Genomic DNA, 57,671 nt, shown 5'->3' on the forward strand with positions numbered 1-57,671 from the left:
TCGGTACGGGCACAGCAGCAACCGATGCAGTAAACAAAGGCCAGCTTGATGCGTTAAGTACGTCAAGCAACAACAAAACCGATGCCTTGGGCAACAGCACAGCCAACAATCTGGGTGGTGGTGCAAGCTATGACAGCACTACAGGTGCAGTAAGCTCACCGACCTATACTGTGAATGGCAATAACGTCAATAACGTGGGCGATGCGATCACTGCATTAGACAAAGGCTGGACATTACAAAGTAATGGTACCAATGCGGCTGCAGTAAAAGCTGGTGATACGGTAGACATTGGTACGGTTGCAGGTGAAACGAACCTGAAAGTGACCAAGACCGGCAATACGATTCAGTATGGCTTAAATCGTGATCTGAATATTGACAGTGTAACGGCAGGTGACAGCAAGCTGGATACGAATGGTTTAACCATCACTGGTGGACCAAGTGTGACCAAGACTGGTATTGATGCTGCAGGCAACACCATCAGTAACGTAGCAGCGGGCACCAATGCTACTGATGCAGTAAACAAAGGCCAGCTTGATGCGTTAAGCACATCAAGCAACAACAAGACTGATGCCTTGGGTAACAGCACAGCCAATAATCTGGGCGGTGGCGCAAGCTATGACAGCACTACAGGTGCAGTAAGCTCACCAACTTATGTCACCACTAAAACTGACGGTACAACAGTTAATGCCAACAATGTCGGTGATGCCTTAACTAACCTGAACAATGAAGTGGTTAAACCGATTACCTTTGCGGGTAACAGCGGCAGTGTCGACCGTAAATTGGGTGAAACCCTGAATATCACAGGTGGGCTGACAGCATCTGGCTCGAACTCGAATGTTAAAACGGTTATCAGTGGTAATACCGTTGATATTCAACTTGCCGATGCGCCTGTGTTTGCAGGGAAGCTGACAGCGAACGGACTGGATGCAAATGGTGAGAAAGTTACCAATGTCGGTGCGGGCACAGCAGCAACCGATGCAGTAAACAAAGGCCAGCTTGATGCGTTAAGCACGTCAAGCAACAATAAGACCGATGCCTTGGGCAACAGTACAGCTAATAATCTGGGTGGTGGCGCAAGCTATGACAGCACTACAGGTGCAGTAAGTTCACCGACCTATACTGTGAATGGCAACAACGTCAATAACGTGGGCGATGCGATCACTGCATTAGACAAAGGCTGGACTTTACAAAGCAATGGGACCAATGCCGCTGCAGTAAAAGCTGGTGATACGGTAGACATTGGTACGGTTGCAGGTGAAACGAACCTGAAAGTGACCAAGACCGGCAATACGATTCAGTATGGGTTAAATCGTGACCTGAATATTGACAGTGTAACGGCAGGGGACAGCAAGCTGGATACGAATGGTTTAACCATCACTGGTGGACCAAGTGTGACCAAGACTGGTATTGATGCTGCGGGTAACACCATCAGTAACGTAGCAGCAGGCACCAATGCTACTGATGCAGTAAACAAAGGCCAGCTTGATCATGTAGATAATCGTGTAACACAGGTTACAAATACAACTGCAAGTATCTTTGGTGGTGGTGCTAAAGCTAATACAGATGGTTCAATTTCTAACCCGACTTATAATGTTGCAGGTACAAGTGCAAATAATGTTGGTGATGCTTTAACAGCACTTGATAAAGCAGTTACTGATGCAGGTACGGCAGCGAATGCAGGCTGGACAGTTTCAGCCAATGGTGATGCAGCGACTGCTAAAAAGATCAAACCAAATGGTAAAGTGAATTTTACGGGTGATGATAACTTAACTGTTGCTCAGACTAGTCAAACGGACAATGAAGGCGATATTAAAGTTGCGCTAAACAAAAACTTGAAAGTTGATAGTGTTACGACTGGTAATACCGTTATCGATACGACTGGCGTAAAAGTTGGTGATAACGTCCAGTTAGGATCAACAGGCTTAATCATTGCTGGTGGTCCGAGTATCACTACTTCTGGAATTAGTGCTGGTAATAAAACGATAAGTAATGTAGCCGCAGGTGTTTCTTCTACAGATGCGGTAAACAAAGGACAACTGGACAGCGCAATAAGTAGCATAAACAATAATGTTGGTGCTCTTGCTAATAGTGCTGTGCAGTACGATAAAAATAGTGATGGATCAGTTAACAAAGACTCTATTACTTTAGCTGGCGGTGCTAATGGTACAACCATTAAAAATGTAGCAAATGGTACTGTAGCAGAAGGTTCTAAAGATGCTGTTAATGGAGGCCAGTTATGGACTGTTCAACAACAGGTCGACAAAAATACGGGCGATATTTCAAATCTTCAGACTGACATCAGCAATATTAACAATGGTAAATCAGGTTTAGTTCAGCAAGCTGATAAAGATGCTGCGATTACTGTTGGTAAAGATACTGGTGGCACTCAGGTTAACGTTTCTGGAACAGCAGGTGACCGTACGGTGACTGGTGTTAAAGCGGGAGCAGTTACAGCGACTTCAAAAGATGCAGTAAATGGTTCTCAACTTAATACAACAAATCAGGCGCTTGTAAACTACTTAGGTGGTGGAGCAGGTTATGACAATATTACCCAAAGCTTCTCAAATCCAACATATAACGTAGGTGATCAGTCTTACCACAATGTGGGTGATGCGATAGGTGCATTGAATCAAGCTGACCAAACATTAAATACCAAAATTGATAATGTAAGTAATAAGCTTGAGCAAGCATTCTATGCGACAAATCAACGTATTGATGATGTCGAGAAAAGAGCAAATGCTGGTATTGCTGCTGCGATGGCATTAGAAAATGCACCATTTGTTGCTGGTAAATATACCTATGCTGTTGGTGCTGCATATCATGGCGGTGAAAATGCTGTCGGTGTGACCTTACGTAAAACTGCCGATAATGGTCGTTGGTCACTGACTGGTGGTGTAGCTGCAGCTTCTCAAGGTGATCCAAGTGTTCGTATCGGTATTAGTGGTGTAATTGACTAATTTCGCTAGGCGAGGAAGGTAAGGCCTTCCTCATTCTCCATTTCGAGAGTAAAAATATGAAAAATACAGTTAAAGCGTTATTTATTGCTGTTCTTTCTGGCCTGGCAATGGTTAGTTATGCACAAGAAGAAGCAGTATCTCAAAAAAATGTCACGTTTCCTAAAGTATCTGATAGCTATCTTAAGCAAGTTAAGCGTTATGAGTATGATGACGTTGCGCGCTTGGATTTAGGGCTAAATAAAGACCAAATTCGAGCTTTACTAGGTAATCCACAATTTAGTGAAGGATTATTTGCAGTAAAAGTCTGGAACTATGTATTAGATATACGTGTCCCAAATAGTAATCAATATCAACGTTGTCAGTTACGCATTGATTTTAATAAACAATATTTGGCTGAACGTTTATCTTGGAAAGGTGAGGCATGTGAAGGGTTGATGGCCTGGGGTGAAAACAACCAGCCTCCTACAAATAGCACTGCGGTTAATGGACGTACAGCGAGTGTTTTATTTGCTTTTGATCGATCTGATGCTAGTTCAATACAGCAAGGTTTAAACAATATAGACAATGTTGTCGATCAAATTAAGCAAATCCCATCAACAACACCTATTATTGTTTCTGGATTCGCAGATCCATTAGGTAAGTTTAGTTATAACCAAGAGTTATCATCTAAACGAGCGAATACGGTTGCTAAACTACTTGTAAACCAAGGTGTAGATCCGAATCGTATTCAAATACATGCGAATAGCCAGACTGATTTATATCAGCAATGTTCAGGTGGTCACAATTCTCAACTTATTCAATGTTTAGCACCTAATAGACGTGTTAATATAAGTTGGTAACAGCCTGTCACGTAAGAGTAACCATCCATAAGGTGGTTACTTTTTCGTTTTAAGGGACTAAAAAGTAAAAAGATATATTTAAGGTTCTATAAATTTTCTATAAAAATCATCTTTTAAAATAATAAAAGTGCTGTGGCGTGACCAAACCATCTAAGGGTTGATCCCAGCTTTGACGCACTAATGTGTGTTCAATAAATTGAAATTGATGAGCCAGCCCTAAACGGTAAGGTTTATGCTTAGCACTTGCCAATGTACGATCATAATAACCACCACCCATGCCAATACGTGTCCCGTAGTGATCACAGGCTAAAAGAGGCATAAGCAGTAAATCAAGCTGTGATACATGTTTTCCTCGCGTTGCCATAGGCTCTTTCATACCTAAGGGATGATGAGAAAAACGACGACTTAAATATTGGTTTTTATTGATCTTTACCCATACTAAACGTTGATTCATTGAACAAATCATAGGTAAATAGACTTGTTTATTCTTTTTAAAACAAAGCTTGATCAAAAGATCGGTATGAATTTCACCGAAAGCATGTAGATATAAGCCAATTTTTTTTGAAGAGTGAAAAATAGGAAGAGTATTCAGGAAATGTAATACGCTAAGCTGAGCCTGTTTTTGCTCAAATGGGGTTAAAGAACGTCTTTTAGATCTTAAATTTTTTCTAATAAAACTTAGTTCATTCATGGATAAATCTAACAAAGATTTGAGATCAGTCGTGCAAAATTATACCTATTTTTCTATATTTTCACCGAAATTTAAGCAATATAAAACAATCTAGTTTAATCGATAAAATAAAAATTACTTTCCTTTAGAAAAAGACATCCTTATAAGATTTTTTAGCTTTTTTACGTATTTACAGTATTTATTTACATTTAATCAGGATAAGTATATTTAAAGATGAATATGAAAATGTGAAGTCTATGAAGCTAAAAATTTTAACAGTGATCGTATGCACGGCTTTGCTGAGTGCATGCACGAAACAGGCAGAATCTGAAGCTCCTCAAGTTGACTATAATGCTCAATTTGAAGAGTCTGACCGAAAAATTGGTGAGTTTTTAGATCAATTGGATAACCCCAAAACACCTCAAGAAGTTAAGGTTAAAATTTTATGCCATGACTATCCTGATGTGTATAAAAAACAATATATGCCAGCATTAATAAAAATTTCACCAAAGCCGTATACTGAAGAAAAATTGCTGTCAGATTTGAAAAGTGCAACGGATTACTATAAAGGAACTTTAGGAATAAAATGTGATAATTAAAAATCTGTTGTTTATCACATAAAAAATAATAATTGTGAATTGATTGGCATTATTTAGTTGTGCTAAATTTATTCCTGCTAATTATTTAAATTTTCATTGGATTTGAAATGCAAATTTTAAAATTTTTGCAGAGTTTTAATACGGTTGGCACCTACTTAACGCTTGCTTCTATCTTGTTAGTGGTCATGATGGTTTACTTTTATGTCATCAATCCCACCTGAACATTTTGAAAGAAAAATCTTTTTCATTTATTCGTTTTATTAAATGGACATTTAATAATAAATATAGGCTAGGGGTATGAAATTTAAAATATTATTGCTAAGTTTGATTGCCTCGGGTTGCTACGCTACTGAAAACACAAATGATCCGGATATTTGTAATGTCGTAAAAAAAGTTGCTTATAACGTGATGGAAGCACGACAACAAAAAGTGCCTTCACAAGATTTACAACAAATTGCTGATGGGCTTACAGATGAAAAGGCAAAGCAGCTTTATCAAGACTTAATTAACTCAGCTTATGCTGCCAAAGTATTTAAAACAAGTTTCTTTAAGCGTAAAGCCATCGAAGATTTTCAGACAGGGTGGTATCAAGAATGCTTAAATAGAAACGAAAAATAATATGCGTTTAATTTTTTAAGTTTAGCTAATTAATTATAAGAAATAAAAGGAATAGACTGACGGTTCTGTCTAGAGTGCTTAATTTAAATAAAAATTATATTTCTAATCATTTAATAAAAATCAATGCTCCGAAGATGCCGCTGCATGTGTCGTTACCCTGAACCCGACGAGTTCAAGGTGGACGCGACGTATACTTGCTGGGTTTCCTACTCGAAGGTAGGCATACACTCTAAATATACAGAACGCAATCCATAAGTTTAAGTATCGGCAGGGGAATAGACCCGCTGGCGAACATCCCAGAGATAGCTTAAGTATAACCGATCTTATTCAGTTGGCAATCGTCTGAGTTTATTGAACTGTAAAGTTAGTCTTCATTTGATGAAGCTTTGTACACTAAAAGTATATATAACAATCATGAGGTACATAAGAGACCCTCAATACAAAAATGCCTTGCACTATCAATGAATAGAGCAAGGCATTTTTATTATCAGAAGTTAATTAAACTGTTTGTTCAACATCTTCCAAAATAGCCTGTAATAGGCGTTCACAATGCGTATATTCTTGCAAAGATTTATTAAGGCTTAACACTTCTTGGGTAAGCTGTAGAGCAACCATAATGACAAGTTTATTATGCTCAACGCGAGGGGCACTACGGCGCATATCGTTGAATTTCTCATTAAGAAGTTCAGCTGCACGTTCAAGCTCATCTTTTTTATCTGATGTCGTTGCAAGCCTAAATGTTTGCTCAATCAGACGAAGCTCTACCATGACTTGTTCACTCATGATTGTGTCTCCTCACCAGCTTCAGCATTTGGATGAGCAAGTTGCTGAATTTCTTGCGCATTTTGATCTTGAGCTGTACCTAAAATTGCTAAACGTTGAATAATTGCTTCAACTTTTGCTTTGGCAAGTTCATTTTTTTGTAACAAACGGTCACGGTCTTGCTGCAAATCATGTAACTCTTGTTGAGTTTGACGTTGGTGTGACTGAAGTTTTTCTTTAGTGACGCGTAACTCATTACGCTCAGCCAAAATTTCTTGAAAACGATTTTTTAAATCGGTCGTACTTTTTTCTAGGCGGCTGTAACGCTCTGCAAGTGTGTTAGCATCTTGATTCAATTGTTGAAATTGACCTTGTAACTGAGTGAGTTGCTCAGTTAATGTCTCAATTTCCTCTTGTTTTTTAGTGATGATGCTATTTTTTTGCACAACTTGTGCGTGATGCTCTGTTTCAGCTAGTTGTTTAGCTTCCGAGAGAGCAGAATTTTCACTCTCTAGATGATGTAAGCGTGTTTTTAAAACGCCAATATGCGCTTGTAGCCGCTGTAATTGTTCTAACATAACGAGGTCGCACAGAATTGCAATCAAAGGTAATATATACGAAGTATAGAGATTGGATAAACGAATGCAAGACGATATTTCAGGCTGGACAGAATGGAACGCTCATTTTGAAGGAATTGAAGAAATTTCAAGCCCTAGTGAGTTACATGGTTTACTAACAGGTATTGTTTGTGTGACAGAAGCACCAACGCGTGAAGAATGGACACAAATTTTAACAACACTTAATGTTCCTGATTTAAATGAAGAAGCTTTAGCGCTTTTAACTGATGAAACCGAAGATGTAGCGCATGCATTGTCGGAAGATGAATTGGACTATTTACCAATGCTTCCAGATGATGAGCATACGCTTCAAGACCGTGTACAAGCATTATCAGACTGGTGTGCTGGCGTTGTACTTGGTTTTGGTTTGGCATCGGGTCATGTACGTGCTGATGAGCGCGAATTAATTGAACATCTACAAGATGTAGCAGCAGTAGAGTTTGAAGATTCTGATAATGACGAAGAAGGCGAAAGCAGTTACGAAGAATTGTATGAATTTGTACGTCTTATTCCAGTGAGCTTATCTATTGGTAGAAAGAAAGTAACAGTTGCTGAAAGTTCATTATTGAAAAACTTTTATGCAAAAAGTAAAACTTCTGCTGTAGGCACTGCAGATCAAAATATTGTAGAAATGTTTACACCACATCGCCCAAGTTAATTGAGGCGATGTGTTATTGGCTGTGTTTAATTTTTTGACTTTAAAATTCTAAATCAAGTAGATCATTATGAAATTACCTCAAGCTGATTTTCAACATCGCAGAAATCGTCTAGCAGAAAAAATGGGTCCAAACAGCATTGCGATTATTGCAACGCGTGAGGAAATGTACCGTAATCGTGATGCGGATTATAAATTCCGTGCCGATAGTAGTTTTTTCTATTTGACTGGTTTTGCAGAGCCTGAGGCAGTTGCTGTCATAGAAACCTTTGATGATGTTACAGACTATAGCTATAGTCTATTTTGTCGTGAACGTAATCGTGAGATGGAAATCTGGAATGGTTACCGTGCTGGAATTGATGGCGCAATTGAAGAATATGAGGCAGATGAAGCCTATGCGATTGATCTGCTTGATGAAGAAATTATTGAAAAATTATTAAATAAAGAACGTCTTTATTATCGAATCGGACACAATGCTGCATTTGACGCCAGAGTAAGCCAATGGATTAAAAAAGCAAATGCAGAGCACCGTCATGAAGCTGCTCCAGCTCAGTTAGTTCAACTTGATCGCATTGTTGATGAAATGCGTTTAATCAAGTCACCGCAAGAAATTGAGCTAATGCAAATTGCTTCAACAATTAGTGCTAAGGCACATACTCGTGCAATGCAAACTGTTCGCCCCGGCATGATGGAATATGCACTTGAAGCCGAGCTTAATTATGTATTTGGGCAAAACGGCTGTGTGCCTTCTTACAACAGTATTGTTGGTGGCGGTGCCAATGCTTGTATTTTGCACTATGTTGAAAATAACCAGCCTCTTAAAGACGGTGATTTGGTTTTAATTGATGCTGCATGTGAATATGAGTTTTATGCATCGGACATTACCCGTACTTTTCCGGTAAACGGAAAATTTAGTCCAGAACAAAAAGCATTATATGAAGTGGTATTGGCATCTCAATATGCGGCGATTGATGCAGTACGTATTGGTAATGCCTACCGTGAACCTCATGAGGTTGCGGTCAAAATTTTAACTGAAGGCTTAGTTGATTTAGGTTTGCTCAAAGGTAATGTGAGTGAGCTTATTGAAAATGAAGCATATCGTCAGTTTTATATGCATGGTACAGGCCACTGGTTAGGTATGGATGTACATGATGTCGGTTCTTATAAAAAAGATGACGAGTGGCGACAATATGAAGAGGGCATGGTCGTTACTGTTGAACCAGGTTTATATATTGCGCCAGATGATGAAACAGTAGATGAAAAATGGCGTGGTATTGGTATTCGTATTGAAGATGATGTGGTCGCAACGTCAAAAGGCCCACGAGTTTTAACTGCCGATGTAGTTAAAGATATTGCAGACATTGAACATTTAATGGCGCAAGCTAAAGCATAATTAAACGTATTCGCCAAAGGAGCAAACTCGATGCAACAACAAGTGATTATTGTAGGTGGGGGTATGGTGGGTTTGAGCCTTTCCCTCATGCTGGCGAAGGCTAATATCGCAGTCAAGCTATTAGAAGCTGTGAAATACCCAAACTATGATGATCAGAATGTTGCCCCTTACCATTCTAGTTTCGATGCACGTAATACGGCTTTATCACGTCGTAGCGTACAGATTTATCAGAAGCTAGGGTTATGGGATGCATTACAACAACATGCTACCCCAATTTTGCAGGTTCACATTACTGAGCAAGGCAGTTTTGGTAAAGCACGTTTAGTTGCAGAACAAGAAAAAGTCGAAAGCTTTGGACAAGTCATTGAGAATGCGTGGCTCGGTCGTGTTTTATTAACTCAAGTACGCCAACAACCTTTGATTGAGCTAATTGATGGCGTACAAGTCACTGCTTTAACTCAAGATGCTGAACAAGTATATATCGAAGCTCAGCGCGGTGATGAACTTTTAAAGCTTGAGTCAAAATTATTAATTGCAGCAGATGGGCGTGATTCTTTCTGTCGTCAAGCAATTGGTGTGGGTGTTGATGTCCATGACTATGATCAGGTTGCGATCGTTACGACTGTTCAAACTTCAAAGCCACATGAGCATGTAGGGTTTGAGCGTTTTAGTGCATTAGGGCCTTTAGCTTTATTGCCATTACCGGGTGAATACCGTCGCTCAGTGGTATGGCCTGTTAAAAAGGGCACTGAAGATGAGTGGTTGGGCGAAGAAAACGACCAACACTTTTTAGATGCTTTGCAAAAAACTTATGGTGACCGAGCGGGTAAATTTGAAAAAACGGGTAAGCGCTTTAGTTATCCGCTTTCACAAGTGCTTGCGCATAAACAAGCGGTTGGACGCGTTATTTTAATGGGTAATGCAGCACACACTATTCATCCTGTTGCAGGGCAAGGTTTTAATTTATGCCTACGTGATGCAGATGTGTTGCTACGTTATTTGGTAAACCAGTTAAGCACATCTGATGACATTGGTAACCCAGATAATTTACTTGCCTATGAACAAGCCCGTTTATCTGATCAACAACGAGTGATTAAGTTCTGCGATACTGTCGTTCGTGGTTTTAGTAATCAAAATCCATTATTAAAATTAATTCGTAATACGGGATTAATTGCATTTGATGTAATTCCGGGTGTTAAGCCACTGGTAGCGAACTATGCAATGGGGCTAAAAGCATGAGTGAAGTGTTAGATGTCGTTATTGTTGGTGGTGGACTAGTTGGGGGCTTAACTGCTTTATTACTTGCACAAGGTGGTGTACAGCCTACGGTGCTTGATGCTGCCCCTGTACTTGATATTGAAAAAACATTAAGTGTGATGAACCCACGTGTTTTAGCACTTAGCCAAGCGACTATTCATTTACTTAAAACAGTGAATGTTTGGGATGATTTGGCACGTCAAATGCCTTATACCGGCATGCAAGTGTGGAATTTAAATGGCTATGGTGAAATTAATTTTGGCCATGAGTCTGTACAAAGGCCAATGCCAGAACAAGCCTTGGGTTCTATGGTTGAGCCAAGCGTATTGAATGTTGCCATTCAACAAAAAATGCTTGAGCAGTTAACAGATTATCGTACTCAAGTTCGCGTTACCCGTATTGAGCAAGGTGTTGGGTGCTGGCATATTCAACTGGCTGATGGTTCTACGCTTAAAACTAAACTACTTATTGGTGCAGATGGTGCAAATTCATTTGTACGTGAGCAAGCTTTTATTGACCTCGACGTACTAGATTACAAGCAAGCAGCCATTAGCTGTGCAATAAAGACTTCTAAACCTCATCACTATGTTGCTCGTCAACTCTTCTTACCTACAGGGCCTTTAGCATATTTGCCAATGGCGAGTCTTGAAGAAAGTGAAAACGGCTACTGGCAGTCCATTGTCTGGACACTACCAGATGATTATGCCGATGAATATTCAGCTTTAAGTGATGCTGAGTTTATGCAACTTCTAACCCGTGAAAGCCAACATATGTTGGGTGAAGTGCTAGATGTTCGTTCAAGAGCACAATTTCCATTGAAAGCGCGTGCTGCAAAACAATACATTAAAGCTGGCCTAGCCCTAATTGGTGATGCAGCTCATGTTATCCATCCGCTTGCTGGGCAAGGGGTGAATATTGGTTGTTTAGATGCTGCAGTACTTTGTGATGCACTACTGCATGATTTAGGTCGTGGCGTATGGGCGCATGAACAAACCTTAATGCGTTATGAGCACCGCCGTAAAGGACAAAACGATGCGATGATGCATAGTATGTCGGCAATTGGTTGGTTAGAAAGTTCTGAGCTATTCCCATTTATTTGGGTCAGAAATGCAGGGCTTAAGCAGGTTGAACAAATTTCGTTCTTAAAAGAGCGTTTTATGCAACAAGCAAACGGTTTAGGGGCTTTACAAAACACCCTGTATAGTCGTTAAAATAATTACGAAGTTTATGCTCTACTGGTCTAAATAAATATCAGTAGATATTTTTTAAACAATCATTTATATATCATTACCAAATCGGTCAGAAAAGATACGGATTTGACCAATTTGGCTCTTTGCTAAATGCAAAGAGATTGCTAAATTTCTGAGGTCTCAAAGACCATAGCGATGATGCAATACAAATCATTGTGGGGAGTGTAAATATGACAGATATCAATGATTATGAAGATGCAGAAGATTCTGCTGTAGATGAAGATGAAGCCAAAGCGGCTGAGAGTGGCGCGGCTGATGAAGAAGCAGGCAACTTAACTGATGCTGATCTTGCTGAAGCAGAAACGCTTACCGTAACTGCGAAACAAAAACAGCGCCAAGCATTGGAAGATGAAATTGCTGCGTTTTTAGCTCGCGGCGGGAGAATTACTGAAGTTCCGCCAGACGAACATAGCGACCTTTAATAATAAAAAAGCATCACATGAGTGATGCTTTTTTATTGGCTTTTAGGTTGAGTTAAAGGTTATTTTGCAGTTCTTTTAAAATGCCGCATTCATCTACTGTACGGTCGGTCGAGCAATGTCGTTTTAAATCGATGAGTGTTTCTTTTAAAAGCAAAAGTCGTTCAATTTTTTCCGATACTTCAATCAAATATTTATTCACCAAATTATCAACTTCCGTACAAGCCTGTTTAGGCTGAGCTTTCATTTCTTTTAGCGTTTTAATGTCGTTGAGAGAAATATCTAATTCGCGGCAATGCTTAATAAACAATAGGTCCGCGAGTGTTTGATCTGTGTAAACACGATAATTATTTTCTGAACGCTGAATACGGTCCAGCACACCTACTTTTTCGTAATAACGAATAGTATCGATTGGGACATCCGCTTTTTTTGATAATTGGCCAATAGAAAGACTCATAAGACTTGACTCTGGAGCTACTCAAGGGTTTTTAATCACTATAAAAGAGTTTTTGAGGAAATAAAATGGCTGGATGTGGATGTGCTTCAACATGTTCTCCTACAAAGAAAGTAAGCCCGCGCTTTAGAAAAGCGTTATGGATTGCTCTTGTAATTAATGCACTCATGTTTGTAGTTGAAATAGTAGGTGGTTATAAAGCCCAATCTGTTTCACTATGGGCGGATGCACTAGATTTTGCCGGAGATGCTGCAAATTATGCTTTGTCTTTAGTTGTACTTTCGATGAGTCTTTATTGGCGCGCAACCGCAGCTCTTGTTAAGGGTATTACGATGGCCGCTTTTGGTTTCTTCGTCATTGCAAAAGTGGTATGGTCATTTTTTCATGGTGTTTCACCTGAACCGATGGTCATGGGGGCAATTGGGGTAATGGCTTTAATTGCTAACGTTTCGGTTGCTTTAATGCTTTATGCATTTAGAGATGGTGATGCCAATATGCGTTCTGTTTGGCTGTGTAGCCGAAATGATTCTATTGCCAACATTGCTGTTATTTTTGCTGCTGTAGGCGTGTTTGGAACAGGCACTGTATTTCCGGATTTATTGGTAGCCTTTGTGATTGCATACTTAGGTGTATCTTCGGGCTATGCTGTGATTAAGCAATCATTACAGGAACGAAAACAGTCAAAGGTGATGTTGGGTTCACAGGTTTAATTTTGATTGCATAAATAAAAAGTACCATTTAAGTATGGTACTTTTTAGTGTTTGAATGCATTAGATGAGAAGTGAAATTGCAATACTCCACATAACACAACCAATAAGAAAATCTAAAATTTTCCAAGCTTTTGGATTGATAAATAGTGGTTTTAATAATCTTGCACCATAACCCAAACTGAAAAAGAAAATCCAAGAAGCAAGAATGCTGCCCAAGGCAAAACTGATTTTATCTTCTAGCTGAGTTGCAACCGACCCCATCAGTACAATGGTGTCTAAATAGACGTGTGGATTTAGCCAAGTAAAGGCAAGACAGGTTATAAGTGCTTGGGTTAGAGTCTGTTTTTGACTGCCATCAAGCTCCATGCCTTGATTCGTTTTAAACGCAGCATAAAATGCTTTTGCACCGTAGACGAATAAGAATGTTGCCCCTAAATATTTAGCGACTGTGATTAAGATGGGAGATGCTGTCATAATTTCGGCAAAACCTAATACACCACAGGCGATTAAAATCGAGTCAGACAAGGCACAGATTAAACATAACCAAAATACATATTGCTGTTTAAGCCCTTGCTTTAGAACAAAAGCGTTTTGAGCACCAATTGCTACAATTAGACCGCTACCAATACCTAAACCTTTAAAAAATACACTCAGAGAAAGCATAACCATTAAGCAGAAAAAATCAGATGGGGGAATTATCTGACTTTTTATTAAGAAATAAGTAAAATTAAGAATATTTAGGTTTGGCTAAAAATAATTTAGGTTTTGTATATGTTAGATAGTAAGCAATGTGAAGCTTTTCTGGCTGTTGCAGAAGTCGGGAGTTTTGATGCAGCAGGAGAGCATTTATGTATAACGCCTTCTGCCGTATCACTACGTGTACAAGCACTAGAAAAATATTTGGGTCAGATTTTAATTATACGTGGCCGCCCTTGTGTACTCACACAAGCAGGACAAACCTTACTTCAGCATTTACGTCATACAAGGTTAATGGAGCAAAATCTATTACAAGGTTTAATGGGCAAATCTTCTGAATCGGAATTTTATAAAATTGCTTTAGCTTCAAATGCAGACTCATTAGCAACTTGGCTTTTACCCACTATTCAACAAACGTTATTTAAAGAAAAAATAGTGCTAGAGCTAAAAATTGATGATCAATCACACACGCATACTTTGCTAGAAACAGGGCAGGTCAATGCATGTATTACAGCAGAAGAGCAGGTGATGGCGGGTTGCTTAGCTCAGCCTCTTGGTAAAATGCGCTATAAAATGCTGGCATCGGCCGAATTTGTAAACCAGTGGTTTAGTGGTGGAATTAACCGAGAAACTTTAAGAAAAACTCCCGCCGTTATTTTTAATCATAAAGATTTAATGCATTCGGAAGTTTTATTAAAAGGATATGGTTTACCGATGCAGAGTTATCCTTATAGTTTTATTCCTGCCACAGATGCTTTCGTTAAAGCAATTCAGCTGGGTTTAGGTTACGGAATGGTACCCGAACTTCAAGTTCAACCATTACTTGAAAATGGAACACTTATTGACATTATGCCTGAGGCTCAACTGGATGTTCCTTTGTATTGGCACCACTGGAAAAGACAGTCGAAGCAACTCGATGTACTGACCGAAACAATTGTTCAATCAGCAAAACAAATACTGCGATGATAAAGTTAAGAGAGCTTGCGATGATAAAAGTTTGAAACGTGTTGAATTTTATCTTTAATATTATTATGCAAAATTCATGCGCGGGATGGCATAAAGTATTTGCCATCACCACACTTAGTTAAAAAATTAAGATTGTGTCAGCTCAAGTGCACGTTGATAAGCGACTTTTTTCTTAATACCTGTTAAATCGGCAGCAAGTTGAGATGCCGCTTTAACAGATAAATCTTGAAGTAAGCGTTTTAAAAGTTCGTCTAGTTTTTCTTGTTCCAGATCGGTTTTTTCCGGTGCACCACCAACCACAAGAACAATTTCACCTTTTTCTTGGTTATGGTCATTTTCAATAAAACTAACCAAATCTTTTAAAGTCATTTTTTTGATGGTTTCAAAAGTTTTGGTAATTTCACGTGCAAAACCGACAGGGCGGTTTTCACCAAATACTTCAGCCATATTTTTTACGCATTCTAAAATACGGTGTGGTGCTTCATAAAAAATTAAGGTCTGAGTTTCATTTTTAAGTTTTTCGAGTTGCGTAATACGTTGAGAAGCTTTTGATGGTAAAAAGCCTTCAAAACTAAAGCGGTCACTTGGTAAGCCTACCGCACTTAACGCCGCAATTGCAGCACATGCACCCGGTACAGGTATAACTCTAATACCATGTTCTTGAGCAGCTCGAACCAGTTTAAAACCAGGGTCACTAATAAGTGGTGTGCCTGCATCACTAATCAAAGCAATATTTTCACCAGCGAGTAACTTTTGAACTAGCTGATCAATTTTATTGCTTTCATTATGGTCATGACATGCTGTAAGTGGGGTAGATATATTATAGTGCTTAAATAATTGAGCCGACTGGCGTGTATCTTCGGCAGCCACAATAGAAACTGATTTTAAGATATCAATTGCACGGAAAGTCATATCATCTAAGTGCCCGATAGGTGTGGCTACAACAAATAACTGAGCACTCATTTGGTTTTTACTCCGTACAGATAAACAATTTTAATCGGTTAGTGTACCCGAAATTATCTTTTTGGCGTGAACAAAGTCAGTGGGCTTTTTATTTTTCGAAGTATCTGCTTTTGATTTGCTCAATTGAAAAAAATTAAAAACGTATAGAGCAAGCATTGAGAATATTTACATTTCTAATGGGGAAAATTATGTTAGTCGCGCAGCAGCTCGGGCAATGGGCTGAACAAACAGCATTAAAAATTTTAAAAGAACAAAATTATGAATGGGTCGCCAGTAATTATCATTCACGCCGTGGAGAGGTTGATCTGATTGTAAAACGCGGTAACGAATTGATTTTTGTTGAGGTAAAAGCGCGTGGACAGGGAAATTATGGACAAGCTTGTGAAATGGTCAATGTGAGCAAACAGAAAAAAATAATTAAAACGGCGATGAGGTTTTTACAGCGCTACCCATCTTATCAGGATTTTTATTGTCGTTTTGATGTGATTTGTTTTGATTTTCCACAGAAAATTGCAAAAACAGTACAGCAAGACTTTTCGAAATTCCATTATGATCTGCAATGGATCGAAAATGCATTTACTTTGGATTAAGAGTTCATTACTCTTTTGAGCAAATTAAAACCGATGTTTATGATCAAGCCAAGAAGAGATTGATAGGAGTCTGGTGGAGTGTTGAAACGTATTGCTGTAACAGCGCTTTGTGTCGCAAGTTTGTCAGGTTGCGCAAGTTTTATTTCTGGTGGAACAGGTACAGCTCCAGTTGGAACAGATAGTGGTGTACGTAGCTTAGGTCAGGTATTCATTGATTCTTCAATTAAACGTACAGCGAATATTAACCTCTATAAGCTTGATCAGCGTTTTAAACAATCTCGTATTAACATCGAAAGCTTCCATAGCACGGTATTGTTAACTGGTCAGGTGCCAGACCCATACTTGAAACAGCTAGCAGAAGACAATGTTAAAGCGATGAGCGATGTGAAAGCCGTACATAACTATATTACGGTAGGTAACAAAGTAAGCTATAACACGATCATGCAAGATGCTGGTGTAACTGCAAATACACGTGCTCTATTAATGAAAGCGCCAGTTGTATCGGACAGTAAAGTACTCGTCCATACCGAAGATGGTGTTTTATATGTGATGGGTCGTTTAAATACAGCTGAAATTAATGACTTAAATAATGTGCTTCAAAATGTGGGTAACGTGACCAAAATTGTAACGCTTATTGATAACATTGATTTAGCACCGGCTCCATCAGCATCGACTGGTAATACAACGACTACGCCAGTAATTAATAATGTTCTTGCTCAACCAACAGTTCAAACTCCTGTTGCAATTGATCCGGACCAAGCAGATCCAGCATCATCTACTGCACAATAAAATATGAACTTGATTGAACAATTACAAAGCAAAATTGAGCAGGCGAGAACTCTTTATAAAGAGTTCCGCCTCTATGATTTGGGGAGCTTTGCTTTAAACCGTTTTACACCAAAAGATGGTTTTGAGCAGGTTTTAAATGTGCGTTATGGTTTAAAGCCTCGCCATCGTTTAGATATTTATCGTTCTACTAAGCGTTTAGCACATCGACCACTCATTGTTTTTGTACATGGTGGTGCTTGGCAACATGGTAATAAACGAGACTATTTATTTGTGGGTGAAGCCTTTACAAAAGAAGGTTATGACGTTGCTGTCATTAACTATCAGCTCGCCCCAAAAAATATTTTTCCAAGTTATGTAGATGACTTAACACAAGCGTTAAATTATTTGCATCAAAATCAGGAAAAACACGAAATCTCGACAGAGAATATTGTGCTTATGGGGCATTCGGCAGGTGCATTTAATGTAATGTCTGCTGTTTATCACCCTGACTCAACTAAAATTGAATGTTTAGGGAAAATTAAGGCAATAGTCGGTTTAGCTGGTCCGTATCATTTTGATTATAAGGGTGACCCGCTTGCTGAAGATGCTTTTGATCAAGGTATCTCTTATAAAGAGGTAATGCCTTATTATTTTGTAAATCAAAATAATATTAAGCATTATCTACTCATGGCTGAAAATGATCAGCTCGTAAAGCAACATAATACTTTGGATATGGATCAAGCTCTTAGGGAGAAGGGGAATCATAGCCATATTGCTATTATCCCTAAAACTGGCCATATCACGATTTTGGCCAGTCTATCGAGTTTTGTAAGTCACTACTTCAGAACAAAACGAACCATTTTGCATTTTCTTGATGAAGTATTCTAAAACTATTGAGTTTTAGAAAGTGCAGATTACTTTGCTTGAGTAATCTGCGTAATCATTGCGTGTGCAATACTGCCTTTAAATGGAATTTCAGGAAGCTGATCAAATTTAAAGAATTGTGCATCAGCAATTTCATCTTCCTGCAAAGAAATCTCGCCTGACTCATATTCAGCTTTAAATGCAATCATAAGATTACTTGGAAACGGCCAAGGCTGGCTGGACATATATTGAATATTTTTGAGTTTAAGGCCCACTTCTTCTAAAGCTTCGCGTTGAACAGCCTCTTCAAGAGTTTCCCCAACTTCTACAAAACCTGCAATCAAACCATACATGTTGGTTTTATTGTGAATAGATTTTGCCAGCAAGATTTCATCATCACCTTTAGTAATGATGGTAATAATGCACGGGTTGACGCGAGGGTACTGGTGATAACCACAAGCAGGACATACCATCGCATATTCACTTGAGTGTACTTCGGTGGCATGTCCACAGTGGCTGCAAAACTTGTGATTACGTCTCCATTCGAGCAACTGTACAGCACGACTCGCCTGTAAAAATTGCTCTTTTGACCAGTTAGAAATAAGTTGACGAATTGGAACGAGTTGCAGACCTTCTGGTATAGCTTCTTCACTCAGCAGGTCACGTGCAATGACCTGTTCATCATGAGTGAAAAGCAGATCACTTGCTAACTTTTCGACTTTGGGTAATTGAAAGTTTTGGTCAACCAATAATTGTTGGTGATGAAAAATATAAGCAAGTGATAATTCAGACATTAAGCTGCCTTTTTTTGAAGTTGTTGACTACTTAGCAATGCTACATCAAACATGGATTGTAGAACAGGCTGTTTATTTTTTAAATTGTCAACTAACATATCTAGTCCAGCTAATACGTTAAAAATACAGTAAATCTGATCATGACTAAAAGGTTGGTTCTGGTCGATTTGCTGCTGTACAAATTTAGCAGTTTCAAGCAGAGCATTTTGTTGAACCGTACTTCCTAAAAATTCAGCCGCACCAGCCAATTCTTTTAATGAGCCTGCAATTGCTTCAATATTTTGGGTTTGATCGTTGGCATATAAAGTCAAACTTTGACATACAAAATCGATTAAATTTTTTGTTTCATTTAATAATGTTTCATGTGCTTCATCTAAACGATCTAAAGAAATATTAGTGTTGTTCACACGAATTTGTAGACGGTTAGATGAGTAATGACGTACCAAAATACCAATTGCGTTCATGGCAGATAAAATGCTCTTCATGAGCTGCTGAGCGTAGTTTTCATTACTCAATATATTGATTTGACTTAAACTGCTTGCTTGATGAGAAAGCTCGGCTGCTGCTTCATTTAAGTTGAGTAAGTTAAAGGTATGAGCAAGCTGCATAAGGCTGCTTTGAAGTTGCTGAGCCTTTTCTGGCGACATGTTTTGGTAGTTGTATTCAATATCATTACGAACTTTGTTCATTTCGTCTAAGATCAATTGACTTACCGTTTGCATGGTATCAAAGTCTGGACCATACAAATGTTGGCTCAGTGCTTTAAGTTGAGTATCGGTAAGGAACTCACGACCAATGTTTAGCTGCCCACGAATTTGCTGCGCAAGTTGGTCTTCTTGTCCAATCACAATACTAATAATATCTGCTAGAGCAGTTAAGTTTGCCTCAAAGCTTTCTGGCGATGCTAAAAATAGACCTATAGCGCTCTCAAGATTAATGAATACACGTAAGCGAGCGTCATTTAAAACAAGTTCATCAATGTGATTAAAGGCAGAGTTAACCAATTGCCAATATTGTTGGCTTGGTTGACCATGAGCCATGCTGACTAAATAGCTACCAATAAGTTTGAATGCCTGAAAGTCTCGAGTGGTTTCAGTTTTATTTAAAAATTGATGCAAAGATAATTTATAAAGCTGATGGATAAACTGAGTTTTCTCATTAATGAGCACTTCGGGTAACGGTAACTCAAGTGAAGTTGTTGTAAGGTTTGAAGCAATCTGCTGACCAGATGATGTTAATGGTTTATTTAAGGCTTTTTCCAAATTGTTTAGAGTGTCCAAAAGAAACTGGGGTACTTCAACTTCACGTAAACAAATAAATTCAATATAGCGTTTCACCATGGTCGTGCCTTCACTAAGAGCAACAACCTCATCGGTGTTGATGTGTTCTGGCTTAGCCATAATTTTTTGCATCAACTCAGTTGAATATTGAGTAATTTTTGCCAAATAGGGGATATCAATAAGGCGTAATACTTGAGTGCATTGTTTAAATTGTTCTAACGCATCATCAATACCAAAAGGGAGAGCTTGTTCTTCAATTAATGTACTTACAGCACCTTCTACCAGTTTTATTGAGTTATCAATTTCATTCTTGATAATAAGCAACGCTGTTGGATCAAATTGAATCGAATTATGCTCAGACATAAAAATTCCCCTTTGCAAAAAAAATCAATTGTTATATTCGTCATGGCTCAATAGTTTGAGCTAAAAATCTATACGACTAATATAACTTAACTTGCAAAAGGGGAAACTAAAAAAACACTAGAGAATCAAAAATTTATTTTGCAAAAAGGCAAGGTTCTCCATGTTTTTTCTCAAATTCTTTGACCCAAGTCTCATGTATGTTCAACTCTTCATCTGAAGGGTAAATAACGGGTAAATCAATTTGGACTCTAGCTTTTGTCGTTTTTTGCTGGTCAATTTCACTTTGTGATAGAGCATCCATATCAAAGGAAACTTGACCACCGGTCATTGCCAAGTAAACATCAGAAAGAATTTCAGCATCGAGTAACGCACCGTGGAAAGTACGGTCACGCGCTGGAATTTCATAACGGCGGACTAAGGCATCAAGTGAGTTTTTCTGTCCAGGATGCTTATTTTTGGCTAAAGCTAAGGTATCGGTAACTTCACAAACTTCTGAAAGAGCAGGTAACCCAACACGTCTAAACTCCATATCGAGGAAGTTCATATCGAAGGTTGCATTATGAGCGATAATTTCTGCGCCCTTTAGATACTCAAACAAAGTATCTGCAATGTCTGCATAGAGCGGTTTATCTTTTAAGAAATCATCACTGATACCGTGAATGTTTTCTGAATCGCCCACTGGTTTTTCAGGGTTAATATAGATGTGAATCGAACTACCCGTAAGCTTACGGTTAATCATTTCGATTGCGCCGACTTCAATAATGCGGTCGCCATCTTGGAAATAGAAACCAGTCGTTTCAGTATCGAGAATGAGCTGACGAGGGCCTTGTAATTTAAGCTTTGCTTCGGTAACAACAATTTGAGGATGAATATTGCTAATTTGTTGCTTTGCTTCTTGCTCTACAGCTTCAACCTCATTTACTTCTTCGTCGACAGTAATCATCTCAACTTCTTGTGATGGTTCAAGAGCGACACCTTCATCTTCGGTTGTTTCAACCAGATCAAACCCGAAAGGATCATCTAGCAACCAGTCCTGTTCAGGCTTTTTTATATCTTGCGGTGCAGCGACAGGCTGTGGTTGCTTGAGTTCTTGAGCAGTCTTATCTGCACCTAAATTTGCAAGTTGGTCTGCCATTTCATTACCAGGATGTCCTGCATGGCCTTTAATCCAATTCCACTCAATATTTCTACCTGCGCAAACAGCATCAAGTTTTTGCCATAGGTCAGGATTTTTAACATCTTTCCAATTTTTCTTTTTCCAGCCATGAATCCACTCTGTAATGCCTTGCTTTACATAATTTGAGTCGGTCCAGATAATTAATTGTGCATCAGGAGGGCAAAAAGAAACGCCCTCAATAGCAGCCATAAGCTCCATACGGTTATTGGTTGTGTTGGGTTCACCGCCAAATAATTTATGTTCACCCTGTTCGGTAATGACATATGCACCCCAACCGCCTAAACCGGGATTGCCACGACATGCACCATCAACATACAGTGTGATTGTTTGAGACATAAATCGAAACCTAAACTGAAAGAAAAAGAACTGAATATGGTGTATTGTATACGCAAAAAGTTCGGTTCCATCGTTACAAAGCAAGCTTTTTTTAATTTCTTGTAACATTTCCATGCAAATGACATTAAATTATTGCCTTGTCTATCTTGCATGCTTTACTACAATGGCATCGAAGACCTAGGGTTTGTGGGCAGACCCCAAGAAATATTACGCGAGTTGTTTGGAAGTTTTTATGTATAAACCAACCACATTTGTGTGGCAGCCATCTGCAGCATCATTATTCAAAATTACAGTACTTAGCTCTGCTTTAGCTGCGTTGGGTATTACAACAGGCTGCTCTTCGACTCCGCAATCTGCAAAAACCTCGAAAACAAAACAGGTCAGTGGAGCAGGCTATCTTGATGCAAGCAGTCTAGACTCGTTAGAAGATTTACTTTCAGCAACAGATATGCGTGCTGTAGAGGGTGATCGTTTACTTATTTTAAAACACGGTGACGTTTGGAAGCGTATGGCTGTGGGCTTCAAAATGGACCTCGATCACTGGGATCCGCGTATTGAAGCGCAGCGTAGTTGGTTTATTTCACGTCAGCCCTACCTTGACCGTTTAAGTGCTCGCGCAAGTCGTTATTTATATCATACTGTTAAAGAAGCAGAACGCCGTGGTCTTCCAACTGAACTTGCGTTATTACCAGTAATTGAAAGTTCATATGACCCTGCTGCAACAAGTAGTGCGGCAGCAGCAGGTTTATGGCAGTTTATTCCAAGTACTGGTCGTATTTATGGTTTACAACAAACAGGTATGTATGATGGCCGTCGTGATGTTGTTGAGTCTACACGTGCTGCATATGAGTTCTTAGGAAGCTTATATAACCAGTTTGGTTCATGGGAATTGGCTTTGGCAGCTTATAACGCTGGTCCGGGCCGTATCCAACAGGCGATTAACCGTAACCAAGCTGCGGGTTTACCAACTGACTACTGGTCACTAAAACTTCCACAAGAAACTATGAACTATGTTCCACGTTTCTTGGCAGTTGCACAAATTATTAAAAATCCACGTGCTTACGGGGTTTCATTACCACCAATTGCGAATAGACCCCATTTCCGTGAAGTTACGTTATCTGCGCCGTTGTCTTTAAATGAAATTGCTTCGGTCAGTGGTCTTAGCCGTGCCGAGTTATATGCATTAAATCCAGGCTATCGTGGTGAAACAGTAGACCCAGCAAGTCCAATGCGTATTTTAATTCCGGCTGATGTAAGTCCATCAGTTGATAATAAATTGAAAGGAATGAAAGCGGGTGGTGGTTCAGGTTGGTGGGCAAATGTCACTTCGCCGTCTAAACCGACAACCAGTCCTTCAAGTTCAGTCACAATTAAAACGACACCCGCGACTCAGGTTCAGCCTGTAAGACCAACGACACCTGCTAAAACAACCAGCAGCTCTGTGACTGTAAAAGGTTCAACACCGCGTGGTTCTGATGCTTTAGCTGCTTTTGCAGCCTCAGCTGATGTGCCAAGTGCACCTCGTATTCCAGTTGCAGTAACGCCTGCAACCAATGTTAAGCCAGTAAGAACAGAACCACCTATTTCAGCTGTTGAGCGTGAGAAAATTTTAGCGGCGGTTCGTGCTGAAGGTGAGAAGGAAACTGTTGAGCAAGCTTTACAGCCACAGGCCACTCAAGCTGAAAAAGACCAAGTGGTTGCTGAGTTAAAGGCAATTGCACCGCAAGGTACCGAAATTGTTGATCCTTACGATGGCAAAATTAAGTTAACTGCGATTCAGACGAGCCTGTCGGTTGCTGAACAACAAGGTAAAGAGTTAAGTAAAGGTTTTGCTTATCCGAAAACTTTAGCTGAAGATGCAACTCTTGCAAACTCTGAAGAAGCACAGCGCAATAAAGATAAGCCTTATATTAAAACCGATACCGATGTTGTTGTTGTACAGCCTAAAGGTAAGCGTAGTACTTATACCGTACAACCGGGCGATACATTAGCGATTATCGCAATGAAAAATGGGGTCAACTGGCGTGATGTTGCCAAGTGGAACCAGATTGATCCTGAAAAGACTCTATTTGTAGGAACTAGCCTGTATTTGTATGATGCTAAACCGCAAGAGGTTGAGTCTACGACAAAATCAGCAGCTAAACCTGATGTATATGTTGTTCAAGCAAATGACAGTTTAACTGGCGTGGCAAATCAATTTAATTTGTCAGTAAAACAGCTTGCTGAATATAACGATTTATCTGTCAGTGATGGTCTATATGTTGGTCAAAAGCTGCATTTGAAAGAGCCTAAAGGCAACCGTAATTCTGCTAAGGCAGAGCCTAAAGCTGTTCAGGCAAGTACACGTCGTATTGCAACAAAGAGCTATACAGTTAAACGCGGCGAGTATTTGAAGTTAATTGCAGATCGTTATGCATTATCTAATCAGGAATTGGCGGAGCTAACACCAGGGTTGTCAGCTGGTAGTAATTTAATGGCTGGCCAGAAAATTAATGTACCTGCAAAAGAAGTTGCTGCTGTTGATGAATCTGATGACAACAAAGCTTCTGGCAAATATGAAAAACTTGCAGCAGGTCCGTCGTATAAGACTGAAAGTTATAAAGTACAGCGTGGCGATACATTATCAAGCATTGCGACCAAGTCTAAAATTAGTTTAGCCGAACTTGCAGAACTGAATAACTTAAAAGCGAGTAGCCATGTACAGCTTGGTCAAAACTTGAAAGTACCTGCGGGCGTAAGTGTTCCAGACCACTATGTTGTTCAGTCGGGCGATAGCTTACATGCGATTGCGGCTAAATATAACTTACAAACCAGTTATTTGGCTGATTTAAACGGTTTATCTCGCACAGCAGGTGTTCGTGCTGGTCAGCGTTTAAAATTGACAGGTGAGGTTGAAACACCGAGCAAGGCTACGACTAAAAATGCCAAAGAAGAAACACCAGAAACTTATACTGTTAAATCTGGTGATAACTTACGAAGCATCGCCAACCGTTATCATTTACAGTTAGATTATCTGACTGCATTAAATGGCTTGTCTCGTAACAGCAGTGTGCGTGTCGGTCAGCATTTAAAGTTAACAGGTGATGTACCTATTGTAGAAACAGCGAAAGCTGATACAGCAAAATCATCAGCTAAACCTGTTGCAGCAGGCAAAAATACTGAAAAGTATACGGTTAAAGCTGGTGAGTCGTTAAATGCGATTGCGAGTCGTGCAGGTATTTCAGTTCGTGAACTTGCTGAAATGAATGCATTAAAAGCAAATGCTAACCTACAGCGCGGCCAAAATATTGTGATTCCAAAAACTGTAGTGGAATACAAAGTCAAACGTGGCGACACCTTAATTGGTCTTGCGAGTAAATATGGTCTAGAAACCACTTTACTGGCGGAACTCAACAACTTAACACCGTCGACTCAATTACGTATTGGCGATATTATTAAAGTGCCTAATTTATAGAATAATTAGAACTTTATGCAAAAGTTATATTCTCAACTGAGCCTGCTAGTCGGGCTCAGTGTTTTTTCACAAGTTATATTCTCTGCACAGCAAATCACGCCGTATATTGCAATTCATTCTAAGCCTAAATACCTTGCAATGGCTGCTATGCCTTATGCCAACCCAAATGCACCGAAAGGTGGAGTATTGAGTCGGGCTGCGCAAGGGACTTTTGATAACTTAAACAGCATGAATGGGAAGGGAAACGCGACAGAAGGGGTAAATTATCTTTTTGATACTTTAATGACTCAGTCACTTGATGAAGTTGGGGTTTTATATCCACTTTTAGCCGAGAAAGTTTCGTATGACCCAGAAAGAACCCAATCCATTACTTTCTATTTAAATCCCAAAGCCCGCTTTAGTAATGGGCAGCCTTTAACAGCAGCAGATGTAAAATTTAGTTTTGATGCGTATCAGACCAAATCTAATTTTGGCCTACAAATGTATCTTGCAGACTTGGCAAAAACAGAAGTCATTAACCCACATCAAGTTAAATTCACTTTTAAGTCTAGCCATAATCCTAAAATGCCATTTGTTGTGGCGAGCTTGCCGATTTACTCAAAAGCAGATTGGACGAACCGTGACTTTACTCGTATTACCTTGCAACCGATTGTAGGTTCAGGGCCGTATGTGGTTGAGAAGATTGATGCTGGACGTAGTATTAGCTATAAACGAAACCCGAATTATTGGGCAAAAGATTTGCCTATTAATAGAGGGCGCTATAACTTCGACCATTTAAAATATGTTTATTACCGAAATTGGGATATTGCATTCGAAGGTTTTAAATCTGGGCAATATACCTTGCATGAAGAAACTAATCCTAAAAAATGGGTCACTGACTACAAGTTTCCAGCGGTAAAAGCAGGTTTAGTCATTCTATATAAATTTAGACACCATAACCCGATTGCAACCGAAAGTTATGTATTTAACACACGACGAAAACCTTTAAACGATATTCGCTTTAGACAAGCTGTAACCTATGCCTATGATTTTGAATGGCAGAATAAAGCTTTGTTTTATGGACAATATCAAAGACTGCAAAGTTATTTTGAAAATAGTGAGTTGGCAGCAGAAGGTCGTCCTTCAAAGAGTGAGCTCACTATATTAAAGCCTCTTTTGCCAAAGCTTTCACCAGTCATGCAAAAAGCTGTTTTGACAGACTGGAAATATCCTGTCTCGGATGCCAGTGGTTTTAACCGCCAAAACTTATTAACTGCCAGACAATTACTTATTCAAGCTGGCTATAAAATTAAAGAAGGGCGGTTATATACGCCCGAAGGTAAGCCTGTACAAATTGAGTTTCTTATTCAGCAAGATGGCAAACAAAGAACACTTATGCCATTTGTAAGAAATTTAAAAAAATTAGGAATTAATATTAATTTACGGCAGGTTGATGCGCCGCAATATTTAGAGCGTACACGCCGTTATGATTTTGACATGACCACCATGAACTTGCCGCAATCTTTAAATCCGGGCAATGAACAGGCTCAGTTCTGGGGAAGTGCCGCAGCAGTTCAAGATGGTAACTATAACTACGCTGGTATTCGTAATCCGGTTATTGATGCAGTTATTTCAAAACTGGTCACTGCCAAAGACCGTGAGCAGCAAATTATTTATACTCATGTTCTTGATCGATTACTTCGTGCAGGATATTACCAAATTCCGACTTATGGAAAAGGTGATTATTGGTATGCATACTGGAATATGTATCAGCAACCTAAAGTGAAACCCGTGCTCTCTGCTGGTATAGAGTATTGGTGGAGTAATCCAAACCAAGCCAAAAAAGTTGCCCAATATTTACATCAACAATAAAAGCACGTACCTAAAGGAAATCCTGTTATATGGGTTCATATATTCTGAAGCGACTTCTTTTAATGATTCCAACGTTGTTCATTATTTTATTGATCAACTTTGTGGTCGTGCAAATTGCACCAGGTGGGCCAGTTGAACAGGCAATTCATGAAGTAGAAAGTGGCTTAGGAGCAGGGCGTGTATTAGGTACTGAAATGTACTATCAGGGCGCTAAAGGTTTAAGCCCTGAAATGGTTGAGCAAATTAAAGCACAGTACGGTTTTGACCATCCTCCAGTAGAACGTTTTTTACTGATGTTAAAAGGCTATTTGACCTTGGATTTTGGACAAAGCTTTTTTAAAGATAAATCAGTAGTTGAGCTGCTTTGGGAAAAAATGCCTGTGTCAATTTCACTTGGGCTATGGAGCACTTTGCTGATTTATCTTATTTCAATTCCGCTTGGTATTAAAAAAGCCAAACAACAAGGTTCTTGGTTTGACCGTTCTACCTCTCTATTACTTGTAGTAGGTTACGCAGTACCAAGTTTTGTCTTTGCTATATTACTTATCGTTTTCTTTGCAGGTGGATCATATTTTCACTGGTTTCCATTGCAAAACCTCGTGTCGGATAATTTTCATCAATTGAGTCTTTTCGGAAAAATTAAGGACTACTTATGGCACATGACGTTGCCGCTTATTACCCTGGTGTTGGGTGGTTTTGCCAGCCTAACTTACCTAACCAAATATTCATTTTTAGAAGAACTCAATAAACCTTATGTCTTGGCGGCTTATGCAAAAGGTTTAGATAGTCAGCAAGTCTTATATAAACATGTATTTCGTAATGCCATTTTAGTGTTGCTCGCCGGATTGCCTGAGGCTTTAGCAGGCATTTTCTTTGTGGGAAATCTTTTTATTGAGATTATTTTTCATCTAGATGGTGTCGGTTTATTAGGCTTTGAAGCAATTGTCCAGCGAGACTATCCGGTTATTTTTGGCGTATTGTTTTTCTTCACGCTTTTTAGCCTGCTTTTGCGACTTATTTGCGACGTGCTGTATCAATGGATTGATCCGCGTATTCACTTTGACGCACAAGGAGGCAAATAATGTCTTTTATTGTGCGATCAAGACTGCAAAAGTTTAGGCAACATAAATTAGGTTGGGCAAGCTTTATCTTGTTTAGCCTTATTTTGATGATGTCATTGGCTGCTGAACTCATTGCTAACGACAAACCATTGTTGGTGAAATATGAGGACACTTATTATTTGCCTGTCGTTAAAACATATCCCGAAACCACTTTTGGTGGTGTGTTTGAAACAGAAGCAGATTATAAAGACCCTGCTGTACAAGAACTTATTAATCATAAAGGTTGGGCGATTTGGCCGCTCATTCAGTTTTCTTACCAGACTCCTAATTTAGACTTGGCTGTACCTGTGCCATCACCACCTTCTAAGCAGAACTGGTTAGGCACAGATGACCAAGGGCGAGACGTACTGGCACGTATTCTCTATGGGCTTAGAGTCTCATTACTTTTCGGCTTGGCTTTAACAGCTTGTGCAGCACTACTAGGCATTTTTGTGGGTGCTATACAAGGCTACTATGGTGGCTGGGTCGATTTGTTGGGGCAACGACTGGTAGAAGTCTGGAATGGTTTACCCATGCTGTTTATGGTCATGATTTTGGTCAGCATGTTTACCCCAAATGTATATTGGCTATTTTTTATTATGCTGTTCTTTAGCTGGACCGTACTTGTGGGAATTGTCCGCGCCGAATTTTTAAAAGCGCGTCAACTTGACTATGTCCGTGCTGCTCAGGCTTTAGGTGTAACTGATAGAGCAATTATCTTTAAACACATTTTGCCAAATGCCATAAGTTCTAGTCTATCGCAGTTACCTTTTATTTTGACCACTAATATTATTGCTTTAACCGCACTTGATTTCTTGGGCTATGGCTTACCGCCAGATGCAGCTTCTTTAGGTGAATTATTGCTACAAGGTAAAAATAACTTAGACGCACCGTGGTTGGCTTTATCTGGGTTTTTTAGCTTAGCTTTTGTATTGTCATTATTAATTTATATTGGGGAGGCGGCACGTGATGCATTTGACCCAAGAAAATAACTTAAATGTAGATGCTAGATTGCTAAATATAGAAAACCTTTCAATCTCTACGCAAGATCAGCCTTTATTAGAAGGTCTCAATTTACACTTACAAGCTGGTGATACGCTTGCAATTGTAGGTGAGAGTGGTTCAGGTAAAACAATAAGCTGTTTGGCGATGATGGGATTATTACCAGAAAAATTAAAAACATCTGGTCGTATTGTTATTGATTCAAAAAATATTTTAGAAATAGACGAAAAGACTAGAACTTATTTACGTGGCCATCACATTGCCATGATTTTTCAGGAGCCTTCTACAACTTTAAACCCATTACATCGGGTTGAAAAAATTGTAGGTGAACATTTTATTTTACAAGATTGGTCAAAATCGAAAGCTCAGCAGCAGGTAATTCAATTATTAAAAGATGTAGGAATTGCTAATCCCGAGCACATTTTAAAACGTTATCTGCATGAGCTTTCAGGTGGACAAAAACAACGGGTGATGATTGCGGCTGTGCTAGCTCTTCAACCTAAAATTTTAATTGCAGATGAACCAACTACCGCGCTTGATGTGATTTTACAGACGCAAATTTTAGAGTTACTGAGGTCTTTGCAAACCAAATATAGCATGGCGCTGATTTTAATTAGCCATGATTTAAATTTGGTACGCCGTTATGCCGATGAGCTGATTGTATTACACAAAGGGCAAGTTGTAGAGCAAGGTCAGCTTCAACAGATTTTTGAAAAGCCTGCGTCAATTTATACCCAGCAATTGTTAGATCATGATCTTGGTTTTGCTGAACCACTTTCCTCCAGTCATAAAATTTTATCTGTTCAACAACTCAATGTTAAATATCCAATACGACGTGGTTTCTTTAACCGAATTCAAAGCTATACCACTGCTGTTGAAAATATATCCTTTGAGCTAGCTCAAGGCGAAGCATTAGGTGTGGTTGGTGAAAGTGGTTCTGGAAAATCTTCTTTGGCTTTAGCTCTGGTCCGATTAATTAAAAGTGAGGGGCAAATTATCTTTTTAGGGCAAGATATAAACGGCCTAGAACTAAAAGCTTTACATAAGATCAGGTCAGACTTACAGATTGTTTTCCAAGACCCATTTGGTAGCTTAAACCCGCGTATGACAGTAGGGCAGATTATTGCTGAAGGTTTAAAAGTGAAAGCAGTGGCTGATCACGAGATCAAACAGCAAGTTGAATCTGCTTTGGTAAAAGTTGAGTTGGCTGAAGACTTTCAACATCGCTATCCGCACGAGCTTTCGGGGGGACAACGTCAACGCGTTGCTCTAGCACGAGCTTTAGTGGTTCAACCTAAACTTTTAATTTTAGATGAACCAACATCTGCCTTAGATCGAACCACGCAAAAAGCCATGATTCAATTATTGCGACGTTTACAACAAACAGAGCACCTCAGCTATATTTTTATCAGTCATGATTTAAATGTGGTCAAAGCATTGTGCCATAAAGTGATGGTATTACAGCATGCAAAAGTTGTTGAATATCAGCTGACTGAACAGTTATTTAATGCTCCTAAAACTGAATATACCAAGCAATTAATTACGGCGAGTCTCTAATTTATTTAAATAAGTCTATGTTTTATAATCATAAATATTATTTAAATTTTTAATGCAAAAAGTTGCATTTCTCTATACTTTTTAAATTTGACATGTGCTATTGTCAGTTATCGATTTTCCCTTGACATGACCTATAACTCATCTAAATTAGAGTAATTACTCTAAAGTATTAAAAGAGGTTAACCATGAGCCAGATTGCACAACCAATCACAATTCGAAATACCACATTTAAAAACCGGATTATTAAAGGTGCAATGAGTGAGGCACTTGCAAACTATGAGGGGCAGCCAAATGACTTACATTTGGGCTTGTATGGTGCATGGGCTAAAGGTGGTTTAGGCTGTGCAATTACTGGTAACGTCATGGTCAATTTCGAAGCCAAAAACGAACCAGGCGTGGTTGTGATTGAAACTGAGCGTGACCTAGAGCGTTTAAAAGAATGGGCAGCGGTCGGTAAACAATATGGAATGGTACAGCTCATTCAATTGTCTCACCCAGGTCGTCAGTGCCCTAAAGGCTTAAATAAAGAAACAGTCGCACCTTCGGCAGTTCCTTTTAGTCCAGCTTTAGCGACTATGTTTGGCACTCCACGTGCGCTTACACATGAAGAAATTTTGGATATTATTAAACGCTTTGCAACAGCTGCTAGCATTTGTGAGAAAGCTGGTTTTGAAGGGGTACAGTTACATGGTGCACACGGCTATTTAATTAGCCAGTTTTTATCGCCATTAACCAATAAGCGTACAGACCAGTGGGGTGGGTCAGTTGAAAACCGTACTCGCTTTTTACTAGAAGTTTATAAAGCGGTACGTGAAGCAACTTCAGAGAATTTTATTATTTCAGTGAAGCTCAACTCTGCCGACTTCCAGCGCGGTGGTATTAGCGAAGAAGATGTAATTTCGGTATTTAAAGCAGTTGATGAAGCAGGAATTGATTTAATTGAAATTTCAGGTGGTACTTATGAAGCACCTGCAATGGCTGGCGCAAAAGCCGATAAACGTAAAGCAAGTACCATTGCACGTGAAGCATACTTCTTAGATTTCGCTGAAAAAATCCGTCAGCATGTAAAATGTAAACTTATGGTGACAGGCGGCTTCCGTACGGTAGAAGGCATGAATGCTGCTTTAGCAAGTGGGGCATGCGACTTTATTGGTATTGCTCGTCCACTTGCTGTTGAAACAGATTTAACTGACCGTTTAATCGCAGGCCAAGACGTTCGCTACGCCGTAAAACCAATTAAAACAGGTTTACCTTTTGTCGACAAAATGGCGATTATGGAAATTATTTGGTACGCAGCACAATTTAAAGCAATTGGGCAGGGTAAAAAACCAAATCCAAAGTTATCGCCTTTAATTGTGTTTTTAAATTACGCGAAGGGCAATATTAAGGCCGTTGTTCAGGGGCGCGTGAACTCACGTAAATCTGCATAAATAAATTACCAAGCAATAGCCCAGTAAGTCTGAAACGTAGAAGCAGACCATTGACCTTTAATTAGAGCATTTTTAAAGGCAGGTCTGTTTTCTATTTGGACAAGATAACGCTGTATATGTTTAAACTGGCTGTAATTTTGTGAGCAAGCCAGTAACGGAAACCACATCAAAATATCAGCAGTAGTAAACTGATCTCCAGCAAACCATAAGTGACGTTCTAAATGTTTATCAATCATGCTCATGTGTCGTTGTAATGATTGATTGAGATAGCCTTGATCAAATCCATATTTTAAAAGCTTAGGAACGAAACGGACCAGAAAAGGTGTGCGCTCTGCAATTTGGTGAAAGATTTGTTTGAGTACCAGATCGGGAATGAATGTCGCCTCACAGTAATTTTTCCAATAATAAAAATTTTGAAGTTGTTGGTTTAATAAATTGTTCTGTCCCAGTTGTGGGTGTAAATGAGAGAAATAATCTAGGATTGCTGAGGTTTCAGCCAAAATTGAAGTTTGCTCTTGTTCAATAATTTCGAGCGTTGGAAATTTTGATAATTGATGCGGTGAGTTATTATTTTTGTCTTCATCCGAATGATATTTAGTTATGAGCTCATAGTTCAGTCCTAATTCTTCTAAAAACCAAATAATGCGTTGAGAGCGTGAATTTTGTAAATGAAATAATCGAATTTGCATGTCATGTTCAAATTATAGTTCTGATCTGTTTTTAGTATAGGGTAGAACATAGTTTAAGTATAATAAAATATTTATAAATCATGAATTTATAATATTTTATATGAGAAAATAAAAGCCACTGTATTTTTAGACAGTGGCTTTTTTAATGACTGATCTCCCTAGTGAGATCTTACATGGTAAAAGGCTGATGTTTTGGTTCTTTATATTCTTAGTTTAGAACGTATAGCTTATACCTAATTGAACAGTACGTGATTCACCAGGATAGGCATATAAATTAAAAGCACTTTCATCATAAATTCTGTTAAAAATGTTCTTCACATCTAAGTTAAGGCGTAATTTTGGCGTTGCCTGATAATAAGACACGAGGTCGGTAACTCCATAGCCTTTCATGGTGTAGGTACTATTGGCTGTTTGGCCTACACGTTTATCAATATATTTTTGATTGATACCTAAGCCCAACCCTTGTAAAGACCCATTCTGAAATTCATAGATATTTAAAAGATTAAAACTATTTTTTGGAATGTTGGCTAGAGCCGTCCCTTTTTGCAAGCTATTGTCTTTAGTTACTTCTGCATCTGTATAGGCATAGCCGCCAATAATTTTCCAAGCAGGTGTAATTTGCCCTGCAATATTTAACTCTATACCACGGCTACGAACTTTACCTGCTGCTACTTTATAGGCTGAATCAACAGGATCTAGGGTTAAGACATTTTCTTTGTTGGCATAAAAAATAGCAGAATCAATCGATAACATATTATCAAGTGCTTGCCACTTAAAACCTAACTCGTAAGCTAAACCTTCTTCAGGATCAAACCCGTCTCCATTACGGCTAGCACCAGTGTTTGGCTTAAAAGATTTTGCAGCATTACTGTAGATGGAAAGATCATCACTGGCTTTATAGACTAAACCTAAACGTAGAATAAACGCGTTATGACTGGTATTCCAATTTGCGGTATTCGGTAATAGGTTCTTATAGTCATGCTCGTAATGTTCAAAACGTAAGCCTAATAGCGCGCTTAAACGCTCATTTAAATCGACTTGGTCTTGTACAAAAAGGGCAGTGGTTTTTAAGTTTTCACGGTCATGTGTGGTGACACGATTGAGCTCAGGTAAAGGTTGCCCTAAAACAGGGTTATAGATATTAATAGGGTAGCTACCGATATCTCCGCTTGAGCGAATAATATATGACTTATAATCATAGTTTTCATATTCAAGCCCAGTCACTAAGGTGTTTGCTAAACCCAAAAACTGGAATTTACCTGTTAGGTTAATTTGAGCATCGGTATCTTGCCACTTTAGTTCACGGTAGTTGTAATTTCGACCTAGCGTTTCCCCGTCTTTTTGAATTCCATTTGCTTCTACTGCATAGCCATGTAACTTGCCATTTAAATATTGCACACCAGCATTAAGCTCCCAGTCATTTCCAAGCTCGTGTTCAACTCTTAATTGAGCCATATTGTTGTCATTGTAAAGTCGGTTGTTGTTTTTACCCGTTTCCCACAAATAAGTGTCTGGTGAACTAATGAAAGACTTCTGACCTGCATAGCGTGTTTGTCCACGGTCAAGCGGATGTTGGTTCCTTAAAATATCGGCTTCGAAGGTAACTTTAGTCGCGTCTGAAGCCTGCCATTGAATGACTGGAGCAATGCCATAACGTTTAGATTCAACATGATCACGATAACTATCACCGCCTTCTGCAATCACATTGAGGCGATAGCCAACGTTTTCTGCATTTGGAATAGTGCCTGTCGTGTCTACAGTGGTGCGATATAAACCTTCACTGTTGAGCTGGGCACCTAAAGTTGTTTGTTGCTCAGACTTTGGTGTTTTAGAAATTAAGTTAAAAGTACCGCCTGGGTCACCACGGCCATACAAGCTAGAAGAAGGACCACGTAAAACATCTACACGTTCAATGGTGTTGCTATCTGGCGCATTTGGATAACCACGGTTAATTGGAAACCCGTTTCGATAAAACTCACCACTGGTAAACCCACGCACGTTAAAACCAGTTAGACCTTGACCACCAAAGTTATTAGCACGAGTCACGCCTCCAGCTAAATCAAGCGCCTCAATTAAACGAGTAGTGCCAATATCTTCAATTACTTTTTGGGTGACCACACTGACCGACTGAGGGGTATCTTTTAAAGCAATTTCACTGCGTGTTGCACTACTCGAGCTATCAACTTTATACGTTTGATCTGATGCCTGTTGGGCTTTAATTTTAATAGTGGCAAGAGTAGTTGAAGAAGTGTCTGTATCTGCAAAAGCAGAGGAGATACAGCATAGTTGAGTAATGCTCAGGGAGAGGAGGCGAAGCTTAAGATCCATTTAAAACCTTGTTGATAATAAATATCAGTATAAAAATAAGAATTATTATAATGTAACTGTATGTAAAAGAAATATAGAATCAGTGATAAATTTGCACAAGTGTATTTTATTAAAAAATAAGAAACTTATCTCATGGATAAAATTTGAAGTGAGATAAAATAATTTGAAGCGATGATTCTTTGTAGAAAGAATATGGCGTCCCTACGGGGATTCGAACCCCGGTTACCGCCGTGAAAGGGCGATGTCCTAGGCCTCTAGACGATAGGGACGTTGAGGATGGCGGTATCTTAAGAAGCCGCCACCAAACTGTCAAGGAGGTAAGGTGACAGTTTGTTCAAAATATAGCAAAACAGTTCAGCAGTCTTCTGAGTATCGTATAAAGCAGAGTGTGCTTCTTTACCATCGAACTCAATTCCAGCTTGAATACATGCTTTAGCAAGCACAGTTTGTCCAAACATAACGGCACTTAGCGTAACCGTATCCATGACTGAAAAACTATGGAATGGATTTTGGTTTTTCGTGCTTGTACGTGCAATTGCTGCTTGTAAAAAACCAAGATCAAAATGCGCGTTATGGCCTACTAGTACTGCATGAGTACAATGTTGTTGTTTACGAACTTCATTGACCGATTTAAAAATGCGACGTAACGCAGTTCGTTCATCTTCAGCCATTGCTATACGCATTGGATTGAATGGATCAATACCAATGAAATCTAGCGAACGGCGGTCGAGGTTAGCCCCTTCAAAAGGGTTAATATGTGCATGAAATGCAGGACCAGGGACAAATTGTCCCTGAGCATCATACACAATTGGAATGCACGCGATTTCTAGCAATGCATCTGTCTGGGCATTAAAACCTGCCGTTTCAACATCGACAACAACAGGTAAGAAGCCACGAAAACGTTGGCCAATGACCGGGACAGAGGTTTCTTGTGTCACACTTTTCTCCATTGCAGCGTTTTCCCGGCATGCAGCGGGATAATTTTTTGATCATCTAAATAATCAAAAGATTCTGGAACGAGGTTATCTTCTTTAACCAAAGTAATGGTAGAAGTATTACGCGGTAGACCGTAGAAGTCTGCACCAAAGTGGCTAGCAAAACCTTCTAGGCGCTCTAATTTACCGACTTGGTCAAATGCTTGTGCATAAAGCTCAATTGCATTTGGTGCACTATAGCAGCCTGCACAGCCACAAGCATTCTCTTTTGCATTTTGTGCATGAGGGGCGCTGTCTGTACCTAAGAAAAACTTAGGATTACCGCTTGTCGCCACTTCAAGTAAAGTCGTTTGGTGTGTTTGACGTTTTAAAATTGGTAAACAGTAGAAATGCGGTTTAATACCACCAACCAACATATCATTACGGTTAAATAATAAATGCTGAGGAGTGATTGTTGCTGCAACATTGCGGTCTTGTTCTAAAACAAAGTGCGCAGCATCACTTGTTGTGATGTGTTCAAGCACAACTTTAAGTTTCGGGAACTGTTTCAATAATGGTGATAATACCTCATCTAGGAAACGTTTTTCACGATCAAAAATATCTACATGATTGTGAGTCACTTCACCATGAAGCAATAACGGCACTTGATGCTCTTCTAATTGCTCAATGACTGCATAAACTTTGCGAATATCACTCACACCATTGTCTGAGTTTGTAGTCGCACCCGCAGGGTAAAGTTTAATTGCATTTACATGTTCTGATTCTTTAATTTTACGAACTTCATCTGGTGAAGTGTGATCAGTAAAATAAAGCACCATACGGGGGTCAAAATTATTACCTTCTGGAACATGAGCAAGAATGCGTTCGCGATAAGCTAAAGCTTCTTCTACTGTTTTTACAGGCGGCACAAGGTTAGGCATACAGATCGCGCGAGCGAATTGTTTAGCTAAATCTGGAACAGTACGTTTTAATGCTAAACCATCACGTAAATGTGCATGCCAATCATCTGGCTGGAGCAGGGTAATAGAGTTCAAGGCAGTTCAAACTTCGAAATAAAACAAATGATAATCGATAAAGTGTGAAAATGGTAACGAGAATTACGGACAAATGGCAAAATAAAGCGCAGGGAGCTTTAAAAATTAATGTTATATTTTGTTAACGCGAAATATGTAGGAATCGACTAGTGGCGAATAGGGGAAATGTCCATCAATTACTCAAATCTAAAGAAGAAATCGAGTACTTGGTCACTCTACATACCCATCGTTACGCCAATATGCCTTTGCCAACACAACTAGAAAAAAAATTCTGGTGTTTAAATCTTGACCGCACTCGGCAAAATATTTCAAAGTTTCTAGCAAGCGGCGTACTCACTTATTTAATTTTCATTTTGTTAGCCCTTCCAACTGACTACTTAGTGATAGGCAAGCCTTATATTACTTTGGACTTTGTTCATTGTGTATTAAGTGCCATGAATATTGCATTCGCACTTTTACTATTTTGGATTTTTGCCAGATTCAAAAAACTTTCTGAGCACTTTTATTTTGCGGCCTGCGGCATCGTTTTCTTTAGCATTATTACGAGTGCTATGTTGTTGCTGAGTGTTGGAAATATGGCACTTAAAAATCAGTCGATGTTGCTTCTTTCTTTTTTATATATGCTTGGGTTTATCTTAAGCGGGATCAAACCACTCCATATGCTGTATGTAGGTTTATCCGCAGCAATACTGGTTTTTGTTTTTCTTAATTTATTAAACGTAAATTGTGATTATATCGCGCTGGGTCGTGCTTTATTTGGTACTTGTATTTTAGGCTTTTCAATTAGCACGATGCTTATCTCAAGAGAGCGAAGTCTTTTTTTAAATAACCAACTTGCTGAAATTAATGAACAGATTTTACGGATAGAAGCATCTGAACTACTGCATTTAAGTCAGCAAGATGCGCTGACTCAAATTTCAAACCGTCGTACCTTTGATGAAATGTTTGATTTCTTCTATTACCGAGCAAATCAAGAGAAACGTCCTTTAGCTGTTTTATTTATTGATATTGATTTTTTTAAAAACTATAACGATTTTTATGGGCATCAGATGGGGGATAAAGTCATCTCATCTATTGCTTCTGCAATTAAAAATTCGATTCGTCATGTCGATTTTGTTGCGCGTTATGGGGGTGAAGAGTTTGTCGTACTATTACCTGAAACACCTGCACAGGGTGCTTATTCAGTGGCAGCAAATATTTATAAAGCCATCGAACGGCAAGCTATTCCTCATGCCGCTTCGTTAGTGTCGAAGTATGTCACTATCAGTTTAGGGTTCACCGTATATACGGGCGGATTAAAGATGGGACAAGATAACTTAATTCATGCAGCGGATCAGGCGTTATATCGGGCAAAGCAACTTGGCCGTAATCAAATTTATTATCAAGCGTTACAAGTTGCCGAAATTGCCTAACTTAACTTTAAATATAAAAAAGCCACCTATAGAGGTGGCTTTTTTGACATTATAAGAAAATTATTTTTTCTTACTGTCTAATTGAGGGATTGCAGAACCTTGACCGATTGAAAGCAAGCCAGCATCTGTATAGATACCAAGTTTTGCACGTGTATCGGTAATGTCGAGGTTACGCATAGTCAACTGACCAATACGGTCCATTGGTGTAAACATTGAATCACCTTTTTCCATAGTTAAACGTTCAGCTTCGTACGTTAAGTTTGGAGATTCAGTGTTCATGATGGTGTAGTCATTACCACGACGAAGTTCAAGGGTCACTTCACCAGTAATCGCTTTAGCAACCCAACGTTGTGCAGTTTCACGTAACATAAGTGCTTGAGAGTCGAACCAACGACCTTGGTAAAGTAAACGGCCTAAACGTAAACCATTAATACGGTATTGTTCGATCGTGTCTTCGTTATGAATACCAGTAACCAAACGCTCGTAAGCAATATGAAGAAGGGCCATACCCGGTGCTTCATAAATACCACGAGATTTCGCTTCGATAATACGGTTTTCGATTTGGTCAGACATACCTAAACCATGACGACCACCAATACGGTTTGCTTCAAGAATAAGTTCAACCGGATTGTTAAAAGTTTGACCGTTTAACGCAACAGGGACACCTTCTTCAAAACGTACAGTGACTTCTTCTGGTTTGATTTCAACTTCTTCTTTCCAGAAAGCAACGCCCATAATTGGGTCAACGATTTTGATACCAGCATTTAGGTATTCAAGATCTTTTGCTTCGTGAGTCGCGCCCAACATGTTTGAGTCAGTTGAGTACGCTTTTTCTTTTGACATTTTGTAGTCAAAACCGTTGTCGATGAGGAACTGTGACATTTCTGCACGGCCACCAAGTTCATCAATAAAGTTTTGATCTAACCAAGGCTTATAAATTTTAAGATTTGGGTTAGTCAACAAACCATAACGATAGAAACGTTCAATATCGTTACCTTTATAAGTTGAACCGTCACCCCAGATGTTTACGTCATCTTCTTTCATAGCAGTAACGAGCATAGTACCTGTTACTGCACGACCGAGTGGAGTCGTATTGAAATAAGGAACACCACCTGTACTGATATGGAATGCACCACACTGAATTGCAGCAATACCTTCAAGCGCCAATTGTAAGCGGCAGTCAATTAAGCGAGCTTTTACAGCACCGTATTGTTCTGCTTTCTTTGGAATTGCATCGTAGTCGTCTTCATCTGGCTGGCCTAAGTTTGCAGTGTATGCATAAGGCTCAGCGCCTTTTTGTTTCATCCACAATAAAGCAGCTGAAGTGTCTAGACCACCGGAGAAGGCAATCCCAACTTTTTTGCCTACTGGTACATGCTGCAAGATAGTTGCATTATCAGTCATTGCTAATCCTAACATTTATGAAAAAGACCCCGTTGAGGTGGTCTCGAGAATTCTGAATGGCGGCTATTGTAGCACTATTCATGGTGCTTTTTTTTGCAAAAAAAGCATTAATTCACTTGTTATGATTGGTATTTATTATTTGAAGAAAACATAGGATTGTCTTCTTTATATGTAGATTGACCATAATCTCGAATAAAAAATAATTCTTGGTCATCCAAAATCGTTAAAAAAGTATTAAAGTACTATGCAACAAGTTGCAAAAAAATATTGGGACGCAGCATGACAAGTTACGCCAATTTATTAAAACCATTACATTTGGGCTTCACTACCATTAAAAACCGTGTAGTTATGGGTTCTATGCATACGGGATTAGAAGACCGTTTTTTTAACTACTCAAAACTGGCCGCTTATTTTGAAGAACGTGCCAAAGGTGGGGTTGGTCTGATAGTGACTGGAGGTATTTCTCCGAACCGTCAAGGCTGGTTGGCTCCAGCTGGCGGTACTATGAATAGCTTATTTGATATTCCTCAGCACCGTCTAGTAACGCATGCTGTTCATAAACATGGCTCAAAAATTTTAATGCAAATTTTGCATGCAGGGCGTTATGGTTATCAGCCATTTGTGGTGTCTTCAACAGCAATTAAATCGCCAATTTCACCATTTAAACCGCGTCAGCTTTCTGAAAAAAATATTCTCAGCACCATTGAAGACTATGCACAGTGTGCCGACATTGCCAAAAAAGCAGGATATGATGGCGTAGAAATTATGGGGTCAGAAGGATATTTGATTAACCAGTTCCTAAGTCGCCATGTAAATCAGCGTACTGACCGTTGGGGCGGTGAAATCGAAGACCGTATGCGTTTTCCGGTTGAAATTGTAAAAGCAATCCGTGCGAAAGTAGGCGAAAAATTTATTATTTGTTTCCGTTTATCGCTACTCGACCTTGTGCATGACGGTAACACCATGCAAGAAGTGGTGATTGTTGCTAAAGCTTTAGAAAAAGCAGGTGTCACTTTATTAAATACGGGTATTGGTTGGCATGAAGCACGTGTACCAACCATTGTAACCTCGGTACCTCGTGCAGCGTTTGTCGATTACACGGCTCATGTAAAACAACATATTTCAATTCCAGTCATTGCATCTAACCGTATTAATATGCCTGAAACTGCCGAAGAGATTTTGGCAACTGGCAAGGCAGACATGATTCAAATGGCTCGTCCTTTATTGGCCGATGCTTTTTGGGTAAATAAAACTGCGACCAACCGTGTTGATGAAATTAATACCTGTATCGCGTGTAACCAAGCCTGCTTAGACCACGCATTTAAAAATAAACGTGTGTCTTGTTTAGTGAACCCGCGTGCGGGCCATGAAACAGAACTAGTCTATCTAAAGACTAAACAGCCAAAACGTATTGCCGTTGTAGGTGGTGGTGTAGCAGGTATGTCTGCTGCAACTGTGGCGGCAAGCCGTGGTCATGCAGTGACTTTGTTTGAAGCCAATAAAGATGTAGGTGGTCAGTTCAATTTTGCCAAGGTTGTACCAGGTAAAGAGGAATTCCACGAGACAATTCGCTACTTTAAAGTACAGCTTCAAAAAACAGGGGTAGATGTACGTTTAAACACTCGTGTGAATCGCGAGCAGCTTGAACGCGAAGGTTTTGACGAAGTTATTGTGGCAACGGGTGTAATACCACGTGCTTTAAAAATTGAAGGAAGTAACTCACCACAAGTTCTTTCCTATGCTCAAGTTTTACAAGGTGCAGAAGTTGGACAAAAAGTTGCAGTGATTGGGGCAGGTGGTATTGGTTTTGATGTATCTGAGTTTTTACTTAAACCACCACATCAGCCACAGCCTCAACCTTTAGCAGAGTGGCAACGTGAATGGGGTGTAGACCCAGACCCGAACTATGTTTCTGAAGGTGGTATGCAACCACCAGTAGTTGAACCAGCAATCCGCGAGATTTATTTACTACAACGTAAAACAACACCTCTCGGTATTGGCCTTGGTAAGACTTCAGGTTGGGTACACCGTGCACAGCTTAAAAAGCATGGCGTGCGTATGTTACGTGGTGTGCAATATAAAGCAGTCACTGATGAAGGGCTTTGGATTGAGCACAATGGTCAAGACCAGCTTTTACGTGTAGACACGGTTGTAGTGTGTGCAGGTCAAGAGTCGGTAAAAGACTTGATGCCAAAAGAAGGCGAGTCGACTATAGCGAACTACCATATTATTGGTGGAGCAAAGCTCGCAGCAGAGCTAGATGCGAAGCGTGCGATCAAAGAAGGAGCAGAATTAGCTGCTCGATTGTAAAATTGATGAAACAATATGCACTTGAACACAAAGCAATGATATTTTTCTTGAATAAAATGAATAAGCTTTGTATTCTTACGCACATGGAAGCGTGGCAGAGCGGTTTAATGCACCGGTCTTGAAAACCGACGAGGGTGTGAGTCCTCCGTGAGTTCGAATCTCACCGCTTCCGCCAAATTCGAAAAGCCCCTGTTAATAGCAGGGGCTTTTTTTTTATCTATGCTTTTACCACCCAAATAACCCACATCAAAATGTAGGTACATTAATTCTTAGTTTATTAAAGGTGGAAAAATGAAAATAAAAAACTACACACCAACTAAAGGTTTTATATGGACTGTGCTTTTAATTATTTTTATAGCATGGCTTGTATATAAATGTGTTCCTTTAACAGAGAAAGATCAAGATGCTCTTATTCATTCAAATATGGAACGGGAAAGGATTAGGCTAGCTGAAGAGTTTGACTTTTATACACAAGAAGACTTCGCACGACTACCAAAATTTGACTCTCGTAAATATTTTTTAATAAAGCGTAGTGGTCGGTTTTGGTTAATACCAAGAGAGTATTATGGTGCTAATGGTTTTACTATTAGAGTTATAGATATAGATAAACTAATAGGGAAAAAGTGGGAAGGTGATATTGCGGTGGAAGGTGGATTTCGAGTTTTTATGTATTCACCACAATATTATAATCGTAAAGCTGATTTTTTGAGTAGTGATGTGGCATGTAAATCAAATACATTTAGAAAGCTTTTTACGTGGAATGGGGTAATTATTAATATTGATGCTAATACCTATCCTAAAAAAATTACAGATAATCAATATTTAGATATTTGTCTAACTGCATTAAAAATTTTAAATGAAGAAGTAAAGGAATTACATTTTGTTAATTAATATAATTTAATTTTTAGTAAATTTCATCTAAAAATTATTTTAATATATATTGTATTTACTTATCAAATCATTACAGTAGATATTGTTAGGCTCTAATTTTTTACTATTTCAGGCTCAGTAGTTTTCACTAGACCCATTTAAAGTTTTTGGAATGGGTTTTTTATTTTAAAAATGCCTTTTGAAAAATTTATTTTATCTCAGCTTAAATGGTTAGATTAAAATCAATTCGTAAAGTATTTAGTAAGGATAAGGCGACCAGTACTACCTATAAATATGTGCAACATCGAGTTGATGGGTAGTTATATTTGACAGTGAGTTAATCAAGCTAGCAAATTTACTAGCTTGACTTGAAAAATATTATTTAACACTCGCCGTAACCATTACTTCTACTAATACTTGCGGACGTGCTAAATCTGCTTGAATAGCTGCACGCGCTGGTGCTGCTCCATCTGGTAACCATGCTTCCCAACATTCATTGAACACTGCAAAATCTTCGGCAATATTTTTAATCCAAATTTGTGCAGTTAAAATACGGCTTTTATCACTACCAGCTTGTTCCAGTAAAGCATCAATTTTTGCTAGAACTTCTAAAGTTTGTCGCTTAGCATTAGCATCTAAATTTGTTGGAACTTGACCCGAAACATACACTAAACCGTTATGCAGCACACAACCTGATAATCGTGCATTTGTATCAATACGTTGAATGTCATGACTCATTTTATTTCTCCAGAGATAAACCATCTAATGTAATTGGTGAGGTTGCTTGGCTAATTAATTGACTAATGACCATGGCACAACCAGCAGCCAATGTGAAACCTAAACTACCTTGGCCAATATTTGCCCATAAATTCAAATATTTCGTACGACCCAAAATGGGTAAACCTGTAGGGGTGGATGGACGTAAACCACTCCATTCTTGTGCAGTATTTACACCCAATAAATCGGGAAATGTTTTTCGTACCGTATCTTTCAATGCATTTATTCGCTCTTTTCGAATGTAGATATCTTGATAGCCAATATCGACCATTGCGGCAATGCGAAGCTGATTCCCCAATTTTGCATATACAATTTTATTTGCATAATCGGTTACGCTCATATTGGGTACAATATTGGTTTTTTCTGGGAAGGGTAGAGTCAGGCTATATCCTTTTAATGGATAAACTGGGACTGAAATACCTACCATATTAAAAAGTGCCGTACTGCTATTGCCCGCAGCAATGATAAATTCATCTGCTTCTATACGTCCTTGATTTGTTTCAATCGCAGTAATTTTATTATTTTCTGCAAAAAAATCTTTCACTTCATGTGCATATAAACATGTGAAGTTACTACTCTTTTCTAGTGCTTTATACAGAGCTAAACAAAATTTGTAGCAATCTGCTGTTTCATCATCAGGTGTATAAATTGAACCCACTAATGTAGATCCAATACCTTTCAATGCAGGTTCAAGTTGAACGGTTTCTTCCGGTGAAAGCACTTTTTGTACAGTTGGATCTATCGTTAATGCTGCTTTTTTAAATGCTTTTTCATTGCGATGAATAATCATTTTTCCTGATTTTATCCAGTCAAAATCATCAATTTCATCACGCCATTTAGACATAACATTTTGACTATATAGGGATAACCGTAAAATATGATTGCCGTTCACAATATTATCTTTACGATTACATGCCATGAGGAATTGGAATAACCAAGACCATTGAAGGGGTGAAAAATTCAATTTAAAGTTTAAAGGCGAATGAGCTTTTCCTAACCATTGCAGCGCCTGAAACGGCACGCCCGCATCTGCTAAAGGTGCAACATAGCGATAACTGAGTTGGCCACCATTTGCAAAACTTGTCTGGCAGCCAATCTTGTCATTCGCTTCCACTATTGTAACTTTATGGCCTGCTTGAATAAGTGCATAGGCTGTACTTAAACCAATGACTCCACCACCAATGACAACGACATGTTTTTTCATTCTTCCATGCTATATTTGCAACACACATTTGTATTAAAGAAGAAGAAAAAGGGTTAAACAAATGAGTTTTTACATAGTACTCATAACTTTTGGTTAATCGATGGCGTCATCGAGGCAATTTCTCTTTTTATTAATTCAATAAAATCTTCAGTCGCTTTGGTCGTACTTACATTGGCATTTTTTAAAATATAAATTGTGGTATACAAACTTGGTTTTATTGGGTGAATCATATGATTTGGTAAGGAGTGTGCAGCAGTATAAATATCGGTAATACTACAGCCTAAACCTTCGCGTACCAGTTCACTCGCCATATAGTAGGTTTGTACATTCACAATACTTTTATTAAATGTTCTGTACTTTTTTACGACTTGCATGAGAGAGTCTGAGTAGGGTTGAATCCACCTGTTTTCATCAATTGAATGAATATCTTGCTTTGCATCAATAGGCTGAGAATCAATGTAAACCAGAGGAATTTCCAGAACAGGTGTGGCAATAATGCCGTGCTGGGTATGGGGCTGGAACGTCACCGCAATATCAATTTCACGTCTTAATAATTTTTGCTCTAATGCTTGAGTATGATCTGTACCAATATTGACAAAAACATCAGGGTATTTTTTTAGAAATTTTGCAGTTAATTTGGGAATGAGGCTCAAACCTAAACTGGGTAAACATCCGAGTGTGATTTGACCTTGAGTATTTCTTGCTAAATTATCCGTCAACTTATTTAATTCATTTATTTTTTCATAAATTGGCTTAATTTCATCATACAAAGTATAGGCTTCTTTTGTTGGCTGTAATTTTCCTTTGACCCGTTTAAATAGAGCAAAACCAAGGCGTTGTTCAGCATGTTTGAGCAATTTACTTGCGGCAGGCTGTGAAATGCATAACGATGATGCTGCTTCTGTGAGTGAACCAAAAAGCATGACTAAATAGAATATCTCTAGGTGTCGAAGATTCATAAATGAGCACATAACTAATAGTTATAGGTAATCTATTAGAATTCATTATTTAATGTCAATGAACCCTTGTAAATTGGTATGAAATTCAATGCCCAATGATCAAGGAGTGATACATATGTCAGTTGAGCAATCTTCTATAACAATACCTAATATAAGGACACCTAAAAATATTGCCCTTATCACCATTATTATTCTTAGCTTTGCTTTAGCATTTTACGCAAAAGGCCTACCAATAGAGGAGGTCGGTTTAATTGGGTTATTACCTATTTTTGCCTTGGCGCTCTTAACTGTTATCGGTCTCGATATTGTTCTTGCTGTTATTATTGCAATTATTATCAGTGTGATAATGACATCCACCAGTGTATTTGAATTAGGTGGAATTCTTGCAAAGTCTACGGGCTCATTTATTGCGACTGTAGGTCTTATTATTATGTTGGGAGCCGGGGTTGGTGAAGTTGCCAACCGAACAGGCGCAGCGAAAGAATTGGTCAAATTTATTGTCCATAAAGTCGGGCTTTCAAGTATTCCTCGCGTGAAACTTGGCATCATGATTTCATCAGTTGTTATTTGTGGTTCATTGGGTACTATGGCAGGTGGTAATGCCATTATTGTTGCTGTCATTATTCCCATTGCTGCAGCAGTTGGTTTAACGCCGCCTACCGTTGCTTTGCTTTTGATGACGGCAGGCTCTGTCGGTCTCTTTATAGGACCTTTTACACCAAGTACAGTGACTATTTTAGAGTTGGGTGGCTTGACCTATCCGCAATATTTGAGCACTTGTGCCATACCTATGAGTGTTGTCACACTTCTTACAGGTTGGTTCATGTCTGGCTATATCCAAAAGTGGACTTTTGGAAAATATACCTATAATGAAAATTTCTTAGAACCTACTGAAAAAATAGAAAGTGCCTCTGAATTGAAAAGAAGTAAACGTGCAGCGATCGTATTTATTGGCACAATTATCGTGATGGCAATTCTTGGAATTATTTTTAAAGCAGGCTTTAGTTTTGCAATTATTGTGATGCTCACTGTTGCCACATTAACAGGCCTCGTTGCGGGTTTTAGTCCTAAACAAATTTTGGAAGCACTCTATGAGGGATGCGGTAAATTAGTCTGGATGTTTATTCTTTACTGGTTATACAATCCAATTTTAGTTCTTGTTGAAAAACTCAATGCTTACCAAACACTGTTGGATAATGCGACACCGTATTTGGTCGACTTAAGTCCTGCTATGCTGTGTTTTGGTATTTTCTTATTTAATATTGTGGGGCATATTCCAGGGGCAGCTGTTGCACAAATGACCTTTACCAATAAAATTTTTGGACCAATTTTACTGGCAAATGGCGTTCCACCTGTTGCAGTTACAGCAGTTTTATTATCAAGTTCCCAAGTAGACTGGTTTGGTCCTTTTCCATCTTCTGATATGTTTGGTCAAATGGGCTTAGCACGTTCAAGTCAACTGAAATACATGCTATATGGTGGTTGGGCCATAGTGATCGCAAATATTCTACTCTTTGCGGTATTGTTTCAGATTTTGAATTAGCCCCTACAAATTAAAGCTATTTCTTATTTAAATGAATTTCAAAAGCCTCTTAATCTAGAACGTTTAGGGGGCTTTATTTTTGCGACGATAACAACTTAGCCCAAGCTAAGTAAGATTTCAAAATTCAATCTATTCGCTTTTTATAAGAAGAGAACCATTTACAGTCCAATCTAATCAATATTTTTAAAAATTATAATTTCTGATATTTTTTAAAAGATAATGATCTTTATCTTTCTCAATTATCAAATTAAAGTTAGCTTTTCGCATGGAAATTTTTTTTATAGTTTGGACTATTTCATAGGGAATGGGGGAGTACTTCGTAATACTATTAATTTCATAAAACCCTTTCGACTTTCCATTATCTGTTTTTATACCATCCAACTCTCCATAAACTATTGTGATTTCTCTTTTATATTCCATTAGAAAAAACCAAATGGATGATGAATAAAAGCTATAAGGTTTGGAAATTGCATTCTTAAATTCATTTCCATACATTTTTTTGACTGCTTGATCTGAATATATTGCTGGGCATAACAAAATCAATCGATCAATTTGAAATTTTTTCGCTAAATTGATTGCAATATAACCGCCTAAACTATATCCAATAACAATATCCACTTTTTTTAGAAGGCTGTAAAAAACCATACTTTCATTTATGTTCTGAGATAAAGATGATTTCGTTTCACTTGTATTATTTAAACCACTTAAATTGAATGAAAGCGTTCCAATATTTTTACTTCTAAGTAGATTTTCCAAAGGACTTAAAGAACTCAAATCAGAGTTGCCGCCATGTATCAGTAAAGCTATTTTCTGTGGAAAACCATCACAATAATTGAATTTAGCTTCTAATTCATAAGTACCAAAGTCATGTAGAAAGAAGAAAGAATTTTCATTTTCAGTAGGTGCATTATTTTTTAGCTTATGCGTAGGAAAATTCGTTACTTTAGAAATAGGATTAGAAAAATATCTATCTACAATCGATATAATTTCTTGTTTTTCCATAACTCATATTCCTATTAGAGGTGTTGAGAGTGCTCGTTTGTACAAAGTAAAATTGAGTACATAATGGCTCTATAATTTTATTTTAAAAGTATAAATTATACTGTTTTAATAAATAAAAACCTTTGTTTAAAAATAAAAAAATCACTGAGTGAAGAAGTACAGTCAAAAAATATATTGTGTAGGGATTTGCCAATGTCACAAACAAAAACTAAATGTTATATTTATTTTAGGCTCTAGATTATTGGTTTTTTTAAACTTTACCTTATTTGTTGGAAAATAAATCTATAAAGATATAGGAGTCTGTTTTATATATTTTATAGATTTATTTAAAAATTAATATAGTAAAGACTTTAACCCCAATTGGTCTAAAGAGTTTTTGAAGCAATATTATGTTTAAGATATTTATTTGCTTTAAATGTACGCAATAACTATTTAGCTGCTAAAAATATGTAAGTAATAGGATAAAAATGTTAGAAACTGATGTTTTAATTGTTGGGAGTGGTCCGGCTGGTTCTTCTGCTGCACTTATGTTAAGTACTTATGGAATCAGAAATATCATAATAACTAAATATAGATGGCTGGCAAACAGTCCGCGTGCCCATTATATCAGTCAAAGAACCATGGAAGTTGTCCGAGACTTGGGGATCTCTGATGAAGTAATTGCAAAAGCAGCACCAAAAGAAGTTATGGGAGATGTTGTTTATTGCACATCTTTAACGGGTGATGAAATTGGACGTTTTCCTTATGGAATGAATCATCCAGAAAGAATGTCTGAGTATGCGAAAGCGAGCCCTTGTGAACAGTGCGATCTGCCTCAACACCTATTTGAACCTATTTTGCTTTCAAATGCTGCATCACGAGGGAGTCATCCAAGATTTGATACGGAATATTTATCTCATGTGCAAGATGAGGATGGTGTAACTGTCACTGTTTTAGATAGATTAACTAAACAAACATACTTAATCCGATGTAAGTATTTAATCGGAGCTGATGGTGCAAGCAGCCAAGTCGTAAAAGATTTAGATTTACCTATGGCTGGTAAAATGGGGAAAAGTGGCAGTATCAGCATTATTTTTAAAACCGATTTAACCAAATACGTTTCGCATCGACCTGGCTACCTCTGGTGGATTATACAACCTGGAGCAAATATTGGAGGGATTGGGCTAGGGTTGTTGCGTATGGTCAGACCTTGGAATGAATGGCAGATTGTTTGGGGGTATGACATTGAAAAAGAGGAACCATCTCTTACCGATGATGAGGCGATCGCGATTTGCAAACAGCTTATTGGCGATAACCACATTGAAATAAGCATAAGTAGTAAGTCGTTATGGACAGTCAATGAAATGTATGCAGAGCAATATTCGAAAGGTCGAGTTTTCTGCATTGGTGATGCTGTCCATCGTCATCCACCTTCTAATGGACTCGGTTCAAATTCATCTATACAAGATGCTTATAACTTATGCTGGAAATTAGCATTTGTATTAAAGGGCAAAGCGGGTCATGGTTTATTAGACAGTTTTAATGAAGAAAGAGCACCTGTTGGTGAGCGAATTGTTAAACGAGCGAATCAAAGTGTTAGAGAGTTCTCTACCATATTTTCTGCTTTAGAATTAGATGGAAAGTACAGTACAGAGACAATGCAAAAAAGCATTAATGCTTTAAGTGAGAGTAATGAAAAAGGTGCTGTTAAACGCCGTGATTTAAGATCTGCAATTGAATATAAAGCTTATGAATTTGCTGCCTTAGGAGTAGAAACTAATGTACGGTATAATTCATCTGCAATTATTGGAGCAGAACATAATATTGAAAATGAACTAGATTCTTGTCGAGATGAGGATCTTTATTATTATCCCTCATTTACTTCTGGCCATAAACTTCCTCATGTATGGTTAGTCAAAAATCATAGAAAAATCTCAGCCTTAGATTTAATTGGAAACGGAAAGTTTACGCTATTCTGTTGGTTGCAAGGCGATAAATGGAAACTTGCTGTAGACGACCTGAATAGACAGCTCAACTTGGATATTAAAGTTATACAGGTAGGCCCAAAAAGAGATGTCGAAGACACTTATGGAGAGCTTTCACGCTCTTGGACTAATGATGAAAATGAATGCTTACTGATTAGACCAGATGGCTATATTGCTTGGCAAAGCAACAAAATTGAATCGGCGGAAAATGAATTGCACAAAGCAATGTCATCAATACTTAGTTTGAGCTAATTGCTCACCAAGGAAATAAACTTTAATAAAATCTATTGAAAAGTATTTTATTGAATTTAGATTTCATTGTATCCATCAAATTTTAAAAGCCTCGGTTAAAAGCTGGGGCTTTTTTTATTTCTATAGCATAAATTGATTCAGTTGAAACAACGTATAGTCTTGAAGTCCGTGGCTATCATACTTATTCCATAGTTGATAAAACTATATAAATACATATAACGGAATCAAAAAGCACTTAACTATTTTGTAAGATTTTAAATGGTTCTAAAAAGAAAAATTTAATATAGTTACGTGGATATGAAGTGAATATAACCATTATTACTAAAGAATTTTGTTAAGGTTTTTGAAGTTAAGACAGAAGTTTTTGGAGGGGTAAATGAATACATCTGGAAAAACTGATTTGGAAAAGTTAATTTTACTAGTTAATCTTGGAATTCTGCATTCTTTAAAAAATGATTATATAGATATAAATGAGGCTGAACATTTTTTGTATACACCATCTATGCTTAGACTTTTGAAAGAAAATAACTGCTCTATAGGCTTAATTAACATAATTCAAAGAGGGACTGAGCTAGAAGATTTAGAAGGGTTTAATATTGATTTTAAAGATGAAGTCGAAAAAATGTTTAAGGAATGTGAGCATATGATCAAGAATTTGCCTGAAACCAGTTTTGAATTTGAAAAATGGTATGATCAAAATTTATTTGAAAAATATGGTTGAGATATATTTAAGATACAAGAAAATATTACTGATACCTTAGAGGTGGCTGTACAGCAGGTGATGTCTTTAAGAAATGAAAACTTATCTGTTTTGCATCAATTAAAATCGCATATTGCTCAAATGAAAGTTTATGAGATGCGTTGTCTGTCTTAAGCACATGATTAAAGTGCAAATTAAATCTATATTTAGCTTAAATATTGATAACAAATCCTGAAAATTTCATATAAATCAAATATGTATGTGGTTTTTGAAAAATGTTTATGTTTTCAATATGTTGCTGTGAGCATGACTATATATCAGAATTGAACAAGTTATTTGTAGAATATTCACTTGTTGATATATGATGATCCCATATTTAGAGACTGTTTCAAAACATAATTCTATTGTTTAGCGAGCAAGTTCAAGGAATGAATAGTGCTGAATTCAGGCTTCTAAACCCTATATCTGGAAATTATTTCCGGCCAAATATTGCATTTCGACCCAATGGTTGGAAATGTCTCACTCTTTTGTAGGGTAGGCGTTTCCTATTTTAGGATGTACCTATGAAAAAATTATTTAGTGTATTGTTCAGCGCATCTGTACTAACACTGACTGCATGTAATAAACAACCTGCACAAACTGAAAATACTGCAACAACCAAAGACAAAACTGAGTCTGTTCGAACAATTAAATTGGTTTCAACAGGTTCAGATACTGACGTATGGAAATATGTTGCAACGCTTCCTGAGACTAAAGAAGCGGGTATTAAACTTCAAGTGACCAATTTGACTGACTATGTTGTGCTCAATACATCTGTTGCAAATGGTGAACAAGATGTAAATGCGTTCCAGTCGTTCAACTATTTGGCAGCATACAATGCTTCAAATCAAGCTAAAGTTGCTGCTGTTGCAACAACTTACTTGGAACCAATGGGTATTTATGCAAATAAAATTAAAACTGTTGATGAATTCCAACAAGGCGCGACCATTGCAATTCCAAATGATACTGCTAACGAAGCTCGTGCATTAATATTATTACAATCAGCTAAACTGATTAAACTTAAACCAAACTTTGATCCTGTAAAAGGGACAACGAACGACATTGCTGAAAACCCTAAAAATTTACAATTAAAACCAATTCAAATGACTACAGCAGTTCGTGTTAAAAACGACGTAGATGCAATTGTACTTGGTAATACATTGGCACTTGAGGGTGGTCTTAATGTAATGAAAGACGCTATCTTCCGTGAGCCTATCGACCAGTCTACTAAGCTTTATGTCAATTTATTGGGCGTAGCTGAAGCAAACAAAAATGACCCGATCTATACGAAACTTGGTGAACTTTACCACTTACCGAAAGTGCAAAAATTCGTAAGTGAAAAATTCGGTGGCACAAAAGTTGAAGTGAACAAACCTGTTTCTGAATTTGCAGACATCAAATAAGTAATTTTTAAATAAGAATTACTTTTTAAAAGCTAAGCCCCGCTAATCGGGGCTTAGCTTTTTTATTTGTAATATTGTACTTAAGCCAACTTATAATAAAATATTTATTAACTTCATTAGAGAGCTAAGAAGGAGATGTATTTAAAGTAAATCATTGTACTAATGGTGACAGTCTGAGAAATTAAATTACTCATAGGGTGATACTTTAAAAATATTTAATTTTTGGAATTAGAATTTGATAATAAGGTAAGAATATGATGCAAAGCGATATTTTTGATGAAATTAAAAATATTGATGAAGTTCGGAAAATAGATGACCTCTATTTGGTTGTAGATGGGGAGCCTAATTCTGAATATTCAGTCGAAAGTATAATATTAGAAATTAATAAAAAGTTTTGGACTATTACAGTTAATCATAATTTTGATGAAATTGAATTGAAGGTCTACACTTGCTTACCAAATAAAGCCATACAACAACGATATTCGAATAATTTATCAAGTCTAAAAGGATTAGAAATCGGCACAATGTTCGCTATCGTCAATGAAAGAGGATATACAGATGGCATTAAGCTCATGCTTTACGACCATTCATTGAAAGAATCTAAGACGAATCCATTTTTTGCTGTCTTAACGATTATTGCTTCGGCTTCTGGGGTGCAATATGAATTAAGAAAAACAGGAGTTGATACATATCTAGTTTAGTTCATACATGTATCCATGAAAATTATTCAATATTAGGTATATATGATAAGATATTTAACAAATATATCTGAGAATTAGGACAATCGAAAATTGTTTGAACTAAACTTATGTAAGTACATTTATGAAGAAGAAAAAGATGAAATTATTGATGGAATTTATTTTGACAAAATATGGGTTGATAATAATAAAGTTGTAGTAGGTAATTTTAATGATTTGCAGCGGGTTGAAAATTCTTTGGAGCTTTTTAATAGTTATCTTGGAAAAGATGATCATTCTTACTGTTCTATATTGATTAAATCTCAGCATAAGCTCACTACAGAATTAAAAGAAAATAATATAGAAAATCACTTATTTCTTTCTAAAAATTTTACTTTTAATGGTGAAGAACTTTCTATTGAATTTGATACAGATTCTGATCTTATAGGAAAAAATAACTTAGAAGATTTTGAAAAATTTAAAAAGAAAGAAGAGCTATTGATTCGTCTTTCAAATGAAAATATAGGTAAAAAGAGATGGCTTAATTTTACAAAGCTAGAAAAAAGATGCTGGTTAGATTTTGCTTATTTTAGAATGAATGAGAGAGGAGAACCTTTATCATTAAATATAACTATTGATGGTAAATATCTATTATGTGAAGAAGATGTATATTGTTATTTTGGAGAGGAGGTTTATGGAGTATTAGGATACTTAGGTTATAACTTTAATGCATTTGCTGATGTACTGTGCGATTCGAATTTAAAAGTTAAATGGATAAATTTTCAATACTCTAAAGATAATTTTAAGTCAAAAGAAGATTTTTATCATTTAGATGATTTTGTTGAAGTCTTAAAAAAATACTCGTCATTAGAAATTTCATATTAGTAACCAGTCAAAATTGAAAAATAAAGCAGAGATAGGGGAAAGTACTATATGAGTTCTGAACTTACAGAAGAGTATATTTTTTATATTGAAATAAGTGAGTTTAGTGAGTTTGATGATGATGTAACTATTTGGAACGGATATCTTTCAGAAAATTGTTTAATCACTGATGCTCAAGTTGTTTTTTATGGTTTTTGGGGTGAGGGTGAAATAAATAAAGATAAAAAAAGTAAAAAATATAAGTATGATATCTATGGTATTAATTTATTTTTCTTAAAGGAAAATAACGAATATTTTGGGGTTTTAAGTTCTAGTATTGAATCTTTTGAAGTGAAAGATAATAAATTGATATTAAATTTATGCGAAGAGCAGACTAGTTTTGATAACTTTAAAATTGATTTAATTAAAAAATATCGGAAAAATCATCTTAAATTACAAGATTGGTGCAGTTTAAATGAAGAACAGAAAAAGAAGTGGATAGAAGTTTCGTATTGGGTTCAACAATACAAGCCTCTAAACTTAGTAAGTTCAATAGTCATAGATGGTAGAAATATTAAATCCTTTAATGATTTTTTATGCTGTATAGGTGAGGAAGTGAATGGATTGATGGGCTACTTTGGTTCTAGTTTTGGTGGTTTGTCGGATAGTCTCACTGGTGGCATTGGTTGTATAACTGTACCTTTAAACATTACTTGGAAGTACTTTGAAGAAACAAAGTATTCTTTTAATAACTATGATAACCCAGATGATTTTGAATACTTAATTGAGCTTTTAAAAGAAAAATCTACTTTAAATATTACGTAATGTTAAATTGAAGGTATTAATCATAATATGGACGCCAATACATTAGTTAATAGCTATTTGAATTCCGCAGTTACTATATTAAGTGAGTGTGATATAATATTTAAGGATTTCGATTATGATGTTATTGATGTTAGTAAAAGAAGATTAAATGGTTGTATAGTTAATAAAGATAGAGAAGATGCTTTAGATTGGTATTGGAATTATATTGATGAGCGAAAAGCCCCTATGGAATTCTATAATAAAGATATCTTAAGAGTAAGATTGGGTATTTGTTTGCTAGCTATAGATATAGACCAAGTTGAAGATTTTAATGAGCATGTTTCTTGGTTTGTAACCTTAATGAAAAATTATGGAGTTAGTGATGATAAACTTCAAATTTTAACCAATTTATATCTATAGATTTGAGAAAAATAAATCAGTTTCTAAATCTATGATCAAAGTGAGATGATTTGAACTTCATATAAATATGTCTTATAGGATTAATTATGAAGGTGGCAAAGTAATGAAATTGAATTTGCAGACATCAAATAAGTAATTTTTTAATTAAAATTATTTTGCAAAGCTAAGTCACGGTAATCGTGACTTAGCTTTTTTATTTAGCAGCTTATAATAGAATTGATACTTACATTAAGTTATTGCCTATATAAATAATTATAAAAATCATATTTTTTCGATTTAATATAGTGAGCATTATATTAAATGGGTTCAAGACTATAGAAATCACACATCAATCTTATAACCTAAATCTACATCACAAGCTGCTTGACCACCACGAATCCCAAAGTTCTCTGCTGTAATTTCTCTCAACATAATCTTAACGTGATCTATAGGGATACCTAATGTTTCTAGATTATTTACAATATTTTTATACAACTTACGCTTAGCATCTAAAGAGCGTCCAGCAAAACCATCAATGCTGATAAGTGTATAAAATTCAGGTTTTTCCTTATTCGGAGGGCATTGAAATCTATGAGGTTCATGTACAATTAACCGTACATTTCGGTCATGGGGAAGTATTTGAAATGCATCTCTTAATGCGGCATGTACACCTTCCATAATTCTTATTTCAACTTCAATATCATATTGTTGCCGAACTTCAATTAAAACACTAGGCATTGTAGTTGTCCTGTTATATGAGTAATCGTAATTTAATTAATATGTTGCTTACTATAAAATATTTAAAAATAATAATCTTGATTATATTCGTGTCTTCTTATGTGTTTACTCACATTGAAATTGATTATTTAAAAATTAAAAAACTTAACTTGCTCTTACTTAAGTCCTAAACATCTCACCTTACACACGTTATTAAGATTTTTACCATTTTTATAAACTCTAATTTAACAATAACTTGTTAATTATTTATCCTTACTTTTTAATGATCTAATTTAAAACAAATGTCATTTTGTGTGCTTGACTGTGAGAAGGTTGGGAACTATTCTTTGCCTGCTGGCCACATTGCCAGTTGGTCGTCGCAGATCAGGAAAACAAAGTCGATATGCAAAATTCTTGTTTTGTGTGTCGGGAACTCGTTCGCCCCCTTTTTCTCTACGGTAGGGCGGAAGGGGGACACCTTCGGGTGTGCTGGTTCCTTTGTTTCCAGTCTGCGAACCCCCTTTCGTTCTGCCACCATAATTTTAATGTTTTGGCAGAACTCCCAATAAAAAGGAGTTGGCTTTGCACATCCATCATTTCTTGGCAACCTTTGCCAAAAGCTATAACGACACAACTTAAAAATTTAAAGCAGCTTGATCACCTTTAGGGTTTTCAGGCTTTAAGTCATTACGGCTCAAAAAATTTGCAACAACAATAAAACTTGAGATGTGCCAAGCACAGTCTTTACGGCTTTGCTGTGCCTTTTTTTCTCCCAGAAAGGGCACAGGCTTTTTATCTCATTTAGAAACAACAAGAATTTTATAACGGTAAAACTATGCGAAATTTAGAAACCTCTTCCAAAAAAGTACACATTATTCGAACTGCTATACATCTATTTACAACTTACGGATTTCACACAGCAGGTGTGGACCTGATTGCGAAAGAGTCTGAAGTTCAAAAGGGCACACTTTATAACTACTTTCGTTCAAAAGAGGGT

General features: G+C 37.6%; 53 protein-coding genes, 2 tRNA genes and 1 other RNA gene (1 of these 56 running past the window's edge). 34 read left to right on the forward strand and 22 right to left on the reverse strand.

Translation table 11 applies throughout. The annotated features are described in order from the left end of the window. On the forward strand, positions 1–2,957 hold a 2,957-nt coding region (locus ACIF8R_RS16875; protein ID WP_396482094.1), incomplete at its 5' end, for a YadA-like family protein. A gap of 56 nt (positions 2,958–3,013) precedes the next feature. Then, a complete protein-coding gene (locus ACIF8R_RS16880; RefSeq protein ID WP_396482095.1) occupies positions 3,014–3,796 on the forward strand; it encodes an OmpA family protein in 783 nt (260 codons plus the stop codon). Positions 3,797–3,902: 106 nt separating this feature from the next. Here the strand turns inward: ACIF8R_RS16880 and ACIF8R_RS16885 are convergent, their stop codons facing one another. Next, complete coding sequence (locus ACIF8R_RS16885; RefSeq protein ID WP_396482097.1) at positions 3,903–4,487, reverse strand: 5-formyltetrahydrofolate cyclo-ligase; 585 nt, start codon at positions 4,485–4,487, stop codon at positions 3,903–3,905. Between the two features lie 236 nt (positions 4,488–4,723). Here ACIF8R_RS16885 and ACIF8R_RS16890 point away from each other — a divergent pair, with 236 nt between their 5' ends. The 3 genes from ACIF8R_RS16890 to ACIF8R_RS16900 all read left to right on the forward strand — a co-directional run bounded on the left by ACIF8R_RS16890 (position 4,724) and on the right by ACIF8R_RS16900 (position 5,683). Beyond that, entirely contained in the window at positions 4,724–5,065 is a 342-nt protein-coding gene (locus ACIF8R_RS16890) for a hypothetical protein (protein ID WP_396463847.1), read from the forward strand. A 107-nt stretch (positions 5,066–5,172) separates the two neighbouring features. Further along, a complete protein-coding gene (locus ACIF8R_RS16895) occupies positions 5,173–5,286 on the forward strand; it encodes a hypothetical protein (protein WP_253861125.1) in 114 nt (37 codons plus the stop codon). Between the two features lie 76 nt (positions 5,287–5,362). Then, a complete protein-coding gene (locus ACIF8R_RS16900) occupies positions 5,363–5,683 on the forward strand; it encodes a hypothetical protein (protein ID WP_367592741.1) in 321 nt (106 codons plus the stop codon). Positions 5,684–5,804: 121 nt separating this feature from the next. Here the strand turns inward: ACIF8R_RS16900 and ssrS are convergent. The 3 genes from ssrS to ACIF8R_RS16915 all read right to left on the reverse strand — a co-directional run bounded on the left by ssrS (position 5,805) and on the right by ACIF8R_RS16915 (position 7,023). Then, positions 5,805–5,989, reverse strand: a non-coding RNA gene (gene ssrS, locus ACIF8R_RS16905) — 6S RNA. 192 nt (positions 5,990–6,181) lie between these two features. After that, positions 6,182–6,466: a cell division protein ZapA gene (locus ACIF8R_RS16910; protein ID WP_288420635.1), complete on the reverse strand. Its 285-nt coding sequence runs from the start codon at positions 6,464–6,466 to the stop codon at positions 6,182–6,184. Beyond that, the gene (locus tag ACIF8R_RS16915; RefSeq protein WP_253860784.1) at positions 6,463–7,023 is read right to left on the reverse strand and encodes a hypothetical protein; all 561 of its coding nucleotides are present in this window, start codon (positions 7,021–7,023) and stop codon (positions 6,463–6,465) included. Before ACIF8R_RS16915 ends, ACIF8R_RS16910 begins: the two co-directional genes overlap by 4 nt. 64 nt (positions 7,024–7,087) lie before the next feature. On the opposite strand from ACIF8R_RS16915, the gene ACIF8R_RS16920 reads away from it, so the two are divergent. The 5 genes from ACIF8R_RS16920 (at position 7,088) to ACIF8R_RS16940 (ending at position 12,039) form a co-directional block, all read left to right on the forward strand. Then, positions 7,088–7,720 (forward strand): UPF0149 family protein, encoded by a 633-nt coding sequence (locus ACIF8R_RS16920; protein WP_031996835.1) that lies wholly within the window; start codon positions 7,088–7,090, stop codon positions 7,718–7,720. A 67-nt stretch (positions 7,721–7,787) separates the two neighbouring features. Then, positions 7,788–9,110, forward strand: a complete 1,323-nt coding sequence (gene pepP / locus ACIF8R_RS16925) for a Xaa-Pro aminopeptidase (protein WP_288420634.1) — start codon at positions 7,788–7,790, stop codon at positions 9,108–9,110. Between the two features lie 30 nt (positions 9,111–9,140). Beyond that, on the forward strand, positions 9,141–10,349 hold the full coding sequence (gene ubiH / locus ACIF8R_RS16930; RefSeq protein WP_396482100.1) for a 2-octaprenyl-6-methoxyphenyl hydroxylase: 1,209 nt from the start codon (positions 9,141–9,143) through the stop codon (positions 10,347–10,349). Then, positions 10,346–11,578, forward strand: coding sequence for an FAD-dependent monooxygenase (locus tag ACIF8R_RS16935; RefSeq protein ID WP_396482102.1), 1,233 nt, complete (start codon positions 10,346–10,348; stop codon positions 11,576–11,578). Before ubiH ends, ACIF8R_RS16935 begins: the two co-directional genes overlap by 4 nt. Positions 11,579–11,787: 209 nt before the next feature. Then, positions 11,788–12,039 carry a hypothetical protein gene (locus ACIF8R_RS16940; RefSeq protein ID WP_033852997.1) on the forward strand — a complete coding sequence of 84 codons (252 nt, stop codon included), beginning with the start codon at positions 11,788–11,790 and terminating at the stop codon, positions 12,037–12,039. Between the two features lie 52 nt (positions 12,040–12,091). Here the strand turns inward: ACIF8R_RS16940 and ACIF8R_RS16945 are convergent, their stop codons facing one another. Continuing rightward, entirely contained in the window at positions 12,092–12,493 is a 402-nt protein-coding gene (locus ACIF8R_RS16945; protein WP_272197678.1) for a MerR family transcriptional regulator, read from the reverse strand. A 65-nt stretch (positions 12,494–12,558) separates the two neighbouring features. Here ACIF8R_RS16945 and ACIF8R_RS16950 point away from each other — a divergent pair, with 65 nt between their 5' ends. Next, the gene (locus tag ACIF8R_RS16950) at positions 12,559–13,200 is read left to right on the forward strand and encodes a cation transporter (RefSeq protein ID WP_396482104.1); all 642 of its coding nucleotides are present in this window, start codon (positions 12,559–12,561) and stop codon (positions 13,198–13,200) included. 60 nt (positions 13,201–13,260) lie between these two features. Here ACIF8R_RS16950 and ACIF8R_RS16955 read toward each other — a convergent pair whose 3' ends face one another. Next, on the reverse strand, positions 13,261–13,863 hold the full coding sequence (locus ACIF8R_RS16955; protein WP_396482106.1) for a LysE/ArgO family amino acid transporter: 603 nt from the start codon (positions 13,861–13,863) through the stop codon (positions 13,261–13,263). Between the two features lie 108 nt (positions 13,864–13,971). On the opposite strand from ACIF8R_RS16955, the gene ACIF8R_RS16960 reads away from it, so the two are divergent. Beyond that, positions 13,972–14,862, forward strand: a complete 891-nt coding sequence (locus ACIF8R_RS16960) for a LysR family transcriptional regulator ArgP (RefSeq protein WP_396482107.1) — start codon at positions 13,972–13,974, stop codon at positions 14,860–14,862. Between the two features lie 126 nt (positions 14,863–14,988). Here the strand turns inward: ACIF8R_RS16960 and rsmI are convergent, their stop codons facing one another. Then, positions 14,989–15,825, reverse strand: a complete 837-nt coding sequence (gene rsmI, locus ACIF8R_RS16965; RefSeq protein WP_087606553.1) for a 16S rRNA (cytidine(1402)-2'-O)-methyltransferase — start codon at positions 15,823–15,825, stop codon at positions 14,989–14,991. Positions 15,826–16,013: 188 nt separating this feature from the next. Here rsmI and ACIF8R_RS16970 point away from each other — a divergent pair, with 188 nt between their 5' ends. From ACIF8R_RS16970 to ACIF8R_RS16980, 3 genes are all read left to right on the forward strand, one after another. Continuing rightward, the gene (locus tag ACIF8R_RS16970) at positions 16,014–16,415 is read left to right on the forward strand and encodes a YraN family protein (RefSeq protein WP_396482109.1); all 402 of its coding nucleotides are present in this window, start codon (positions 16,014–16,016) and stop codon (positions 16,413–16,415) included. Between the two features lie 78 nt (positions 16,416–16,493). Further along, the gene (locus tag ACIF8R_RS16975) at positions 16,494–17,204 is read left to right on the forward strand and encodes a BON domain-containing protein (protein ID WP_396482111.1); all 711 of its coding nucleotides are present in this window, start codon (positions 16,494–16,496) and stop codon (positions 17,202–17,204) included. 3 nt (positions 17,205–17,207) lie between these two features. Next, positions 17,208–18,071, forward strand: coding sequence for an alpha/beta hydrolase (locus ACIF8R_RS16980; RefSeq protein ID WP_396482113.1), 864 nt, complete (start codon positions 17,208–17,210; stop codon positions 18,069–18,071). A gap of 26 nt (positions 18,072–18,097) precedes the next feature. Here ACIF8R_RS16980 and nudC read toward each other — a convergent pair whose 3' ends face one another. From nudC to dnaQ, 3 genes are all read right to left on the reverse strand, one after another. Then, positions 18,098–18,841, reverse strand: a complete 744-nt coding sequence (gene nudC, locus ACIF8R_RS16985; protein ID WP_198071460.1) for an NAD(+) diphosphatase — start codon at positions 18,839–18,841, stop codon at positions 18,098–18,100. Beyond that, positions 18,841–20,484 (reverse strand): chemotaxis protein, encoded by a 1,644-nt coding sequence (locus ACIF8R_RS16990; RefSeq protein ID WP_396482116.1) that lies wholly within the window; start codon positions 20,482–20,484, stop codon positions 18,841–18,843. The genes nudC and ACIF8R_RS16990 overlap by 1 nt, the downstream gene beginning before the upstream one ends. A gap of 133 nt (positions 20,485–20,617) precedes the next feature. Then, the gene (gene dnaQ / locus ACIF8R_RS16995) at positions 20,618–21,997 is read right to left on the reverse strand and encodes a DNA polymerase III subunit epsilon (RefSeq protein WP_396482118.1); all 1,380 of its coding nucleotides are present in this window, start codon (positions 21,995–21,997) and stop codon (positions 20,618–20,620) included. A 232-nt stretch (positions 21,998–22,229) separates the two neighbouring features. Between dnaQ and ACIF8R_RS17000 the strand changes: the two genes are divergently transcribed. The 6 genes from ACIF8R_RS17000 (at position 22,230) to ACIF8R_RS17025 (ending at position 32,391) form a co-directional block, all read left to right on the forward strand. Beyond that, complete coding sequence (locus ACIF8R_RS17000; protein ID WP_396482120.1) at positions 22,230–25,451, forward strand: LysM peptidoglycan-binding domain-containing protein; 3,222 nt, start codon at positions 22,230–22,232, stop codon at positions 25,449–25,451. A 15-nt stretch (positions 25,452–25,466) separates the two neighbouring features. Further along, the gene (locus ACIF8R_RS17005) at positions 25,467–27,302 is read left to right on the forward strand and encodes an extracellular solute-binding protein (protein WP_396482121.1); all 1,836 of its coding nucleotides are present in this window, start codon (positions 25,467–25,469) and stop codon (positions 27,300–27,302) included. Between the two features lie 29 nt (positions 27,303–27,331). Beyond that, positions 27,332–28,384: a microcin C ABC transporter permease YejB gene (locus ACIF8R_RS17010; protein WP_396482123.1), complete on the forward strand. Its 1,053-nt coding sequence runs from the start codon at positions 27,332–27,334 to the stop codon at positions 28,382–28,384. Continuing rightward, positions 28,384–29,394 carry an ABC transporter permease gene (locus ACIF8R_RS17015; protein WP_396482125.1) on the forward strand — a complete coding sequence of 337 codons (1,011 nt, stop codon included), beginning with the start codon at positions 28,384–28,386 and terminating at the stop codon, positions 29,392–29,394. Before ACIF8R_RS17010 ends, ACIF8R_RS17015 begins: the two co-directional genes overlap by 1 nt. Then, entirely contained in the window at positions 29,372–30,961 is a 1,590-nt protein-coding gene (locus ACIF8R_RS17020) for an ABC transporter ATP-binding protein (RefSeq protein WP_396482171.1), read from the forward strand. Before ACIF8R_RS17015 ends, ACIF8R_RS17020 begins: the two co-directional genes overlap by 23 nt. Positions 30,962–31,146: 185 nt before the next feature. Next, a complete protein-coding gene (locus ACIF8R_RS17025; protein ID WP_032051500.1) occupies positions 31,147–32,391 on the forward strand; it encodes an NADH:flavin oxidoreductase/NADH oxidase family protein in 1,245 nt (414 codons plus the stop codon). Between the two features lie 5 nt (positions 32,392–32,396). Here the strand turns inward: ACIF8R_RS17025 and ACIF8R_RS17030 are convergent, their stop codons facing one another. From ACIF8R_RS17030 to pyrC, 5 genes are all read right to left on the reverse strand, one after another. Then, entirely contained in the window at positions 32,397–33,080 is a 684-nt protein-coding gene (locus tag ACIF8R_RS17030; RefSeq protein WP_396482127.1) for a glutathione S-transferase N-terminal domain-containing protein, read from the reverse strand. 213 nt (positions 33,081–33,293) lie between these two features. Then, positions 33,294–35,408: a TonB-dependent siderophore receptor gene (locus ACIF8R_RS17035; RefSeq protein ID WP_396482128.1), complete on the reverse strand. Its 2,115-nt coding sequence runs from the start codon at positions 35,406–35,408 to the stop codon at positions 33,294–33,296. A 193-nt stretch (positions 35,409–35,601) separates the two neighbouring features. After that, positions 35,602–35,677: transfer RNA gene (locus ACIF8R_RS17040), tRNA-Glu, on the reverse strand. A gap of 18 nt (positions 35,678–35,695) precedes the next feature. Next, positions 35,696–36,358, reverse strand: coding sequence for a ribonuclease T (rnt, locus tag ACIF8R_RS17045; protein ID WP_204389336.1), 663 nt, complete (start codon positions 36,356–36,358; stop codon positions 35,696–35,698). Then, positions 36,343–37,377 carry a dihydroorotase gene (pyrC, locus tag ACIF8R_RS17050; protein WP_087606784.1) on the reverse strand — a complete coding sequence of 345 codons (1,035 nt, stop codon included), beginning with the start codon at positions 37,375–37,377 and terminating at the stop codon, positions 36,343–36,345. The genes rnt and pyrC overlap by 16 nt, the downstream gene beginning before the upstream one ends. A 149-nt stretch (positions 37,378–37,526) precedes the next feature. Here pyrC and ACIF8R_RS17055 point away from each other — a divergent pair, with 149 nt between their 5' ends. Then, positions 37,527–38,789: a GGDEF domain-containing protein gene (locus ACIF8R_RS17055; RefSeq protein ID WP_396482130.1), complete on the forward strand. Its 1,263-nt coding sequence runs from the start codon at positions 37,527–37,529 to the stop codon at positions 38,787–38,789. A 60-nt stretch (positions 38,790–38,849) separates the two neighbouring features. Here ACIF8R_RS17055 and argG read toward each other — a convergent pair whose 3' ends face one another. Beyond that, a complete protein-coding gene (argG, locus tag ACIF8R_RS17060; protein WP_086496291.1) occupies positions 38,850–40,208 on the reverse strand; it encodes an argininosuccinate synthase in 1,359 nt (452 codons plus the stop codon). Positions 40,209–40,472: 264 nt separating this feature from the next. Between argG and ACIF8R_RS17065 the strand changes: the two genes are divergently transcribed. The 3 genes from ACIF8R_RS17065 to ACIF8R_RS17075 all read left to right on the forward strand — a co-directional run bounded on the left by ACIF8R_RS17065 (position 40,473) and on the right by ACIF8R_RS17075 (position 43,394). Next, complete coding sequence (locus tag ACIF8R_RS17065) at positions 40,473–42,503, forward strand: FAD-dependent oxidoreductase (RefSeq protein ID WP_396482133.1); 2,031 nt, start codon at positions 40,473–40,475, stop codon at positions 42,501–42,503. Between the two features lie 85 nt (positions 42,504–42,588). Next, a tRNA-Ser gene (locus tag ACIF8R_RS17070) sits at positions 42,589–42,678 on the forward strand. A gap of 116 nt (positions 42,679–42,794) precedes the next feature. Continuing rightward, positions 42,795–43,394 carry a hypothetical protein gene (locus ACIF8R_RS17075; RefSeq protein WP_396482135.1) on the forward strand — a complete coding sequence of 200 codons (600 nt, stop codon included), beginning with the start codon at positions 42,795–42,797 and terminating at the stop codon, positions 43,392–43,394. Between the two features lie 357 nt (positions 43,395–43,751). Here the strand turns inward: ACIF8R_RS17075 and ACIF8R_RS17080 are convergent, their stop codons facing one another. From ACIF8R_RS17080 to ACIF8R_RS17090, 3 genes are all read right to left on the reverse strand, one after another. Continuing rightward, entirely contained in the window at positions 43,752–44,111 is a 360-nt protein-coding gene (locus tag ACIF8R_RS17080) for a RidA family protein (protein WP_396482137.1), read from the reverse strand. 1 nt (position 44,112) lies between these two features. Beyond that, positions 44,113–45,354, reverse strand: a complete 1,242-nt coding sequence (locus ACIF8R_RS17085; protein WP_396482139.1) for a D-amino acid dehydrogenase — start codon at positions 45,352–45,354, stop codon at positions 44,113–44,115. An 80-nt stretch (positions 45,355–45,434) separates the two neighbouring features. Next, positions 45,435–46,313 carry a LysR family transcriptional regulator gene (locus tag ACIF8R_RS17090; protein WP_396482141.1) on the reverse strand — a complete coding sequence of 293 codons (879 nt, stop codon included), beginning with the start codon at positions 46,311–46,313 and terminating at the stop codon, positions 45,435–45,437. Positions 46,314–46,428: 115 nt separating this feature from the next. On the opposite strand from ACIF8R_RS17090, the gene ACIF8R_RS17095 reads away from it, so the two are divergent. After that, on the forward strand, positions 46,429–47,856 hold the full coding sequence (locus ACIF8R_RS17095) for a gluconate:proton symporter (protein ID WP_396482143.1): 1,428 nt from the start codon (positions 46,429–46,431) through the stop codon (positions 47,854–47,856). A 183-nt stretch (positions 47,857–48,039) separates the two neighbouring features. On the opposite strand, the gene ACIF8R_RS17100 is transcribed toward ACIF8R_RS17095, so the two are convergent. Beyond that, complete coding sequence (locus ACIF8R_RS17100; RefSeq protein WP_396482145.1) at positions 48,040–48,858, reverse strand: YqiA/YcfP family alpha/beta fold hydrolase; 819 nt, start codon at positions 48,856–48,858, stop codon at positions 48,040–48,042. A 467-nt stretch (positions 48,859–49,325) separates the two neighbouring features. Between ACIF8R_RS17100 and ACIF8R_RS17105 the strand changes: the two genes are divergently transcribed. The 7 genes from ACIF8R_RS17105 (at position 49,326) to ACIF8R_RS17135 (ending at position 55,978) form a co-directional block, all read left to right on the forward strand. Further along, positions 49,326–51,074, forward strand: a complete 1,749-nt coding sequence (locus ACIF8R_RS17105; protein ID WP_396482147.1) for an FAD-dependent oxidoreductase — start codon at positions 49,326–49,328, stop codon at positions 51,072–51,074. A gap of 376 nt (positions 51,075–51,450) precedes the next feature. Next, positions 51,451–51,795, forward strand: coding sequence for a DUF3969 family protein (locus ACIF8R_RS17110; protein ID WP_396482149.1), 345 nt, complete (start codon positions 51,451–51,453; stop codon positions 51,793–51,795). A gap of 542 nt (positions 51,796–52,337) precedes the next feature. Beyond that, positions 52,338–53,216 (forward strand): MetQ/NlpA family ABC transporter substrate-binding protein, encoded by an 879-nt coding sequence (locus ACIF8R_RS17115; RefSeq protein WP_263613235.1) that lies wholly within the window; start codon positions 52,338–52,340, stop codon positions 53,214–53,216. Between the two features lie 254 nt (positions 53,217–53,470). Further along, positions 53,471–53,917, forward strand: a complete 447-nt coding sequence (locus tag ACIF8R_RS17120; protein WP_396482151.1) for a DUF6334 family protein — start codon at positions 53,471–53,473, stop codon at positions 53,915–53,917. A 90-nt stretch (positions 53,918–54,007) separates the two neighbouring features. Continuing rightward, on the forward strand, positions 54,008–54,778 hold the full coding sequence (locus ACIF8R_RS17125) for a hypothetical protein (protein ID WP_396482153.1): 771 nt from the start codon (positions 54,008–54,010) through the stop codon (positions 54,776–54,778). Positions 54,779–54,826: 48 nt separating this feature from the next. Continuing rightward, positions 54,827–55,579 (forward strand): hypothetical protein, encoded by a 753-nt coding sequence (locus ACIF8R_RS17130; protein ID WP_396482155.1) that lies wholly within the window; start codon positions 54,827–54,829, stop codon positions 55,577–55,579. A 27-nt stretch (positions 55,580–55,606) separates the two neighbouring features. Next, positions 55,607–55,978, forward strand: coding sequence for a hypothetical protein (locus ACIF8R_RS17135; RefSeq protein ID WP_396482157.1), 372 nt, complete (start codon positions 55,607–55,609; stop codon positions 55,976–55,978). A 321-nt stretch (positions 55,979–56,299) separates the two neighbouring features. On the opposite strand, the gene ACIF8R_RS17140 is transcribed toward ACIF8R_RS17135, so the two are convergent. Both ACIF8R_RS17140 and ACIF8R_RS17145 read right to left on the reverse strand, forming a co-directional pair. Beyond that, positions 56,300–56,695, reverse strand: coding sequence for a tautomerase family protein (locus tag ACIF8R_RS17140; protein WP_396482159.1), 396 nt, complete (start codon positions 56,693–56,695; stop codon positions 56,300–56,302). Between the two features lie 614 nt (positions 56,696–57,309). Next, on the reverse strand, positions 57,310–57,459 hold the full coding sequence (locus ACIF8R_RS17145) for a hypothetical protein (protein WP_396482161.1): 150 nt from the start codon (positions 57,457–57,459) through the stop codon (positions 57,310–57,312). 50 nt (positions 57,460–57,509) lie between these two features. On the opposite strand from ACIF8R_RS17145, the gene ACIF8R_RS17150 reads away from it, so the two are divergent. After that, positions 57,510–57,671 carry the 5' portion of a TetR/AcrR family transcriptional regulator gene (locus ACIF8R_RS17150; RefSeq protein WP_396482163.1) on the forward strand. It continues 393 nt past the right edge of the window, so the window shows 162 of its 555 coding nt (coding positions 1–162); its start codon is at positions 57,510–57,512; its stop codon lies beyond the right edge, outside the window.

Origin of the sequence: Acinetobacter sp. ABJ_C4_1 (assembly GCF_044538495.1) — a bacterium.
Taxonomy (GTDB): Bacteria; Pseudomonadota; Gammaproteobacteria; order Pseudomonadales; family Moraxellaceae; genus Acinetobacter; species Acinetobacter nosocomialis_A.

Bases quoted from the DNA above. Each gene is read 5' to 3' on its own strand.
- ACIF8R_RS16970 (WP_396482109.1), top strand. From the start codon at position 16,014: ATGTTAGTCGCGCAGCAGCTCGGGCAATGGGCTGAACAAACAGCATTA.
- nudC (WP_198071460.1), bottom strand. From the start codon at position 18,841: ATGTCTGAATTATCACTTGCTTATATTTTTCATCACCAACAATTATTG.
- ACIF8R_RS17080 (WP_396482137.1), bottom strand. From the start codon at position 44,111: ATGAGTCATGACATTCAACGTATTGATACAAATGCACGATTATCAGGT.
- ubiH (WP_396482100.1), top strand. From the start codon at position 9,141: ATGCAACAACAAGTGATTATTGTAGGTGGGGGTATGGTGGGTTTGAGC.
- rsmI (WP_087606553.1), bottom strand. From the start codon at position 15,825: ATGAGTGCTCAGTTATTTGTTGTAGCCACACCTATCGGGCACTTAGAT.
- ACIF8R_RS17100 (WP_396482145.1), bottom strand. From the start codon at position 48,858: ATGGAAAAACAAGAAATTATATCGATTGTAGATAGATATTTTTCTAAT.
- rnt (WP_204389336.1), bottom strand. From the start codon at position 36,358: ATGGAGAAAAGTGTGACACAAGAAACCTCTGTCCCGGTCATTGGCCAA.
- ACIF8R_RS16945 (WP_272197678.1), bottom strand. From the start codon at position 12,493: ATGAGTCTTTCTATTGGCCAATTATCAAAAAAAGCGGATGTCCCAATC.
- ACIF8R_RS17085 (WP_396482139.1), bottom strand. From the start codon at position 45,354: ATGAAAAAACATGTCGTTGTCATTGGTGGTGGAGTCATTGGTTTAAGT.
- ACIF8R_RS17005 (WP_396482121.1), top strand. From the start codon at position 25,467: ATGCAAAAGTTATATTCTCAACTGAGCCTGCTAGTCGGGCTCAGTGTT.
- dnaQ (WP_396482118.1), bottom strand. From the start codon at position 21,997: ATGTCTCAAACAATCACACTGTATGTTGATGGTGCATGTCGTGGCAAT.
- ACIF8R_RS16955 (WP_396482106.1), bottom strand. From the start codon at position 13,863: ATGCTTTCTCTGAGTGTATTTTTTAAAGGTTTAGGTATTGGTAGCGGT.
- ACIF8R_RS17140 (WP_396482159.1), bottom strand. From the start codon at position 56,695: ATGCCTAGTGTTTTAATTGAAGTTCGGCAACAATATGATATTGAAGTT.
- ACIF8R_RS16990 (WP_396482116.1), bottom strand. From the start codon at position 20,484: ATGTCTGAGCATAATTCGATTCAATTTGATCCAACAGCGTTGCTTATT.
- ACIF8R_RS16890 (WP_396463847.1), top strand. From the start codon at position 4,724: ATGAAGCTAAAAATTTTAACAGTGATCGTATGCACGGCTTTGCTGAGT.
- ACIF8R_RS16935 (WP_396482102.1), top strand. From the start codon at position 10,346: ATGAGTGAAGTGTTAGATGTCGTTATTGTTGGTGGTGGACTAGTTGGG.
- ACIF8R_RS16980 (WP_396482113.1), top strand. From the start codon at position 17,208: ATGAACTTGATTGAACAATTACAAAGCAAAATTGAGCAGGCGAGAACT.
- ACIF8R_RS17090 (WP_396482141.1), bottom strand. From the start codon at position 46,313: ATGAATCTTCGACACCTAGAGATATTCTATTTAGTCATGCTTTTTGGT.
- ACIF8R_RS17010 (WP_396482123.1), top strand. From the start codon at position 27,332: ATGGGTTCATATATTCTGAAGCGACTTCTTTTAATGATTCCAACGTTG.
- pepP (WP_288420634.1), top strand. From the start codon at position 7,788: ATGAAATTACCTCAAGCTGATTTTCAACATCGCAGAAATCGTCTAGCA.
- ACIF8R_RS17130 (WP_396482155.1), top strand. From the start codon at position 54,827: ATGAGTTCTGAACTTACAGAAGAGTATATTTTTTATATTGAAATAAGT.
- ACIF8R_RS17030 (WP_396482127.1), bottom strand. From the start codon at position 33,080: ATGCAAATTCGATTATTTCATTTACAAAATTCACGCTCTCAACGCATT.
- ACIF8R_RS16915 (WP_253860784.1), bottom strand. From the start codon at position 7,023: ATGTTAGAACAATTACAGCGGCTACAAGCGCATATTGGCGTTTTAAAA.
- argG (WP_086496291.1), bottom strand. From the start codon at position 40,208: ATGTTAGGATTAGCAATGACTGATAATGCAACTATCTTGCAGCATGTA.
- ACIF8R_RS17115 (WP_263613235.1), top strand. From the start codon at position 52,338: ATGAAAAAATTATTTAGTGTATTGTTCAGCGCATCTGTACTAACACTG.
- ACIF8R_RS16960 (WP_396482107.1), top strand. From the start codon at position 13,972: ATGTTAGATAGTAAGCAATGTGAAGCTTTTCTGGCTGTTGCAGAAGTC.
- ACIF8R_RS17135 (WP_396482157.1), top strand. From the start codon at position 55,607: ATGGACGCCAATACATTAGTTAATAGCTATTTGAATTCCGCAGTTACT.
- ACIF8R_RS16880 (WP_396482095.1), top strand. From the start codon at position 3,014: ATGAAAAATACAGTTAAAGCGTTATTTATTGCTGTTCTTTCTGGCCTG.
- ACIF8R_RS17105 (WP_396482147.1), top strand. From the start codon at position 49,326: ATGTTAGAAACTGATGTTTTAATTGTTGGGAGTGGTCCGGCTGGTTCT.
- ACIF8R_RS17075 (WP_396482135.1), top strand. From the start codon at position 42,795: ATGAAAATAAAAAACTACACACCAACTAAAGGTTTTATATGGACTGTG.
- ACIF8R_RS16940 (WP_033852997.1), top strand. From the start codon at position 11,788: ATGACAGATATCAATGATTATGAAGATGCAGAAGATTCTGCTGTAGAT.
- ACIF8R_RS16920 (WP_031996835.1), top strand. From the start codon at position 7,088: ATGCAAGACGATATTTCAGGCTGGACAGAATGGAACGCTCATTTTGAA.
- ACIF8R_RS17025 (WP_032051500.1), top strand. From the start codon at position 31,147: ATGAGCCAGATTGCACAACCAATCACAATTCGAAATACCACATTTAAA.
- ACIF8R_RS17035 (WP_396482128.1), bottom strand. From the start codon at position 35,408: ATGGATCTTAAGCTTCGCCTCCTCTCCCTGAGCATTACTCAACTATGC.
- ACIF8R_RS16910 (WP_288420635.1), bottom strand. From the start codon at position 6,466: ATGAGTGAACAAGTCATGGTAGAGCTTCGTCTGATTGAGCAAACATTT.
- ACIF8R_RS17000 (WP_396482120.1), top strand. From the start codon at position 22,230: ATGTATAAACCAACCACATTTGTGTGGCAGCCATCTGCAGCATCATTA.
- ACIF8R_RS17015 (WP_396482125.1), top strand. From the start codon at position 28,384: ATGTCTTTTATTGTGCGATCAAGACTGCAAAAGTTTAGGCAACATAAA.
- ACIF8R_RS17065 (WP_396482133.1), top strand. From the start codon at position 40,473: ATGACAAGTTACGCCAATTTATTAAAACCATTACATTTGGGCTTCACT.
- ACIF8R_RS16950 (WP_396482104.1), top strand. From the start codon at position 12,559: ATGGCTGGATGTGGATGTGCTTCAACATGTTCTCCTACAAAGAAAGTA.
- ACIF8R_RS17020 (WP_396482171.1), top strand. From the start codon at position 29,372: ATGCATTTGACCCAAGAAAATAACTTAAATGTAGATGCTAGATTGCTA.
- ACIF8R_RS16895 (WP_253861125.1), top strand. From the start codon at position 5,173: ATGCAAATTTTAAAATTTTTGCAGAGTTTTAATACGGTTGGCACCTAC.
- ACIF8R_RS16900 (WP_367592741.1), top strand. From the start codon at position 5,363: ATGAAATTTAAAATATTATTGCTAAGTTTGATTGCCTCGGGTTGCTAC.
- ACIF8R_RS17095 (WP_396482143.1), top strand. From the start codon at position 46,429: ATGTCAGTTGAGCAATCTTCTATAACAATACCTAATATAAGGACACCT.
- ACIF8R_RS17120 (WP_396482151.1), top strand. From the start codon at position 53,471: ATGATGCAAAGCGATATTTTTGATGAAATTAAAAATATTGATGAAGTT.
- ACIF8R_RS17110 (WP_396482149.1), top strand. From the start codon at position 51,451: ATGAATACATCTGGAAAAACTGATTTGGAAAAGTTAATTTTACTAGTT.
- ACIF8R_RS16885 (WP_396482097.1), bottom strand. From the start codon at position 4,487: ATGAATGAACTAAGTTTTATTAGAAAAAATTTAAGATCTAAAAGACGT.